The sequence below is a fragment of the Zavarzinella sp. genome, from assembly GCA_041399155.1.
In the GTDB taxonomy this organism is placed as follows: domain Bacteria; phylum Planctomycetota; class Planctomycetia; order Gemmatales; family Gemmataceae; genus JAWKTI01.
Map to the genome: position 1 here is coordinate 173,015 of JAWKTI010000007.1, position 57,671 is coordinate 230,685.

Genomic DNA, 57,671 nt, shown 5'->3' on the forward strand with positions numbered 1-57,671 from the left:
TCCATCTCCGGTTGATGCAGAGGATTACCCATCTCCAGGTGGGCACGCAATTCTGTTCCATCGGCCTGACCAACAAATCGCGTAACACGAATTGTTTCCGGCGTAATATTGGCATCCAGTTCCAGTTGGCTGAACTTTACAGGCAGTTCGGGGTGCTGCGCTGAGGCGTCACGCAATTTGAGATCGAACGAATAGGCCCAGGTGGGCTGGTGACCCTGGCGCCAGGTCAAGCGACCGTTCAGTTGCACATTCCCACGGATTCCCTGCATCTGTTCGTGGGCGTCGGGTGCCAGCGTGGCCATTAAACGACGCACCCCACCGTGCAGTGGGAGGTTTTCGACGGAAATGTCGACAATTGCTTCCCCCACCGTGCGATATTTAGCCTGCACCTGAAAAGGGCCGGTAATATCTGAATTTGCCGTAAGTTCCACACTGAAAAGATCTTGCGGATCATTGATGACCGTTAACTGGACTTCATTCAATGTCACAAGTTCTGTCGCGGAGCGTGCATCGTCGCCCACGACAATGGTGGCATCTTTCAGCACCAGGATGGGGACAATTTCATCATCATTGGCAGGATTAAATTCTTCTAATAAATTCCAGGTTCCCGCACTGTTCCGACGTGCGACAATTTTGGGCTGGTGAAATTCAATTTTCCAGGCGGCTAGTTTCCCACGTGACAGGGCTTCTTTGTCCGGCCAGATGATTGCTGTTGGAATGTCGATCAGTGGCTCGCGATTGGCACTGCTTCGTGGCGTAATCACCACATGGTTGATCCGAATACCACCGAACAGGCGGAAGGATGCCGACCCCACTTCAATATCACAATTTGGAAACTTTTTTTGTAAAGACAGGCGCACCTTGTTGGTAATTTCTTCATTGATGCCAAATCTCTGGTAAAGAAAAATACCAACGATGGCGATGAATGAAATGGTGATTGCAAGTCGTGTGAGCCGTTTGCGTAACACGATGCCTCCTTGCACCTTGTAGATTTTGCACAATAATGTGGCGGGCGGTTTCCGTCAATACGAGTGAATCTCCCACGCAAAGTGGTTGAGATTGCCTAATTTGTGTAAATTGTTGCCGCCAGGGCAATTCGATGCAGACTATTTTGCCATGTGGGTACTGGGCGAATATCACCCACTTCCAAAGCCAAATCAAATAATTAAACCAAAATCAGATTGAAAATCGGTGTTTACAGATTTGGTGAGTTATGTTAAGCTGGTCAGAATGTTCAACCTAGGCAAGTCGACCAACCTTTGGAGATCAAGGATGATCCGACCGAACACTACTAAATGGAATCAAACCACCGATGATTTGCGTCGCCTGGCTCTGGAATCCGAGCATCCTCGTACTCGGGAGCGGTTTATGGCTTTGTACCAAATTGCTCTTGGTCACACTAACGCAACTGCTTATGCCGCAGAAATTGGACGTTGCGACGATGTGTTGTTGAACTGGGTTCATAAATATAACAACCATGGACCTGACGCCTTGATTTATCGGCGTACTGGCGGCCGTGTCCCCCTTTTGTCCAGTCGCAGATAGAGCAGATCGTTGATGCCGTTCTGAAAAGCGATCCGGTAGATCACCAATTGCCAGGCCACGGATGGACGATCAGGAAGTTGTGCAACTGGATCGGTTGTCAATTCCAGCGGTATGTATCTCGGAATACCGTGCGGCGGATCCTGCAATTAGCGGGATTGAGCTGGAAGAAATGCAAGAAACTGTTCGGCAAAGGGGACCCTGAAAAGCGGGCCGAATACCTGAAACAGTTCGCGGATATGTACCAGCAAATGTGTCGCGGCGATATCGTGATCATTTATATTGATGAATCCCATTTTCATCGTGATATGGACTTGGGCTATACTTGGTGGCGCAAGGGAGAATCGGCTTGGCGAGTGAGTGATTGCCCTCCGCTGTCCGATCGCATCAACTGGTATGGTGCTTACAATTTCAGTGCTGGTGCATGTTTGATCTGGAACGAAGGCAAATGCAACAAGGAAAACACGGCTGAATTTTTGCACCGAGTGAACGATTGGGTAGAAAGACAAGGTCGACGTGTTGTGGTAATTTGGGATGGAGCACCTTGGCACAAGGCGAAGTTCGTTCGAACCAAAGCCAGCGAGTTGGACATCGAAATAGTAGTTTTGCCCAGTTATAGTCCCGATTTCAATCCCATTGAAGGGTTATGGAAATGGATGCGTGAAGAGGTCACGCAACATTGTTGTTTTGCAACCTTGCGTGACTTGTTCGACGCTTGCAAAGGATTCATCGATACATTGAATGAAACTCCGGATGAAATAATTAAAAGACTGTGGCCAAGATTTGAAGTCGATCCTCAAGCGGAAAAACTCCGATTTTCAATCTGATTTTGGTTTAGAACTTCGATATGATTGGATAAACGCGGGGTTCACTCACCGTCTTCGTCGCCTGGTTGCACGAACGGTAGGGTAAGGCCGGGTTGATCCTGGTATTTGCCACGTTTGTCGGCGTAGCTGGTTTTGCAGACATCTGCCGCACGGAAAAACAGCATTTGGGCAATCCCTTCCCCAGCATAAATACGTGCAGGCAGTGGGGTAGTATTGCTGATTTCCAGCGTCACCTTGCCCCGCCATTCCGGCTCCAGTGGGGTAACATTCACAATCAGGCCACAGCGGGCGTAGGTGCTTTTCCCCACACATACCACCAGGACGTCGCGTGGGATTTCAATGTATTCCACCGTTTCTGCAAGCACAAAGGAGTTCGGTGGGATCAGGCAATGTTCCCCCTCATGTTCCACAAAAGAGCGGGGATCAAACGATTTTGGGTCGACCACTGCACCGAAGACATTGGTGAAAATTTTAAAGCGTTGATCCAGCCGCACATCATAACCGTAACTGGTGACGCCATAAGAAATTACGCCGGGACGACTTTTCTGTGGTTCGAACGGCACGATTTTGACATCCCGTTCAATCATCCAGTCCGGCAACAGACCCGCAGGTTTCATTCGATTTCTCGCCAAAGAATTACTTATTGGCATAAGAAAAGTTTTGCTTCAAGTCCTGCCTTTTTCTGGAAAGTACCCGTTTGCAGCCCGTGTGGCTGCGGATATCATGGTTTCGTTTGTCATGAGGTGCCCTCATTTTCGATGCTGTCAAAGACCAAATTCGGAGCGTGGAATTATTTCCACTGTATATTAATATATCCACGGCCCGCCAAATTCTGGCGATTTTTTTCTCGCCAGGACGGATTCTGGCCAAGATTGGCAGCCGTAACCTCTTATCTGAAAACAACTTGCGACGATCAGAACTTTTTTGTGAATTTTTGCAAAATTTGTATCACCTCTACCGCAACGTGTTCGCTCTGGTGCGACTTCATATTCTGATGACAGTGCTTGTAACAGCTACTTTGGGAGACAATCGATGTTGAAATCCGAATTTATGTTATGCTCTGCAGTTGTCTGCTTCTGGGCTTCCAATCTGTTTTCGCAATTTCCCTCTGCTGAGAAGTTGATCGCTGAACAGCAGAACGCACTGGCCCCGCTCAAAAAGATGGATGGTAAATGGCGTGGGACGGCCTGGACGATTCGGCCAGATGGTAAAAAAATTGAAATGGTACAGACAGAGCGTGTGGGTTCCATGCTAGAAGGAGCTGCAAAAGCAGTCGAAGGCAGAGCATATGATGAGGATGGGAAAATCGTCTTCAATGCGTTTGCGATGATTACTTACGATCCGATGAGCAAGAAAATTACGATGCGATCCACCGCACAAGGCCGCGTGGGTGAATTTGAAATCAAATTGACCAAAACTGGCTTTACCTGGGAAATTCCAGCAGGGCCTGCCACGATTCGTTATGTTGCGGAAATTACTGAGGGTAAATGGACTGAATATGGTGAGAGACTGATTCCTGATCAGAAGCCCTTTCGCTTTATGGAAATGAATTTGCGTCGAATTGGCGACACAGACTGGCCTTCTGCAGGTGCTGTCCAACCAGAAGAGAAAAAATAGATAGTAATGTGTCAGCGGACGGGCACCAGGTATCCCAGGGCGGCCTTGTATTGTGCCTCAGCAATAAAATATTTCAGTTGGGCACTCACTTCGCCTAGCTGGGCATCGAAGGCAAACTGTTCCTGAATATTGACCTTGAAGACTTCACTGAAGCCCGCCTCAAACAGCACTTGCTCGCCATCGGCAACCATGCGGCCATAACGCACCCGTTCGGAAACCTGTTTCGTTTGCTCGTGGGCACGTTCCAGTGCCACAAATGCATTCTGGACTTCGGTGCGGATGACATCCCGCTGATTTCGAATTTCCTGGTTGACCTGTGCCAACTGGGCCTGAATGGCAAACACTTTTCCTAAGGCGTCGCGTCGCTGGTAGGGCAGGCGAAATTCGACCCCCACATCCACGGACTGTCGATCCAGTCGAGAAGGGCCGGTAGCTGGTTTGCCAAAACCCACATCGGTGGCACCAGAAATAATGGCGTTAAATGCTGGCTGGGTCAGGTTTTGCGATTGCCGCAGTTCCACTTCCAGTACTTCCCGCTGGTAGGCCAGGCGGAGTAATTCGGGGCGGTTCTGCCAGGCATAGTCGATTGCGGCTTGCAGTTGTTCCCCATCGGGTTCGCTCATCATTGGAAAGTTCGGCAGCCGACCGTAGGCAGGCAGCACCGATTCCCCATTGGTATCGCGGAGAAACATTGAAAGATCCACGGCCGCCTTGGCGAACATCTCTTCCGCTTCGACCAGGCTGGCATTCCGGCCATAGAGGCTCTGCAGGTTGTTGGCCCGTTCCACTTTCGCTGCAACCTGGCCTGCCACCACGGCTCGGAGTTGTTCATCGCGATCCTGGGCCAGTTTTGCCAGTTCGCGGGCAATTCGTAGACGCTGGCCTGTCGCTACCCAGGCGTAATAGGCACGGCTGGCTGCCAGTTGCAGGCGAATGTTCTGTAACTGGATTAGTGGTTCAACAGCATCCCGCCCAATGGTTGCCTGCTGCAGGTTCGCCCGAGCCCGATCAATATCGCGATTTTGTAACAGAGGGATGCTGACACCGGCTCGAAACTCCCCACCTTCGGCGGTTTTGTCCCCACCTTTATAGACGGGGTAATCGCCAAAGCCCCCACGGTATCTGCTGAAGACATTGACACCGGAATCGGTAAACGCCTGACTGAGCCCCGTGGTAAAGCCGTAATTCTCATAAGTGGCCAGTGGTGAGTTATAACTGGCTGCGGTGATGTTCAAATCGAACGCACCGAAGGCGGAAAGCAGCTTCCCTTCCGCCACGGAACGTTCCAGGCGGGCAGCCTGCAGCAGTGGGAAGTGATTATCAACTGATTGCAGCACTTCAGACAACGTCAAGTCACCCAGTACCGCACTGGGCGGGGTACCTTGCAGACGGGGCAGGGTTCTGGGGATAGCGGGACTGAGTTCTGGCAGAACAATATTGAAGTTGGGCAATTTATCCGGTATTTTGGGCAACGGATTGAGTTTGGGTTGTTGAAAATTCGCGGGCAGCAGTTCTTGTTGCTGCGGCACCTTTTTGGTGGCAGGGGGCACATTGACCACTGGCGGAACAACGCGGTCGCTCGCAAACTGATCCTGTGCCCACACCAGCGGCGATTGCATCAGGAAAATAATCAGGCATCCTTGCCAACGCATTGTGAAACCTCTGTTATTGTTGGCTGCAGGCAACCAACGCTACTTTTTGTCATCCGATTTGGGAGACGAAGGCGGTTCTTTCCCAAGTACAGGTGGGAAGCCGTTGAGTCGTCGCCAGACTTCCCAACCCAGGGTAACGCGGTTGAGAAATACCCAGCCAACCACCTGATTTCCCTGTCGCAGATACTCTTTTCCAGGCCAGATATCGTTCTCAAACTGCTGGTCTGGTTCAATCAGCACCCGAAACTGGCCTTTGCCATTATCGGTCTGGTCGATCTGTCGTACCCGCCCGCCAAAGGTTCCCACAGCAGCAGAAGGCCAACCGGTGAACTGCACCGCAGGCCAACCTTCAAACTGCAATCTTACATGAGGATATCGACCATCAGGGCCCCGTTGGATGAGCGGAGCATCGACACCATCGATAAAAATTTCTGCCACATAGTCGTTGCTGTCGGGCACAATAATTACCAAAGGGTCACCAGCTTTCAGAGACGACCCAGATTGACTGGAATTCTGGAGAATCTGGAAAACAGTGCCAGTACAGGGGGCTTTCACAAAACGCATCTGATAGCGGGAATAGGTAGTATCGATCTCCTGGATTTCACTGCGGATCTTTTCGACAGTCTCCCCTTGAATCCGATTCAGATCCTGCTCTGCCAGCACCAGGTCACGTGCAGTATCAGCATCCACGCGGCTGCGCATAAATTTTTCCCGTTCGACCGATTCTTTTGCAGCCAGCACATCGGCATTAGCTCTCTGAAATGCGAGATCCAGTTCGGCTACTTTGGCATTACGTTGGATCAACTCGATCTCTGGGCGCAACCCTTTCTCCACCAGAGGTTCAATCAATTCCAGTTCCTTCTTCGCCAGATTCAGATTGACCTCAGTGCTATTCAACAACTTTTCTCGTGCTGAGAGCGTCTGCATGATGATGTTCACGGCACGGTCCGCACTATCCTGTTGTGCTTTCCGCGATTCCCGAATGCGGTTGATTGCATCCTGTCGTCTTGCCGCCTGGCCAAGTGCTTCTTTGAGCCGTTTTTGCAGAATTGCTTTTCTTTCAAGCAACCGTTGTTCATATTGTGGGTCGGGATCAACAAGTTCTGCAATCGGGTCACCCACTTTGACCTGGGAACCTTCCACAACGTGCCACTTGGTAATAAGCCCACTGATCGGTGCCATGACCGTTTGCTGGCGTTCTTCCGGCTTGTAGGCGATCAATTGACCACGTCCGGTCACAGTTTGCTGCCACGGCAGGAATATCAAGCCAATCAGGATCAGGATGAACAACAATCCCAGTAATCTGCCAAACTGGACCATTCGGCGGGACGACTTGACCAGCTCCATCGAGGAGAACCCCATATGGGCAGCAATGGGTATCCCCTGATCCGGTATGTGCGTGATCTCCCCTGCTTCCGGTGCACGTTCGATCGTTTGCATGGTCATGCATCAACCTCCGAATAATCCAAGTTTAATACTCGATCACACCGATCCAGAATTTCCTGATTTCGCGTCACCACAACCAGGGTCCAGGGGGCGTTTTCTGCAAATAGCGTTTCCAGCAGGCGGGGGCATTCTTCCAGATCCAACCGATCAAGCACCCCATCCAGCACCAGCAGGCGGGGGCCAGCAACGATCGCTCGAGCGATACACAACCGCATCGCTTCCGTTTCCGAAAGTGGGCGTCCATTCGGCATCAATCTGGTTTGCAGGCCATCTTCCAGATGATTGACAATATTCAGAATACCCGCACGGTCCAGGGCTTCGGAAATCTGCTCTACTGTCAGCGCTTCTCGCCGAAGCAGGATATTGTCGTACACAGTACCGTTAATAATCTCCAGTTCGTGCACCACCGATACCTGCTGCCGGACACTTTCCAGTTGAAGTTCTTTCAGCGATACCCCATCTAATGATACCACACCGCTGGTGGGTTCTTTGAAACCGGAAAAGAAATCGAGCAGCACTGATTTACCCACCCCTGCCGAGCCCACCAGAGCAATTTTTTCACCGGAACGGATTGTGAAGTTCGGGAAAAACTTGGTTTGATTATAAATTCTGAAGGTGGCATCCTGCACTTTGATGCTGATCCCCACGGGCCGTGCAGGCAGTGGGGCACCAGTATCCCGTTCGGTGGGCAGATCATCGATCACACCCAGCTTTTCCACACCCGTGAACAGATCATACCAGCTATCGAGATATTTGTAGATCTTCAACAGCGAGTTCACCACCATCGCAATAATCAGTTCGCTGGCGATTAGCTGGCCGATGGTCAGTTCCTGTTTCGTTACCAGCCAGCCACCAAGACCCAGCAGCAGCACGTTGGCGACGATCTGGATCAGCACTGCAAAACTGAATTGCCGAAAGACGATTGAAAAGTGGGCTTTGCGGGCAATCACATATTCATGGGCAAGGTGGTCCGCCCGATTGACCGCAATCACCGGCCCACCCGCCGTGCGGATGGTACGTGGGATGCGGGCTAGTTCCTGCAGCCATTCCGCCACTTCATATTTCACATGGGATTCTTCGATACTCGTCTTCACCCCACCACGACCTAGAAGAATCAGCAAAATCAGGCAGACAATCAGACCGACGTCGAAGGCCAGCAGTAATGGGTGATAAAATGCCAGTACGGTCAGGCCGACGATAATGATCAGCACCAGTTCAATACCGTCCAGCAACAGAGTCGCCATCGATTTCTGCACTTTCTGCACATCAAAGAACCGGTTGATCAGTGCGGGTCCGTATTCATGGTTAAACTCTGTCATCTGAACACGTGGGATCAAACGCGAAAAGCGCTCCACCACCCGAACAAAGATTCGTCGCTGCAGAATTTCAATGACATAAACTTCCGCAACTCGAATCAGACCAGAGAGAAACATAAAGCCAAACAGGGCCACTGCCAGCCAGATAATCGGCCAGAGCAGCACGCCAAACATGACGGTGCTGACCATCGCCTCCACGGCAATCGGTGTGGCCAGCGATAAGATTGCCACTAATAGCGCGAATGTGACGATCAGATAAATATCAGAACGATCGACCAGAATCAGTTGCCTGATTCGGTACCACGGTCGGAATTGATAACCATGGCCGTGCGTACCTTTATTATCGGCGTGGGAACTCATTATTTTTTCACCATTTCGTGGACTCTTCTCATAAAAATGAATACCGCATGGAGGCTACCGGCAGATTTATAGACTCAACCACCTGCTTGGATACAGCCCACAGCAAATGGTTTCAAGGATTTTTGCATTTTGTGGGGAAAAGATGATATTTCTCTCACCTTCGTGAGGAAAGCTGTACTAACCTGTTATACTTTGTAATATACTAGAATACCTAGACTTACTCTTTGTGGTTGATTCATGGTTCGGTTTGAACGATCTCAATTCCGCACGCAGGCAGCAAAACTACTCGACCAGCAATTGTGGTGCTGGGGGCGGGATATTCTGCACCCAAAAGGCAATCTGCTGCTCGATCTGGGGATGTGCCGCTATCGTGATGCCAATCATCAGAAAGATGGCACCATGTACTCTGCCTCCACTAACGAGGGCAACATCGTCTGGCTGTGGGGTTTTGGCATCATGTGCTGTTCCCCACAAGGGGATGGGGTCTTTCTGCAACGGTCACGATTTGAGCCGAAACGGTTGCGGCACCGCCCACCAAGACCCGTGCACTACTGGCACGACCTGCCATTAATACAGAAAACTGCTACCCGCACAGAAACAAATCAGATGCAGGCCATGCTAAAGCAGCTTTTTTTGTGGATCAGCCAGTACGAACACTGGATTGCTGAAACCCAGGGGGTGAGCTATCGCCAGTCCACCATTGAAGCCGCCCCCAAAAAATATCAGGTGCCTGGTGCCAAATTGGCCTGGCAGTGGTCGCAACTAGCAAAGAAACTGCATCGTTTGAACACCAGCGATTTACCTGCACATGGTGTCTGGGCAACCGCAATTCAGACAGTCGCTTCTCCCACACCAGCACCAGCGGTGCGGTATCACCAACTCATTCATAAAGGAACTTTTCGCCGATGATCGCTGATTCTCCAACTGATACCCGGCTGCCCGTTACCGTGCTTTCCGGTTTTCTGGGTGCTGGCAAAACAACTGTCCTGAACCACGTGCTGCACAATCGGGCAGGCATGAAGGTGGCGGTGATTGTCAACGATATGTCCGAAATCAACATTGATGGTTCACTGGTCAAGAATGGCCAGGCAGCACTGTCCCGCACCGAAGAGCAGTTGGTGGAGATGCAGAACGGTTGTATCTGTTGCACACTGCGGGAAGATCTGCTGAAAGAAGTGGCTCGACTGGCAGAGGAAAAACGGTTCGATTACCTGTTGATCGAATCTACCGGGATCAGCGAACCACTTCCCGTGGCAGAAACGTTCACTTTTGAACATGAAGACGGCTATAGTCTATCCCAACTGGCCCGCCTGGATACGATGGTGACGGTGGTGGATGCCCTGAACTTTCTGGAAGATTACCAGTCCTCCGATTCATTACAGGAACGCGGGCAGTCGATGGGCGAAGAGGATGATCGGGATCTCGTGAATCTGCTGGTCGATCAGATCGAATTTGCCAATGTCATCCTCATTAACAAAGTGGATCTCATCAATCAGACGCAACTGGAACTGATTCAATCGATTCTGAAATCGCTGAACCCATCAGCCCATCTTATCCCAACCTCACGTGGGCAGATTGAACTGGGCAATGTGCTGGGAACCGGCTTATTCGATATGGAAAAGGCTTCCGCCGCACCAGGGTGGCTAGTGCTTTGTCACATCTAAAAAGTCGGATTGGCAATTCCAGTCAAATCTGCGATACTGCATGGTACAAGGAGTTTGCCATGCGGAAGTTGTATATCATTCGACTGACAAAGCAAGAACGAGTCGAGCTTCAGAGTGTCGTCAAGAAGTTGAAGGGAACCGGGCAGAAAGTTCGACGTGCTCAGATTCTGCTGAAGGCAGATGCCGATGGTCCGAATTGGACTGATGAGCGTATTGCCGAGGCGTTTTCGTGTCGGACTAGAACCGTGGAACGGCTTCGCCAGCGGTTCGTCGAGCAAGGATTTGAAGAAACACTCAACCGAGCTAAACGTCAGCAACCACCCGTGGATAAGCTATTGACGGGCGACCAAGAGGCCCGCATCATCGCGACTCGGCTTGGGCCGCCTCCGAAAGGCTACAACAACTGGACGCTTCGGTTGCTGGCACGCAAGGTCGTGGAGTTGGAAATCGTGGAGTCGGTGAGCTACGAAACGGTCCGACGCACGCTAAAAAAAATGGCATGACGAATCGGAAGATTGAATATTGGGTGATCCTCCGGAGGCGGACGCCGAGTTTGTCGCCCATATGGAAGATGTGCTGGAAACCTACGAAAAACCGTACGATCCGAACGTGCCGGTCCTGTGCATGGACGAACAACCGGTGCAGTTGTTGAAAGAAACACGCGTTCCTATTCCCGCCACGGCCCAACATGCCAAGCGGGTTGACTACGAATACGAACGAGCGGGCACGGCGGCTATCTTCATGTTTACCGAACCGCTGGTCGGTTGGCGTGAAGTCTCCGTTCGCGAACGGAGGACGAAGATTGACTGGGCCATCGAAATGGCTCGGTTGTTGGAGGGTCGCTATGCGTCATGTGCCAAAGTGATCGTGGTGTGTGACAACCTCAACACCCACACCAAGGCGCGTTCTATGAAGCGTTTGAACCCGCGCGTGCGCGGACCTTGGTTCGACGGATCGAATTCTGCTACACACCCAAGCATGGAAGTTGGCTGAACATCGCAGAGAATGAACTGAGTTCGTTAACCCGCCAATGTGTCGCGGACCGTCGCTTTGAAGATGTTGCCACTTTGAGTGAAGAAACCGAGGCATGGTCGAACGATGTCAACACCACACAGCGTGGCGTTGACTGGCAAATGAAGATCGACGAAGCACGAACGAAATTAAAATCGGTTTACCCGACAATTAAGTCGTGACAGAGCACTAGCAACCCTGCGTGGGGAAGAACAATCGGAAACCGATCAATACGGCATCAGCAGTTTTGTCTACAGTGCCCGCAGGCCTTTCCATCCGGAACGCCTTTACCAGTTCATGACCAGTAAAGAGCATACCCGAAGTCTGTTACGTTCCAAAGGTTATTGCTGGATTGCCACCCGTCCGCAGTGGGTGGGGTTATGGTCGCACGCAGGCCGCGTGATGGAATTATCCCCACAGGCCATCTGGTGGGCAGATGTTCCTCGTGATGAATGGCCCACCGATCCGGCGCATCGGGATTCGATTACGGAACATTTCATTGATGGAGTGGGTGATCGACGTCAGGAACTGGTCTTTATTGGCTATAAGATGGAACCAAGTGCGGTTCAGGCCGCCCTCGACCGAGTGTTGTTGACGGATGATGAATTTGCGATGGGGCCGGAAGGCTGGCTCACATTCAACGATCCTCTCCCACCGTGGCCTGAAAATGCCGACCAGGCCGAAGAAATGAGTGCAGACTCATAAATGAGTTCTGGCTCATTGTTTAATCTTTTCTAAACTCTCCAGCTCGCAGGTAGAAAGTAAATCGCCAGTATGTGATTCTTGAGATGGGAGTATTTACGGTACGGTGATCTGGTTGCGGATTTGACGCACACCTGGGGTCAGTCGGATCATCCCTTCAATCAGTCGACGTTCATCATCGTTGGCGGCACGTCCGGTCAGGAGAATTGCCCCGTTAGCTTCTTCAATGCGAATGCCTGCGGGATTGGAAATTGTGGTAGATCGTTGCAGCATGGCCTGTAAATCAGTAACAATCTGTGGGATCTGGGGCACTTTCGGGGTAAAGCGGAATGTGGCAGTGTAAGTGATGACGTTGGGGCCACCAGCCATTTGCGTTGAACCAGCACCGCCAACACCACCTGCACGTCCGCCACCCAGGCCACCTGTGGCTCCTCCGCCAAAACCAGTAGCCCCACCTGCGCCTCCAAAGCCCGTGCGGCCGGCACCTCCCCCACCTAATGCGTTGGTTCCACCAAATCCTGTGGTGCCACCCGTACGTCCTCCACCAAAGCCGCCAGTGCCTCCCGTGGTGCCACCACCGAAGGAAACGGTGCCACCAGTACCTCCGCCTGTGCCACCACCAAAGCCTCCTGTGGTGCCTCCACCCCCAAAGCCTCCTGTGCCGCCTGTGGTACCACTGCTGCCAAATGAAGATTGGCCAAAACCTTCACCAGTGATGGCACGATTATTGTTGTTCTGTTCAATCGATTGGGCACCGGTTGCTGCACCTGGGGTCTGAATCTGAACACCCGGCCGTCCGGAATAAAGTGGGTTACTGTAAGTGGCAGCCAGAAAGTTCGTCGCGTTCGTGGTGCCGCCTCGTCCGGCAGTACCACCCTGACCTCCACCAAAACCACCACCCTGGCCGCCACCAAAACCTTGACCTCCACCTAATCCACCGCCCGCACCTCCAAATCCGGCACCTCCGCCTCCAAGGCCGCCTGCACCCCCGCCACCTGCACGTTGGGCATAAGTGGTGGTCGAGCAGATACCAAGTGCCAGGGTACTGATCACGAGCCAGCGATGCATTTTCATTTTTGGGGTCTCCGGTGCGGTTAAAGGTTACTCTAACAGAACTTTCTGAGAAAATGGGGAAAATTCTGCCACTTCTCCAATCGACACAATGGGAATGACTAGTTCAATCGAAATAATGAGAAAGTGATCAGAATGTGGCTGAATCGCTATTTTTTATAACAAGGCAATTATATTCCATTTTTATTATCTATCTCCGTCGGTGCGGCTTGACAGGAATCTGGTTCTCGCGTATCGCACCCGAACTTCAACAAACAGGGAATATTTTCCTACTGTTGTCGTAGAGGTGGGCTACGCACCTGGAACGGTTGATTCAACCGGACTTTGTTGTTGTAAGTACTGATAAATTAAGAACTTGTCATCTGTGGGGCTGGCTGATGGTTCGCACTTGTTTCACCGTGATTGCTTTCGCTGGATTCATCGGACTGTGCCGTCCCGCCTTCGCTGCTTCTCCTATTGGAAAAGAAATTGCTGAAGTCGTGGTGAAGGAAAACCAGGTCCGCAGCACTGCCAGTATTCTCGAAGTATTTCGTGTAAGGCCTGGCCAGGCTTATACTTACGAAACCATGCGGGAAGGGGTGCGGCGCCTGCACCAGACCGGCTGGTTTGCGGCAAACGGTATCGAAGAACGCACGGTCGAGTTGCCGGATCAGCGGATTCAGGTGATTCTGTATGTGAAAGAACTTCCCAACATGATCACCGATATTAAGTACCTTGGGGCAGACCACTTAAGTGTGAAAGAACTGGATGAACTGACCGGATTGCGACGTGGGATGGCGATGTCGCCCCAGCGAAACGATCAGGCACGGTTGAACATATTAAGAAAATATCAGGAAAAGGGTCGCTACCACGCCAGCGTAACGTTGCGGGAAGGAAACCGTGTTACGGATCAACGGGTGGTCTTTGATATTGTGGAAGGTCCAAAAATTAAAATCCGCGAAGTGGATTTCAAATTTCTAGGCCCCCACGAATCGGGCATTTCCAGTGGGATGCTGAGAAATCGCCTGACGATCTCCCGTGCCCGCATCGGTGGGCTGATTCAGGGGGAATACAACCCAGGCCAGATTGAACATGATGCGGAACAATTGACCGAATACTACCACGGACTGGGTTATCTGGATGCCAAGGTGCGTGCCGAGCGGATGTTCTCTGATGACCACCGTTGGGTCGATGTGGTGTTCCACGTGGAAGAAGGCACCCGCTACAAAGTGGGCCAGGTCCGTGTGGTGGGCAACAAAGAATACTCTGAAAAGTTCCTGCTGGGTTACACCAACCTGCGTGGGGATGAGTTTTACGATCGAACAATTATCCGCAGCGATATTAACCGAATTAAGGACCTGTACGGCTACCAGGGCAGAGCAATCGCCATTCGCGAAGAATTTGTGGAAGCCCAGCCTGGTACAGGAGTGGTGAATGTGAATTATCAGGTAATGGAAGGCCCACCTTCCCGCGTGGGGCGAATGTACGTCCGCGGGAATACAGTTACCAAGGATTCGATTATTCTGCGGGAATTGGCCGATGCTGGTATTCTGCCGGGTCAGGTGCTTTCCTATCCTGGTGTGCGAACTGCTGAAAACAATCTCCGCCGCACACAACTCTTTATGGATAATCCGATGGAAGGTGTGCAGCCCACCATCGAATTGCGTGATGCGATTGATAACCCCAACCTGAAAGATGTGTTTGTTACCGTGCGTGAAGCACAGACAGGCAGCTTCATGGTGGGTGGTGGCATTAACTCCGATGCGGGTATTACCGGTAGCGTGGTGTGGAACGAGCGAAACTTCGACCTGTTTCGTTTCCCCACCAGTATCGATGATATTACCAGCCTGCGGGCTTTCCGTGGGGGTGGCCAGGAATTTCGCCTCGAAGCTGTGCCTGGGAATATTTTCCAGCGCTATACCGCCAGTTGGCGCGACCCCAGGTTGTTTGATTCACCCTACAGCCTGAGTGTCAGCGGGTATTACTTCAACCGTGGGTATAACGAATATGTAGAAGACCGACTGGGTGGACGCGTTACCTTAGGCCGCCGGTTGGATCAGTTCTGGTCGGCATCGCTATCCACTCGGGTGGAAGGTGTGACCGTTCGCGACCTGCCTTTCAACGCACCAATGGATATCAGGCGGGATGAAGGGTACAGTTTCCTGACGGGTGTTGGTGGGAACCTGCGACGCGATTCGCGGGACAATTATCTCCGCCCCACCTCGGGAAGTGTGCTGGATCTTAGCTACGAACAGGTATTCGGGGACTACCAGTTTCCGATTCTGACAGGGGAATTCACGAACTTCTTTACCACATATGAACGCACCGACCGCACAGGTAAGCATGTGCTGGCCTTCCGCAGCCAGGCATCGTGGGCAGGTGATGATACCCCCGTCTTCGAACGCTTCTACGGTGGTGGTTTCCGCAGCATCCGTGGTTTCCAGTTCCGTGGCGTGGGGCCGTTTGAAAATGGGTATAACGTCGGGGGCCAATTTGCCTTCATGAACAGTGCGGAATACCAAATCCCACTGGTACCCAGCGAAAGCCTGTACTTGGTAGGCTTTGTGGATTCTGGTGCAGTGGAGCGGAATTTCACCATCAACGATTACCGTCTCACGGCTGGGGTGGGTCTGCGGATCAGCATGCCACAACTGTTAGGACCGGTCCCACTGGCAATCGACTTCGGCTTCCCGATTGTGAAAGGCCAGAACGACCAGGAACAGATCTTCAGCTTCTGGTTTGGTGTGTTCGGACAGTAATAAGAATATCAATTACCCTTACTACTCCATTTCAGTGCAAGCTCTTTCTGGACAGTTGCGAAAGGGTGGCACCTGCTTCCAGCTGGTGAACAAGAAAAAACTGCGGCAGGATGCTGCGGCCACTTTACACAACATTCGTGGAAGATAATCTTACTTTTGTACACTATCATTCCTTAATGTTCTGTGGGGGGTGATATCAATTTTTACAAAAATTCACAAAAAAGTTTTCATTCGCGCAAATTCCTGTCAAAAAAGCACTTGTGGCAACCGGCTTTATGGGAAATACGTCCCAGCAAGAAAAAAATTGTCCAAATTGGATGAGTAGTGGATATATTAATATAACGTGGAAATAATTCCATGCTCGGTAATCGTTTCGTGACGGCACCAAGTTGAAGCGAATTGCCTAATGATTTCGTCGAGTGAGGACAGCTACCCTTTCAGTCGTTCCAGGCTGTGAACAATGTGTTCGACAAACAGCTCTGCCACCACTGAAAGCTCCTCTTTTTTCATCAGTGCCAGTTCGGCATCGGCCAGGTGTGGCATTTTTTTCTCTTTGCGAATTGGGTAAATTCCATCGGGGATCATATGTTCTGGCAGCACCGTAATCCCCAGGCCCGCCTTCACCGCAGCCAGCGTTCCTGCCAGGCTGGGACTGGTATAGCTGATGTGCCAGCTTTTCTTCGCTCGGTCGAGTGCGGCAATGGCACGTGTGCGGTAGATACATGGTTGTGGCGACAGCACCAGCGATAGAGGTTCTTCCATCTGATAATCGTTGCCGGCTGCCCACACCAGAGGTTCTCGCCAGACTTTTGTCCCACCTTTCACACGCTGGGGATCGCGCTTGGCAAGGATCACATCGTATTCCCCACGATGAAAACCGTCGATCAGGTGCAGCGTCAGATTGCAGGAAACATTTAACTGCACCCTCGGGTGGTGCTGTCGAAAGCTCGCCAGCACATCCGGCAAATAATGGGTCGCAAAATCTTCCGGAGTACCAAAATGAATCTCACCTTCCATTTCCGGCTCTTTCAGCCGACTGTACACCTCCCACTGAAGTGCAATGATTCGTCTGGCATAGCCAAGAAAGATTTCCCCCTCCGGTGTCAGCACCACACGACGTCCGGAACGATCAAAGAGAGCACAGCCCAGCTGGTCTTCCAGTTTTTTCATCTGCAGGCTGATGGCAGATTGGGTGCGGTTCACTGTGGCCGCAGCCAGGCCAAAAGTTCCGGTTTCTGCAATCGCAACAAAACTTCTCAGTTGCACCGTATCGACAAAGAACGACATCAGCTCACCTATAAGAAAAACTTATCGTATCGATCAATAACTTCAATTTTACAAATATCAACGACTATGTACATTGGTTATCAGGGACATGTGAGAAGTCATGCCTTTGAATACAGGAGTGGTGATTCGAATGACTGATTCGGTTGTTTTTCAATCGGACAATTTATCGTGGGTGATGGCAGGTCTGATCCTGGTTGTCTCGATCAGTGTGTCGGCATTCTCTGGTCGATATCTCGCAGGTGATCGCTTACAGCGTCGTCACCGCGGGCTAGTGGCACTGCTCACCTGTACCATGATTGTGCTGGTTTTCTCCAATCATCTGCTCCTGTTCTGGTGTGCATGGTTGATCAGTAATCTGTTGCTGGTCCTACTGATGATCCACAACAGTCGGTGGGTCGCTGCACGCAATTCCGGCTTGCTGGCATTCAAAACACTGGGCATCGGCACGATTGCCCTGGGTGCGGGTTTGTATCTGTTATACGTTCATACGGGCTCGATCACCATTGATGGTGTTCTGCAGTCGGACAAACTCAGCACCACTCAGAGTGGAATCGGCTTGCTGTGCATTGCCATCGCGGCCATGGCTCAATGTGCCGTGTTGCCATTCCATCGCTGGCTATTATCGTCCCTCAATTCACCCACCCCCGTATCGGCATTGATGCACGCTGGCCTGGTGAACGGTGGGGGTTATCTGATTGTACGATTTGCTCCCATCGTCGCTGAACAACCGTGGTTGCTGCAAAGCATCTTTGTTGTTGGCTTGATCTCTGCCTTTGCGGGCACGTTCTGGAAACTGATTCAAACGGATATCAAGCGGATGCTTGCCTGTTCTACGGTTGGCCAAATGGGCTTTATGCTGGTGCAATGTGGGATGGGCCTGTTCGTGCCAGCAATTTCGCATCTGTGCTGGCATGGCCTGTTCAAAGCTTACCTGTTTCTGAATGCTGGCACCAGTGTGCGGGATCAGCGGACTGCAACTTCACAGGCATCCCCCACACTCTCCCACGTGGTGCTGGGACTCATTGCTGGCATGGTGGGCGTGTTCGCTTTTTGTGGTATTACCAACCTGCCGATTCAATTAGCAGACACTCGTTGTCTGTTAATTCTGATGGTGCTGCTGGCATCATCCCACCTGGCAATCAAGACGCTCGCTCAGGGTCGCACCATCAGCTCCGTATTCATCAGCATTCTGGCCAGTATCATGGTGGGGATTTGTTACGGCTTCAGCATCAGCCTGCTGGAACAATTGCTGCCCGCATTGAGTGCCATCCCAGCGCAAGCAATGAATCCTGTATACTTTGCGGGGCTTGGCAGCTTTACCCTGGTGTGGCTGGCCATGCTGCTGGATCTTCCCGGAAAATTACAGGCCACCACTGCCTGGAAACGGCTGTACATGATGGCGTTAAATACCAGCCAGCCCCACCCACAGACAATTACAGCCATACGATCCGCCTACCAGATTTAACAGGAGAAAACCATGAATATACTTGCAAATCAGTACACCCGCCAGCATACGAAAGCACTAGCAGGGCATCAGGCAATTTTCGATCTGATTGCCCGCGCTACCAACACGGTTTCCCCTGTGTGGCCTTTGAAAAACTTCATTGCGGTCAACCCACTGCAAGGTTTAGAATACCTGCCCTTTGAGCAGGCTGTTGCCATCGCCAGACAGCAACATGCGATTCAGAATGAGCAGCAGGATGGGCGCGAGGCGGTCAATCGCCAAATGATTAAATGGTGCGGTGCCTATTTTGATGAAGGCCAGGCAACGTTTCCGATTCCGGAGCGTGTCAAGGGTTTTTATTATGCGTTTGTACAGCTGGTGCGGTTCGATAAGAACTTAATTCGCACCCAGCAAGATCACGCACTGGTAAAAAATCTGCCGGAATCACCCATCCAGGCGATTGAGGACTCTCTCAGACAGCTTGAGATTCCCTCCGAAGATCAGGAAGAGTTTCTTCGGCAGTCTCTGGAGGCATTACCGGGCTGGTCTGGCTACGTGAAGTGGTTAGAACTCTATCCCACCCAGGGAAATGGGGTGCGTGCCTCTTTGATTGAATATCTGGCTGTTCGCCTGGTATTGACGCAGTTGTTGTGGCCAGCAGCAAGTGCGATCCCATGTGCTGTGCAGTCGACTGATTTGTCTTCACTTACCACTGCCGAACAAGGTTTCCGCCAGAAACTAATTCCCGAGTTGCTTCACAACAGTCAGCAGGAATTGCCCACGGAAACCGTGCGACCAGACGCCCAGTTCGTTTTTTGTATTGATGTGCGATCTGAATCATTTCGGCGGGCAATTGAACAGATTGGAAATTACGAAACCCTGGGCTTTGCGGGCTTTTTCGGCATTCCAGTCGAAATTCATCCTTATGGGGAGCAGAACGCTTATGCGTCCTGTCCGGTATTGTTGAATCCTAAGCATCACATCCGTGAGCATGCAGATGATTCGCCAGAAACAATCAGAAAGCATGCTCGTGGCAATCGTTTACTTCGGCTGTTCAAGGATAGTTATACCCGCTTGAAATACAACTTTACCACCCCCTTTCTGCTGGCAGAAACCATTGGGCCGGTGCTGGGAATCAAGATGGTGTGCAAGTCGCTCTTCCCAAAGGTGACTGCAAAATTTGCCCGTTTGTTCCGGGGTGGGGTAGTGCCGGAAATCCAGGTCAAACCTTGTCTGGAAGGAATATCTACCACAGCACAAGTTGATTATGTGGAAACTGTGTTGCGAATGCTGGGCTTAACGGCAATCGAATCCCCATTTGTGATCTTCTGTGGGCATGGCAGCAGCACTGTGAACAACGCCTATGGTTCCGCACTGGATTGCGGCGCCTGTGGCGGAAATCACGGTGGGGGAAATGCCCGCATACTGGCCAGCATTCTGAACAACGTGATGGTGCGTGCCCACCTGACAGAGCGTGGGATTACGATCCGTCCCTACACGCTGTTTCTGGGTGCAGAGCACAACACCACGACCGATGAAGTACAGTTTTATCTGCCCCGCCATGCCACCGAATGGGAACGCCAACAACTGGATGTGATCAAAGCTGATCTGGAACAGGCACGCAGCGTGAATACGGGCAATCGTGCCCGCACGCTGGGTGCTGCTTGCCATCATCAACATGCCATTGCCGAAACCAGCCGCCGGAGCGTAGACTGGGCAGAAACCCGCCCCGAGTGGGGCCTGGCCAGAAATGCTGCTTTTATTGTCGGTTCTCGTCGATTAACCCAGTCGCTGGATCTGGAAGGACGGTGCTTTCTTCATTCCTATGACTGGATGAATGATCCGGATGGGACGCAGCTCACCACAATTCTGACCGCACCGATGGTGGTGGCACAATGGATCAACAGCCAGTATCTGTTTTCCACGCTCGATCCCGTGAATTATGGTGGTGGCAGCAAAATCACCCAGAACATTACAGGCAAGATCGGAGCGATGCAGGGAAATGCCAGCGATTTAATGCACGGCTTGCCGTATCAATCAGTCTACTCGAAACATGGCACCCCATACCACGAGCCAATGCGACTGCTGACAGTAGTCCATGCACCATGCACCATGCTGGATGGGATCATTCAATCGCAAGCTGTTCTGCAGAAGCTGTTTGGCAATGGTTGGGTGAATCTGGTGTGTATCGATCCCACCGATCAGCGTGCCTACCACTTGCAGCGGGACTTTCGCTGGGAGGCGATCAATCCTGAGTAATTTTTCATGGTAGCTCTGTTATTGATTGCTGGTCAATCTTTTCCGCACCACGGTGACCTGTTGTGCGGCCTTCAGTTGATCTGCACCCACATGATCATGAAAGACCAGTAGTTTTTCCAGGCCGCCATCCGCACAGGTGCGTTCGAAGATCATCGGCTGGTGGTACATCGGCCATTCGGCAAAGCAGAGCACCGCCTCATCTCCGTTGCCTTCCTGCCACGAGATTGCCGAAGTATACAGATTGGGTGAACTCCAAAGATGCCCACTGAGCATCAGGCCGTTGCCAAGATCCTGTGGCCAGACGTTCTTCTGAAACTCCAGCGACAAGCATAACGAAGTGGGGGATTCCGCACCAGTATCGGCAGGTCGTGGTACGGATGTTGTGGTTGCGACACCTGGCTTCCATATCTCAGCAGTTTCGATGGTGTTTTCACGCCATGCCAGCGGAATCTGCCTGCGGGAAACATTCAATTGTGCACTGATTGGATAATGATTCCCACCTGCACGGCACCACCACTGTGGGAACCGTTCCAGGAATTGATTATCCAGTTGCTCGTAGCCGTTGGGATATTGTTTGATGAAGTCGTAGTAATTGAAATCGGGCACGGTGCGAATTGCCTGCAGCCAGTTCAACTGTAAGACGCAGGCTGAAATCGCTTTGGGTTTGGGTGTTTTTGATCGGGCTTTTGCAGGCAAGCCAACAATCTCTACCACCATTTGAGAATAGTTCTGTTGAAAATCAAACACCAGTTGGGTGGCCCGTTCTGGCAGCGGATCGTTGATCATGGCTGCAAGAATCGGCAGTAACTGCTGCTCGATCTGCAGCAATCGTTGATCAAGAATATCAGCGTAGGGTGCCATCTGGATGATTGCAGAAAAATCAAGAAACGACACGGGAACCGTATTATTCGCAGCCTTTACTTTTTCCAGAAGGTGCCGAGTTTCTGTTCAATTTCGGTCAGTTGTTTCTCAGTTAGCTGATCGACTTTCAGTGCGTAGTTATGGACCACTTTTTTGTTATTGAACATCAGGATGGTAATGTCGGCCTGTTCTGCCAACAGGTATGCAGGTGGGCCAACAGGATCATCAAAGACACCCGTGGGGGTTGATTTCAGGCCTGTTTCTTTGGTCCATTTGCCCAGTTCATCCTGAGAAATGGTTTTTTCACCCAGAACGGTCAGCCAGCATTTCGGCCCACCCATTGCAATAGCCTGTGCGTCAATTTTCTGCATCAGTTTCGCCATCTGGCCGGAAACCGTGCGTGCAAAGACGATCACGCCTGGCTTTTCAGCGGTTTCACAGACATAACAGGTAAGCTGGCCGCGTTCTGGTCCACTGGAAACCAGAAAACTGTAGGGCCCAGGCCGCTGTCCCACCTGTGGGCCAGAAACCAGTGGATCGGCAGCAAAGCTGATAGCTGAGATGCTCAGCAAAAGGGCGGATGTTAAAAGAACTTTCATGAAACTCTCGCGATGAAAAATACTCAATCAGATGAACTTGCGGTTGTGGCAGGCTTGGAAGGCAGGGTAATTCGTTGAGCCTTTTTCGAAAGCCCTTCACGAATTCGTTGAATATCCAGTGGGTCGGCATTTTTCCACAGCCGACTGGCCAAAGCGGCAAAACGGTTCGCTTCTTCGGTTCTGCCCAGTCGCTGGCACAACACTTCCATGCCCAGTGCGGCACGCACGCTGCCCGAATCGTGGGCAAGAGCTTCCAGAAACGCTTCTTCTGCCTGCACAGCATCGCCCGCTTCCAGTGCACCCACACCCCACGATTCCATGTAATAGCCACCACCCCCCCAGGCATGGTGACTGTAGTCGGCAATTGTTTTATCCACTGCTTTTTTCAGCAGTTTCAGACCAGCATCGCCATCATTGGTTAAGCAGGCCAGGCGACCCTGCATTTCCAGATAGCGTAACTCCAGGCGACGATCCGATTTTCGTTTTGCCTGGGCTTCTTTTAACACATCGACCTGCTTTTTCAAACGATCCACATCGCCTTTTTCCACTGCCACCAAGGCAGAGAAATAGGCCGCCATCGTTTTATCGCTGCGTTGTTGCTGGCCGATGATCTTTTCTGCTTCTTCCCACTGGTGCCTGCCCAAAGCAATCCGGAAAAATGGGAAGTTAAACTTATAGTTGTAAGATTCGCAAAGTTTGCGGTGCAATTCCGCTTCCGAATAACGCCCATCGTGCAACAGGCTCAACATCAACGTTTCCATATGGTGGGAGAATTGATGGTCCTGGGTGTTCTTGACACCCTGCACTTCGTGGTATTGGCGTTGCAGTTCAATTGCTTTCGCAGATCGGTCTGTTGTTTTGTCCCACTTGCCAATCCGCATGGCCAGGTGGGCCTGCATGTGCCAGGCGTGGGGAAGCCCAGGCGATGAGGCAATGTAACCTTCCGCATAGGGCCAGCCTAACGCAGGCCGACGCGAACCTTCATAAAAGTGAACCAGTTCGTGGTTGGAACCAGGGTGCAGCGGATTGATTTTCAGCAACGCTTTGTGAAAAGGCACCCCGTCTTTCGATCCACCGTGGCTCCCACCGTGGATCGCTGCACGGGCAAACCAAGCCTCTTCATCATCATCGTAAATCGTCAGCATGTCGTTCAGGGTGGCGATGGCTGCATTTCGCTTCGCTTCCAGTGTGGTGTTTTTATCACCTTCCAACAGGCCTTTTTCCTGCAACTTCGCCTTGATAATCAACTGTTCACGGTGGGGAGCAAGCGGCATTTTCTCCTGTGCCTTTTTCAGGGCATCGGTGGCCAGTTGCTTCCGCCAGCGTTCCAGCCCGTTATGCAGGATCAGCCAGGCGTAGGCACAGTCCGGATCGTGCCGAAGTGCCGTTTCTGCCGACCGAACCGCTTCGATGTAAACGTAAGAATAATAATACCCCAATGCCTGATCGACGTATGCCTGGCACTTGTCCGATGTGGTACCCACGCGGTACTTGTACAGGCAAAGATTATCGATGAGCACTGCCGGAGCCAGTTTACTCATCGGTAGCCTTTCATCCAGTACCACGACTACCATAGATGGTGCGGTCAGCGGGATGACATCCGGCACCTTGTTGCTTGCGGGTGCGGTATCGGCGGGGGTTCTTTGTGCCAGTGACTGATTCAGTGTGATCAGGCACAAACACAGTGCTATGCGGTGCATCATCGTTGAATTCTCAACGTGCGAGGATTATGGATGTTTACCACATGATAACGCCAATCCAAAAGTTTGGCGCATTGATGATAAACTTTTCATCAAATGGATATATCTTATCCGTTCGGTGAAAATTATTGTAACCAATTGTCACCCGACTTGGAATGACAAAATTGTTAGAAACTGGTGTTGCTGCCCATTGGATCCTGCCCGCGACAGGTCATGTGGTGCCAAATGCGGAAATCGTTGTCCGCGATGGCTTGATTGCGGAACTGAAACCGATGGCCGCACCACCCGAAGGTGGGGGCACCACGATTGTGCTGCCGGGGCTGGTGAACGCCCACACGCACCTCGATTTGTCGACGCTTCGTATTCCGGTGACAGCAAAAAAACCAGTCGACTGGCTGCACCGTGTGGTGCAGGCCCGTACCCAGGATCAGCCCGGTGATGCTGCCCAACGAATCCATGCCGGGGTGCTGGAATTGCTCGATTTCGGTGTCACGCTGGTGGGCGATATCTCCTCTGGCGGTCTGACGAGCGAGTTATTCCCCACCCTGCCGATGTGGGGCGTCGTTTTTCATGAAATTCTTGGCCTGAGCGACGCACGTGGCAATCATTTCTGGCAGCAGATGATCAAACGTCTGCACGAATATCCCGCCACAGACAACTGGCAGTGGGGCATCAGTCCCCATGCACCGTACAGCACGCACCGACAGCTCATTGAGGCAGCCGCACGGCTCGATATTGGTCCCGTGTGCATCCACCTGGCAGAATTTTCCTGTGAAAAATCGTTGCTGGAAGAAAATTCAGGTGAATTGGCGCGATTTTTGCAGGAAATCAATCTTTGGCACCCTGCTAATCTGGCACCACACTGGGAGTGGATTCGCTGGAAACTGCGACGTGCCAGCCAGGCGATCTACGTTCATGCGAATTATTTACCCAGAACACCTGCTTTTCATCATAACGAAGCGGTTATATACTGCCCACGCACGCACCAGGCCTTTGGGCATCCGAAATACCCACTGTCGGAACTGCTGCAGGCTCAGGTGAAGGTGGCACTAGGGACCGATTCCCACGCATCGACACCGAATCTGGACCCACTGGCAGAAGCGTGCCTGGTGCGGCAGCAGTTTCCCGACATCCCACCGGAAATGATTCTGCAGATGATCACGCGGTGGGGAGCGGAAATGCTGGGTTTTGCCCACTGCACCGGAAGTCTGGAAGTGGGCAAATCAGCCGATCTGGTCATGATTCAGGCCCCCACCCGATTGAAAACGGTCGACGAAGTGTACCATTTTCTCTTTTCAGGTGCGGCCATCGGCCTCCCACGCACCACCATGTGGCGGGGAAAGTGGCGACGGCGTGAATAAAATTGTTGCTGATTCAGTACTGTTCGAACAATCAGAATTGAGTGTAGTCACTCTTTCATGTCAAACCATGTTTTCAAGATTTTGTCTTTGCTGTCTTTCAGGCTGAATTTCTGCACGGTCACGGTTCCTGTTGAGTTGGCGGGGTCCAGTCGAAGTGCGGTCAATGGCTTCTCCGTAGGAAGTTTAATCTGATAAGTGTGGAACTTCTGATCATGAGTAATCGAAAAGGTGACTGATCGATCCCGATGAAAGTTGGGGGCTTCTGCGGTTGCCCAAAACACCTGTCCAATACCTTTGGCATCCGATGACAAGGAAATTTCCAAGGTATACGGCCCAGCTCCTTTGGGGATTTTTCTGGTGATGATGTAGGGGTCTTTGCCACTGGAAACAATCTGCAACATCTCAGGTTTCAAGGTCAAGGCAGCATCTTTACTCGCAGACCATTCACCTGCTGGAGATTGTGGTTTTCGATAAGCAGGATTGGCACGTGGGATTACTGCATCTGTATCTTTCAGGAATGTGGTGATCTGTTTATTCAATTCATCCACTAATTGTGGCTGTGATGAGACGAGGTTTTTCTGTTCGCCGATATCTTCTTTCAGGTTGTAAAGTTCCAACCGATCACTGCCATCATCATTGTCAGCAAAAAACCGAATCAGTTTCCAATCCCCCTGACGAACCCAGGTCGCTGGGCGGAATCCGTCGATATCCCCACGCCCACCATGTGGGAAATGGCAAAAGATTCGTTTGCGATCTACTTCCCCACCGGTGAAGGCTGCGGAAACATCAACGCCGTCGAAATTACACTCTTTGGGCTTTGGAATACCAGCCATTGTCAATAACGTTGGAAACAGATCGGTACTTTGCACAATAGTATCGCTGTTGCTTGCTGGTTTGGTTTTACCTGGCCACACTACCAGCATCGGAACATGGGTACCACCTTCGTAATTACTGGCTTTCCCACTGCGAAACGGGGCATTACTGGTAACTGGAATTTCTTTGTATTGTGCGTTATTGCTTGCTTCTCTGGCAACATTGTGCCAGCCACCATTATCGCTGGTAAAAATGATGATTGTTTTCTCCAGAAGCTTTTGCTTTTCTAATTCAGCCACAATCAGACCGATCGAATCGTCCAGACTTCTCACCATCGCTGCATAAACAGGGTTTCGCTGTCCGCTTTTCGGATCCATCCGTTTTGCCGCTTCCTCGATGTACTCTTTTTTGCCCATCCACGGCGAATGAACACCAAATGCCCAGTAATTGACAAAAAATGGGCGATCTTTGTTTTCTGCGATGAATTTCGCGGCTTCTGCACCCATCCGATCGTCAATATGATCACCTGGTTTCCCTTGTCCCGGCCACCAACGCCAAGGGGCAAAGTAGCCATTGGCACCACCAGGCCCCGGACCGGCCATGTGGGGCAAATCGACATCAAATCCGTGCTGCAATGGCGAATAAGGCTCTTGACCCAGATGCCACTTTCCGAAGTGCCCAGTGCGATAGCCGGCATCCTTCAACACTTCTGCAATCGTGGTGTATTCCGTTTTTAGCCTGGTGATCGAATCGGCAACGAGCACTCGGGCATTCGGATTGCCAGAAACGAGTTGCTTTTTCAGTTGCACCTGTGGAAGATGACAGGCGGGGGCTGTAATGCCAATCCGTGCGGGATGGAGACCCGTCAGAATGCTGCTGCGAGTCGGCGAACACAATGGGCTTGCAGAATAAGCATTGCTCAATTTCAGTCCGCGTTTCGCAAGGGCATCTAAATGTGGTGTTTTGTGAAATTTACTTCCATAACAACCAATATCGTGCCCACCGAGGTCATCTGCAAGGATCAACACAATATTTGGGCGGTCTGCTGATATCGCTGGTGCAAGATGCATAGTGATAGTGAAGCCGGCAGCCATCAGAAAACGTAGTAATTGCATTCTTCCTTCCCTTTTGTGGGAGCGAACCCGCAGTAGCTTTTTCAGATAATTCGGTGGGAATTCAGTATTTTAGGCAACCGTGTAAAATTACGATAGTACCAGCCACCATTGGTATGGTACAGGATTCTCCTTAATCCTTATGCAGTAAGTAGTTAAACCACAGCAGGAGGGGGCAGATGGAACAGTTCATTGTTTCGGCGGTTCGCACACCAATTGGCAAGTTTCTGGGTGGGTTATCCAGCCTGACTGCACCCCAACTGGGTGCTGTGGTGGTGAAAGCAGCTCTCGAAAAAGCCCAAGTGGGGGTGGAGCTGGTCGATGAAGTGATCATGGGGCAGGTGCTGCAGGCAGGGGTGGGTCAGAACCCTGCCAGACAGGCGGCATTGTTTGCTGGTTTGCCCACGTCGATTGCTGCGTATACCGTCAACAAAGTGTGTGGGTCTGGCTTGAAGGCTGCAATGCTCGCTTCGCAGGCAATTAAAGCTCAAGATGCAGGCATTGTTGTTGCGGGCGGCATGGAATCGATGAGTTTAGCGCCCCACCTGTTGCAAAAATCTCGAACCGGCTTCAAATACGGCGATGAAAAACTGGTTGATGCCTTAATTCGCGACGGTCTGTGGTGCGCCTTTGAGCAATGGCCCATGGGCAACGCAGCGGAATACATTGCACAGAAATGTGGGGTCGACCGCACGGCACAGGATGAATTTTCTGCCGCAAGCCACCAGCGTGCCGCACAGGCACAGGCTGCGGGTGCTTTCGCGAATGAAATCGTCCAGGTTTCTGTGGGAAGTGGCAGCAAAACGACGATCGTTGCCCACGATGAGGGGATTCGACCAGATAGTTCTGCTGAGAATCTGGCTCGCCTGAAACCCGCATTTCAGGCTGATGGCACCGTCACGGCAGGAAATGCGTCGCAACTCAGCGATGGTGCTGCCGCACTGGTGATCGCCTCGGCGACTGCCGTTCAGGCCCACCAATTGCAGCCACTTGCCAGAATTGTGGCGTATGCCACCAGTGGGGTCGATCCGAAAGAGATTTTCATTGCACCGGTCAGTGCGGTGAAAATGGTTCTGGAACGAGCATCCATGACGATCGATCAGATCGATCTTTTTGAACTGAATGAGGCGTTTGCCGCACAGATGCTGGCTTGCAGTCAGCAGCTTGGGCTGGATTCTGCCAAAGTGAATCCCCACGGTGGGGCAATTGCGTTGGGGCACCCCATCGGCTGCAGTGGGGCACGCGTGCTCACCACGCTGGTGCACGCATTGCACCACCACGGCAAACGATATGGGTTGGCCTCGCTGTGCCTGGGCGGTGGCAACGCCGTTGCAATGATCATCGAACGCTTGTGATCATTGGCTGTCACTTCTTGAAACGAACTCATTTTGGAAAATATTCCATCAGCTTCTGTGCCACCAATTCATGCCCTGCACGGTTCGGATGATTTACCTGAGACATGAAATCAGTCAATTCTTTCCCCGCAGCCACGGCTGCCTGGAATGCTGCCAGACTATCCACGAGGCCAACGGCATGTTCTGCCGCCAAGGCTCTGATCTGTGCTGCATGCTGGTTGAGTGGGTCGGTTTCTTCATTGAGTTTTGCTTTGGTATCCGGCGTGGGGGTCAGCAACAAAACGGGCACCCCTGCCTTTTTTGCAGCCAGAATCATGCTGCTCCAGGCTTTGTGGGCCGCCTGCAATCCCAGCCGCCGATCGTTCAGTGCATAGTCGATGGTGATCAGATCCGGCTGCAGGGAAAGGACATCTTTCTCGAAGCGTGCCGCACCCGTTACAGATGCCTCCCCACCGATTGCGGTAACGACCACATTGATGACTGCGGTGGGGAATCGCTCTGCCAGCCCCACGTGCAGCAGGTGGGGGTACGAATCAAACGTCCTTACCACCGGAGTAACGAAATAACCTGCAGGCACACTATGGCCATGGCAGACAATCCGCAGTGCCCGATTTTTGGGCCACTTCGCCGCAGCCAGCTCTCGAAACTTGGCAAGATAGGTTTGAGGGTCTACCACTTTGGGTGTGGGACTCTCCTCCCCGCCAAGGGTGCTCTGCTGGATAGCTGTCAAACAAATAGCAGCCCCACCGAGCAACGACCGACGCGAAATCTCCAGATGATCCATAGCAACCTCCATCGAGTAGGTGGTAATATACAGAGCGGAAGAGCCAATTCGTCAACGCCGAAATAGGGTATTGATCGCGCAGATTCACGAAAGAGTTTACCAAGTAATTTCTGTTCGATTTCTTTGCACCCTCCAATTCTATTTTTAGCACTGTAGGATTTGCTTTGTGAAAGGTCCCAGGAAAAGAATCACCTGTCATTGACTAAATGTACCTATTTTTCATTGCATTTTTCTCATGAGAGATTATTCTGAATTCAGTTAAGGCCTCAGAAGGCGGAGCCCGACAAAGCGATGACATGGGACGAAGACAGTCTGGAGCACGGATACGTCCTCGACCGGATCGCCAGTGGCGGGTGGTGGCACCTGCACTTCGGCCGCTCTCGCTGGTCGTACCACTGCGACATGTTGGGTCACCAGACGAAAATCCTGGCGGTACTCCAGAGGTTCGAGGCGGGGGCGGTCTCTGCGTCGCCGCCGTACTTCCTCACTCTGGACGGCGAGGGCGTGGAGTTATCTGCGTCAGAGGTCTCACTGGATTTCTGTTGGGGTGACCGTTTCGCAGATACTGAGTTGGCCGACGAGGCGCGGAACTTTCAGCGTGAGGTCGTGCCACTGCTGCACGACAGCCCTACGTTTCAGCGATCACTGGCAGAAGTCGTGGCTCTCCAGCAGCACCGACAGGTGGTTGCACCGGGCACTCTCAGAAGGGACTAACCCTGCACAGGACACAAAGTCACTGATCGCGTCAATTCTGAAACCAAAGTTGGTTGGTCGGCCTAACTTAACGAGACAGCGATTGACTATATAGTTAAGCTGACCGCCGCGAGCGGCCGAAATGAGCGATTGGAGCAGGAATCGCTTCGTATCCACTGTCGCGACTCTGCTCAATCGCGGCCCCGTTCGCCGGCAAAACATGGCACACACTGATCTGCCGTCCCTGAATGTTCAACTTTGGTATGGGACGATTCTCGTTGCGGACTTGCGTAACGTCATTGCCCACCAAGGAACGTGGTCCGGCGAATACGAACAACGTGTCGCTCCTCAGCAGGGCAAGTTAGAAACGCGAGTGTGCGATTACATCTCCTTCTGTGAGAAATGGCACAAACGCCTCAAGGAAGACAAGAATCCGAATGCCAAAGAGTTTGACGATTTCAAGGATGTGTTGAACTCTGGCCTTTGGCATGTGCTTTGTGCGGACGGGGCTGAGTTGAAAATCCCTGACGGCCCGATTTTTGTCCATGGGGAAGCGAGCTGGAATCATCCAGACAACGAGCCAACGCGAGAGTCTGCAGCCTATGAGTACTGGTGCCAGCGAACCAGCCCTTGCACCTGACCGGGGCCGCCATTCTGTTTCGCCCGGCATGAAGGATTTGCAGGCGGCCCCGGCAGGTGAGCTTAACTGGGTCCGCGATTGAGCATATACTAATGGTGACAGCCTCAGCTGCCTAAGTGAGCGATTGGAGCAGGAATCGCTTCGAATCCACTCCGCGACTCTGCTCAATCGCGGACCTCGTTAGGCGGCCGAGGGCTTCAGACGTTCCCGATGAAACAAGCTGAGAAACAGAGGCTCACGGCACTTACCCGCGACGCCGTCGCCCAACTAACCACCTGCCCCTCGAAGGTTAAGGAGCACGCTGAGAAGGTCGCGGCCCGGTACTCGCCGACGAATGCCGAGCAGTACCGGAAGCTGTCCGAGATCGTCTGGTGGCTCATCGCAGTCGACTGCGTCGAGGATGCGCTGGGCTTGCTGGATGCGATCTGCGAGGTGGACGACAATTACTACTGGATGTTCCACGCACTTGGGAGCGCCTTCGCGACACGAGCGTGGCTCCGAGCGAGGTACGAGCAGGTGGCGGCCGCGCGGGAGGATGCCCTGACTGCCCTCCATTGGATCGGGCGTGACCCGAACTCCAAGGCGATAACCGAATCCGAGGTCCGCGGGGCGCTGGAGCGGTTCGACGGATGGCTGGAGCGGGCCGCAGGCGAGCGGGGAACGGTGACGGCCTTGCACGTTCTCTCCCACGCACTGCGGGTTCTGGTCATGTATCAACAGTTTGCCGTGGCGGGCGATTCCGCCGCCAAGGCGATTCCGCCGGGCGAGTTTACCGCGCGGCTGGAGTCCGGCGTCCAGACGCTGCATCGTCGGATCAACAGTTGGTGAGGCCGCAGACGCCGCCCCAGGAACTTCCCCAGCTGAAGACTAACGGTTTAATTCAACTCACTTAAATTATTTCATCTGTGAAAGCTAAAAGTGCTTATTCAACGCGCAAAGATAGCGTCTGACGTGGGTATCTTTTGCAAAAATTCCCCCAGACCTGTTCTTCATAAAATTGTCAAAAACCTGCTCTTTCCATTCACGCAACAGTGGGTTCCACCTTTTTCAACTCATACTCCAGCACTTTTACCAGACGGTGCAACTGTTTTTCGTGACGGGCATTTACTTCCGCAGCAAAAGATCATTCCTGCTAATTCGTGGAATCTCCCTCACATGCAAAAGAAAAGGAGGGGAATTCAATTTTCCCATGTTGCTTCAGGCACGAAGTGCCGTCTAGGAAAAGCCCGGTCCGTGAGGGCCATTGGTGTGAAGGTCTTGAACTGCTGGGAGGATTTGGCTAAGTTCTTTAAGAGTAAGGTTTTATGTTTTGTCAAGGATTGACAGATGACTTCAAATTCATTCGCTTCAGAGGCTTTATCACGCCTACCTTTAGCCGAAGCCGCTTTCCTCATGCTTGATGACATTTTCCAAAATAATACGCTTGAAGCGATCTATCAATCAAATCGTGGACGCACCTACACTCGTATTTTGACATTCTCTTCATTTTTCCAATTGTTGCGAGATTCACTGATTTCTCCCGATCACTCTGCCAGGGCTCGTCTGATCGATGCATCTGAAAACGGTGAATTGCCTACATCGCTCAAAGCGTTTTATGACAAATTAGCGCATATGCCGCCAGAGGTTGGGGCGGGGCTCCTTTCGCATTCCTATCGGGCTATTTCAAAGCTTTTGCCAAGAAAAATGACTTCTAAATTACCAAAATCTCTTTGCAAACTTACTGTTGTCGCCGTTGATGGCAAAGTAATTAAGCATACGATGCGCGCCTTCTTCCTTTAAGAATAAGCAAGCAAAATGCATCAAAATTGCTTGGAGGGAAAGCACTTGTTGCAGTGAATCTGAGTACTGGTCTGGTAATGGAAATGGCTTCGGAATTGGATGGAGAAGCAAGTGAAACACGCTTGTTAGCTCCACTTTTGCAACAGCTGAAAGACCATTGCGGCGAGAAATTAATTGTGGCGGATCGATGCTATGGTTTCTACAAGCATATTGCAATGATCAAGGATGACGGGTGCCATTTTGTTTTACGAGTTGCAAGCATTACCCAATTTATTCAAGATCCGAAAAACCAGCGAGAATTGGCAAAGACCGATATGGCCGAAAACTTATCGAAGAACATGGCTGGATCACAAGTCAAAAGAATACGAAATTGATCGCAGTACGCCGACTGAGCATTATCCGCGATAAAGTGCAGATACAACTACTAACAGACCTGACCGATTCGAAACGATACCCTGCAGACGACATCGCAGAGATATATCGCTATCGTTGGGATATTGAGCGTGTATACGCGACGATTACAAAAGTGTTTCAGTTGCGTCACTTGATAGGTACCAGTCCAGAGGCTGGTTTAATACAAGCATCGCTTTGCCTCATTTTATTTAACATTACAGAAGCAATCAAATGGCATATTTCGGTCGGAAACGGAAAGAAAATAGATGAAGTATCTGGCGAAATGCTCTGGCGAGATATCCGAGATGAGGTGATGGCCGCAACGCGATTGCTTCGAACGCGCGATGTGCAGATGCTGCTTCAAGGGATCAAACAAGAAGTGGGGATATTAGAAAGACTAACTGAATTATTGGGCAATCTGTGGAAAAAGAAGTGGGCAAAAAGCAAAGTAGGGCGTACAGATCCTACAAAAATTCCAAATCCAAAACCCCAAAAACTGAAACAGACAACTTGCCACGATTCAGTCTTTAGGGTGATGAAGCGAGCAAAAAAATGATGTCCAAGACCTTCACATCAATGGTCCGTGAGGGCCGGGTAATATATGCCTACAATGTAGCAGGCCTGTAAGGCCGTCTGATTGCATTGAATCGAATCACCAAAATAATTTGTCGCAAAATTGAGTTTTAGACGGCCTTACAGGCCTTAGACTGTTTTTCTGATAAACCCCCCAGGCCTTCCGGCCTGGGCTATACCTAGACGGCACTTCGTGCCTGCAGCAGGTTAACTGCCCGGTAGTTATAGCTACTTTGTTGTTAGCTTATATTTGCGTATCTACCCCGCGACTCGGCATGAGTTAAACCAAAATCATTTTGAAATTCGGTGTTTCTGGTATTGTTTGATCCAACCGCGGCTAACGCCGTCGGCTCACAATCCCAACCGAGGTTGGGTTTTAGACGGTTGTGTCTACAACCTTCATTCCCGCGAAGGCGGGAAACCAGTACTAAACACTTGAGTTGGCAACTCAACATCATTTTCTGTGAGCCGACGGCGGTAGCCGCGGTTTGCTTGATAGACGTTAAACCACCGATTTTCATATGAAATTGGGTTTAGATGAGAAATTTCACATCATTCCTGCACGGGCATGCAGACCTGTTCCAGAAGCGTTTCGCATTTTTCCTGAATCAGTTCTGCCAGGTTCGGCAGTGGGGTGCCTTCTGGCAGCGATTCCTTCATTCCCGCAATCCAGCGTGGGAAGGAATACATCGTGGACAATGACCCCACGGTGACCGGTTCTAACCGCACCATTTTGCCCGACCGTTCTGCTGTCTGCAGCAGGGTTTTGCTCTTGCCAGTCATCGTCAGGTCGTCTTCCGGTCGCAGCAGAATCAGGTGGTCGATAATCGCTGGTTCGGTGTTCAACACACTCAGTTTCACTTCCAGATCGCGTGGTTTGCCGGCACCTTTCGCCAAAAACAGGCCAATGCCCACTTTCCATGGCTGGCCATCTTTGCAGGTCCAGTGGGCAATGCTTACCACGCCGTAGGTGGGGTGTTCGCCGAAGGTATATTCGGGCACCACGTGCTGCAACCGCCATGGGCCCAGTTTTACCCCGTGGTCGAGGCAGGTCAGCAGGAATTCCCCCAGGCCCGCCTGGATTTCGCGGGTGGCACCGGTTAAGGCACCTTCCGGCATCAGTTTGCGGGAGGCAGATCGCTGTTCCTGTGCCAGTAATTCGCTGATCGTTTCCCGATCCAGCGTGGAGGCACTGGCGGCAATTTCCAGTTCCTGTTCGGTGATCACTTCGATCGATTTCACCGTCACCGCTTCCGGCACCATCGGTGCGACAGGTGCCACCACTTCCGGTTCGGAAATTGCTTCGATTTCCTCTGGAGCAATCGTTGTAACTTCCTGCTCTGCAACAACTTCCGTTTCCGGTGTGGGTGTGCTGACCACATTAGCCACACGGTTCACCAGGTGGGCCGAATTGTTCTCTTCCCCATACACCAGGTGGTCGAACAGGTGGCGACACTGCTGCAGCATATCCCGCAACGTGGGTTCGGTTGAAGCGATTCGGCGAATCTGCTCTTCCTTAAACGGATAGAGGGAATCGAAATCGCCGTAGTGCACCAATTCATTCAAACTGGCTTCCAAACGAGCCTCTACCACCTTACGCACCAGGTGCTCGGGTGGGGCTTCCAGTCGCAATGCCTTGATGGTGCCATGCTGAGGCACATGGACCGGGTTATTTAACCGATCCTGTATATAACCATCAAGTGATGGAACAAAGCGGTTCCACAGGCCCCGTTCGGCAAAAATCAGGAAGCAAAGACCGTCGATCTGGTGCATCACCTGAACGATGCCAGCGAAAAACGCTTCTGCCACGCGGTGGGCATCTTCATTCCGGCGAGCCAGCAGCAAATCTTCCAACTGGTCGAACGCCACCACGACAGGAGTTTTCAGGGCGCGAAATACTTCCATCATTACTTTAAACAGTGCCAGCACCAGATCCTGACGCGATGGCCGCACCTGAAATGGCATTTCCACAAATTCGTGGGTAAGGAAACTGGCCAGTTTCGATTCATCCCGCAACAGGTAGGAACGCGAGAAACCTTTGAAGATTTCCCGCCGCATCATGCCTGCGGTGTTGTGGGTTTCGGTGCTGTCGACGTACTTTTCGATTAATTCCTGCACTGCTTCCACCTTCAGGCCAGCTTCGGTGATTGCCTGATGGATCGGCAGCGATTTTTTCCCTAACTGCTTGTGGCCAGTGATGTTATCGATCAGCCATTGGGCGCGTTCCAGTGCCTGACTGTGGCCCAAACCAAGCTTTCTCGCCCACCGACCCAAGCCGGGTGCGGGGAACAGATCCAGTTTTTCTTCGGTGGTCAGACGGTGCAGGGCGTTGGCCAGCACGCGACGCACCACGTGTTCCCCCACGTAATCGAGTGGGCGGGCCCCACGTTGTTTGCCGCCACCCAGCAGGGTATCGATAATCTGGAACAGCAGGTATTCCAGAAAATCGGCGTCTTTCTGATAGACACCGGGGGTGACCAGTAATTGCCAGTCGCCATCCCCACCGTGCTTGATGGAGTGCAGCAAGTGGGTTTTACCCGCACCTTTGTTCCCCAGAATCGGCACCACTTCCGAGTGGGTCGTGGGGTCGTAGCGGTATAAATCGATGATTTGCAGCAATAATTCACGTTCCGCGGCATACAAATCCGGCACGTGAAACCTGGCGCAAACCTCATCGTCAGGGTTTCTGGCAAAATAATTGCGAAATGGGTTTCCGGCCCTTCGCAGTGCTTCCAATGCCCGTCCGTGGTTTGTTCCCGTCATCATGGTGCCAGCCATTGAACCCTCCCAGTTCATCAATCAGTTCTAATCCTTTTTTTCGACCAAATCGGCACGGGAACATCAGTGGAAGTTGCAGAAAGTGCGGTTAAAATCGTTAAATTGGGAATTCTGGGCATTTTGGAATGCGGTCAACGACTGAAAATATGCGTCAGCAAATCCCATATCTTTAGTAAATAGGATCATTGTTTGGAATTACGGAGCCAACTTGCCAGCATCCCCAGGTAAAGCAGAATCGGCTGCAAACAACCCTCCCACCAATCAATGGTGGGCTGTTGTCAATAAATTCTGGCATCGGAAATCCCGCGTAATCGCCATTTTCGCCAGTCTGGCGATCGCTGTACATCTTCTGCTTCGATTTGCGTTTGGTGCGGAGTTCGCCACCCACCAAATGCCTCTATGGATTACGCTAATCTTTGGTGGTGTTCCACTCGTGTGGGATCTGCTGCAAAAACTGCTTAAAGGCGACTTTGGCTCCGATCTGCTGGGTGGCATCTCCATTGTGACTTCCGTACTGCTGGGAGAATATCTGGCAGGTTCGATCATTGTGCTGATGCTTTCAGGTGGTGAAGCGCTGGAACAATATGCCTTGCGCAGTGCTTCATCGGTGCTGGCGGCACTGGCAAAACGCCTGCCTTCGATTGCCCACCGAAAGCGGACTGGGGAGATTGCCGATATTCCACTGGATGAAATCGACGTGGGTGACACGCTGGTCATCTACCCACATGATATCTGTCCAGTGGATGGAGAAGTGATCGAAGGCCATGGTGTGATGGATGAATCATTTCTGACAGGTGAACCATTTCAGATTACCAAAACATCCGGTTCGCCAGTGATCTCAGGTGCCATCAATGGTGAATTTGCCCTGACCATCCGTGCAACAAAGCGAGCGGTGGACTCTCGCTACGCCAAAATTATCGAAGTCATGCGGGAATCGGAATCCACCCGGCCCGAGTTACGGCGACTGGGGGATCGATTGGGTGCAATTTACACACCTGTTGCCCTGAGTGTTGCCCTGATCGCCTGGCTGATCAGTGGGGAAGCGATCCGTTTTCTGGCGGTGCTGGTGATTGCGACACCCTGCCCACTGCTGATTGCGATTCCGATTACGATCATCGGTTCCATTTCGCTGTGTGCACGGCGGGCCATCATCATTAAAAGCCCACTGGCACTGGAACGGATTTCTGAATGTCGGACGGCGATTTTTGATAAAACCGGCACGCTGACTTACGGCGAGCCAGGCCTGACGGAACAATTCGTTGCACCCGGTTTTCAACAAAAAGAACTGTTGACTCTGCTTGCCAGTCTGGAACGATATTCCAAACATCCTCTGGCCAGTGCCATTCTGAATGAAGCGACCTCACAGGGAATTTCGCTGCTGGAAGCCAGTAATGTGGCAGAACTGCCTGGCCAGGGGCTGCGTGGTACCGTTGCAGGGAATACTGTCCTGGTCACCAGTCGAAAAAAATTACTGGCGCAGCAATTTGCCGGAGTAGAGAACCTCCCACCGAATGCTGGTGGGCTGGAATGTGTGGTCGTGGTCGATGATCAGTTTGCCGCACTGTTTCGGTTTCGGGATGCCCCACGTGCCGAGAGCCATTCCTTTGTCAGCCATCTGGGGCCCAGGCACCAGTTCACGCGGGTGATGATTGTATCTGGGGATCGCGAATCGGAAGTGAAATATCTGGCAGAACAGGTGGGGATCACGGAACTGCATGCCCAGAAAAGTCCGGAAGAAAAACTGGCGATTGTGCGGCAGGAAACCAGTGCAGCAAAAACGCTTTATGTGGGTGATGGCATCAACGATGCGCCCGCAATGATGGCTGCCACAGTGGGGATGTCCATCGGCCAGAACAGCGATGTGACAGCCGAAGCGGCCAGCGTGGTGGTGATGGATAACTCGCTGCAGAAAGTGGATGAGTTTATGCATATCAGCCGCCGGATGCGAATTATTGCTCTGCAGTGCGCTGTCGGCGGCATGGCATTGAGCATCATTGGGATGTTGTTCGCCGCAGCAGGGTATTTAAGCCCCGTTACTGGGGCCATTTTGCAGGAAATCATCGATGTGCTTGCGGTTATGAATGCTCTACGTGCGGCCTGGCCTCCAAAGGTCCTCCACGACCTGCATTAATCCAATCCGCGGTTAGCGGCATCGAACCGTAAGCGCCAGTGACATAATAACTGTGTTAGCAGTGGTTGCCTTCATAGCCCGCAGCGCAAGCAAGGGAGTTTCTTATTTATCCCACGCAAAGACGCGAAGACGCAAAGCGAAAACAACAATCATACGAGCGAGAAATATAGAACTGCCGGTGTCACTTTGCCATCACGAGCTGGTGCGTGAGCGGAGGACAATTACTGGATGTGCCGCAGCCCACACTAATTGTGGATTGTCTTTCCTGATATGATGGCACATCTGTACATACCTTCCCTGCAGGGAGCCTTGTCAAGCGTTAAAAACAAACTATGTTAATAGATTAGGTTCGAATATGACAGCCAGGAGCTCTACGATGCCGCGTAAGAAAAAGTCTGCCGACAATCCGGACATCGATGATGAATTGGATGAAGAGCTTGATGAGACTGAAGAAGTCGATGAGCTTGATGATGATATCGACATCGAAGACGATGACATCGACGAAGAAGATATAGATATCGATGATGAAGATCTCGACGAAGAGATTATCGATCCCATCGAAGATGAGGATGAAGACGAGGATCGTCCGAAAAAGAAGAAAAAGCCCAAAGCCAAAGCCGCACCCAAGAAGCCACGTGCGTCCAAGAAGAATCAGCGCATGAAGGCAGTGTGGGTGGTGTACGATAACTCGAACAAATCGGTCGAAACTTACCCGTACAACCAGAAAGAAGCGGCAGAGCAGTATATTGTGGAAAAGACCGATGAAAAGAAATCGTTCTTCCTGCAACTGGTCAAAGTTCCTCTCGAAGAAAAGAAATAACCTTTCCCGATCGGCTCCTCAACGATCGTTCGCCCTTGCCACAGTTCTGCGACAATCAAATTAGTGGTTTAATTTTCAGTATTTTTCAATTTTAGTGAAACTTTTTCTACTCTTTGTGCGTCTTAATACTGTTCATAATTCCAATTCATGGAATTTATGACCAGTTGATGAGAGAATATTCATGAGTGAAAATTCATTAAAGCCAGGTGCGGTCCCAAAATTCGATTCCCCTTCACCAATTTCACCTTTTCGGCTATTCCACCACGGGTGGCTGTTGTGGAGTGGGTAATTGTGGACAAATTCTCCTGGCGAATTGGTGGTTGGGCATTCTGTTGCTTCTTCTGGGTGGCACTTGTCGCTCCTGCGGCAGATCGCATCCACGAAAACAGCTTTTCCGGGAAACGTGTCAGCTTCATTCGTGGTGCGGAAAACGTCAAGCTCACTGAAAAGACGCACGAGCTTTCCGAAACACGCACCCGCAGCTTGCCCACCTCGGAACATATTGTGGTCAGCACCATTGTGAATCGTGCGGGGGGCACCTACGCCTATTACTATTACCCCACGCCGAAAGCATTGGTCAGCGAAGAACTGACTGCCGCACTGTGGGTGCATTCCAACAAACCGGGAGTACGGTTACTGATGCGGCTGGTGCTGCCCAAAGAACGCAACCCAAACCGCATTGAAGAACCACTGACCACGGTAGTGCAGGTGGATACCTACAAAGGACCGGCAGGGGGCTGGCAACGCCTGACCTTGCGTCGGCCACTGGACCTGTTGCAGGCGGAAAAAACGGCTCTGCAACTGAAACTGAAAAAGCCCATCGACACCACTGGTGCGTACGTCGATCAATTGCTTTTGGATCTGCATACTGGCCCAGGCGAAACCGAAGTCTATCTGGATAATCTGGAAATCTCGCCAGTGGAATCAGAGCCAATTGTCAAGGATCCGAAAATCAACCCACCTGTGAAGACCCATCTGGCAATCCCGGTGGCGTTTGATCGCAATCGGATTCTGGTGGGCAATAAGCAGTTTCTGCCCAGGTTTATCCGTTATACTGGTATCCCACTGTCGGTGATCCATGCTTCGGGCATGAATTCACTTTATGTGGATGGCACCGCACCGAAAGATGTGCTGGAAAACGCGATCAACAACTATCAGTTCTGGCTGATTGCGAATCTGGCCCCTCTGATGCCAAAGGAAAACCCCCGCGTGCCGGGTGTGCTGATGGCCAACGATACCGATACGCTCATTGGGGCAATCAGCAAGTTCCAATCGCTCGATGGCGTGCTCTACTGGGACCTGGGATCACTGGAAAAGAAGGATCTCTCTTCCGTGATTACCACCACCGAAGCGATTCGACGTGCCGACCCACTGCGACCGATTGCGGGCGATATCTGGGATGGCAACGAATCTTTTTCCAGTGCATTGAATTTGACAGGCTTTCACCGGATGCCCCTTCATAGCACAATGGAGCTGGATAATTATGCTCAATGGATGCAGGAAAGACAACGCCTGGCAATTGGTTCGCGATTTTCCTGGACGTGGATACAAACCCACATGCCGGAACATCAGTTGCGAATGCTCTACCAGAAAGGCAGCGATGATCGATTTGACCATCCTGTGGGGCCCGCACCCGAACAGATTCGCCTGCTGACTTATCTGGCAGTGGCGAACGGCATGAAGGGATTGGGCTTCTGGTCCGATCGCTTTCTTGGAGATGCCTTAACCGGCAAGAGCCGCATGCTGCAACTGGCACTGCTCAATCAGGAATTGGAAATGCTGCAGCCAGTGCTGCTGACTGCGAATGGTCGCCCGGAATGGATTACCACTTCTGATCCAAATGTACGTGCGGCAGTGATCCGCAGTCCGAAAGGAATTCTGGTGCTGCCAATCTGGATTGGTAGTGGTTCGCAGTGCGTGCCACCTCAGGGGGCAGTGAAGAACCTGAAAATTGTGGTGCCACAAGTGCCCGATGGCACCGCACCGTGGGAAATAACGCCTGTGCGTGTGCAATCAATCCACGCAAACACCCGCGTGGTACCAGGTGGGATGGAAGTTACCATTGCAGAATTCGATCTGACCAGCCTGGTGGTATTTACCGGCGACCTGCAAACAGGTGGCTGGATTGAAAACTGGCAGAACCATACGAAACGGATTCGTTCCCACGCTGCATCGTGGGCGTGCGATCTGGCAGAAGAACAATATCGGCAGACGGTGTTCACCCACGAATTGTTAAAGGGGCGGGCACCAAAGGTAGAAAAGGCGGAGTATCTGTTGCATGATGCCTACAAGCGATTGTTGCAGGCTCAGCGGGATCGCCAGGGTGGCAACGATGAATCGGCCTATCTGGAAGCGATGCGTGTGCTGCGGCCATTGCGGGTATTGCAGAGAATATATTGGGACGATGCCACTGCCAGCACCACGTATGCGGGGGCTAGTCCGTTTGCCATCAGTTATCACACGCTGCCACAGCACTGGGAGTTGGCCCGGCAGGTATATGCCAGCGAAACTGGACAGAACCTGTTGCCCACCGGGAACTTTGACCATCTGCTCCCACGTGGGAAAGAAATTGATGTCAAAGATTTGATAGGTTGGGAGGTGCAACAACTTACCAACGATCCAGTAGTGATGCGTGCTTCGCTGATCGAGGCTTCCAGTGTTGAAGACCCAAAACCAGTTCGCGATACCACGCGATTGCCTTATGATCCTACCAGTCCGTTGAAGAAATCGTTCCCACCAGAAGACCCCCGGCCTAACCTGGGGCAAACGGTGCTGAAGTTGGAGATGCTGCCCAAGCCCGTGCCGAAGGTGGAAGGTGAAGACCCACCTTACGAACCATTGGCACTGGATAAATCGTTTCTTTCGGTCACTTCACCGGAAATTCGCCACGCACCTGGACAGTGGGTGCGAATCACCGGCTGGATGAAGATACCCGCAGGTATCCGTGCCAGTGCGGATGGAGCAATGATCTACGATTCTGTCGGTGGGGAAACGCTGGCAGTCCGCCAACGCGGGCCATCCACCTGGAAGAAATTTGTGCTATACCGCCAGGTGCCAGCAAATGGTTCGATCCGAGTGCGCCTGGCACTGACGGGCATGGGAACCGCCTACTTCGACCAGATTCAGGTAGAACCCCTGATCTTCCGAAAGTAGCGGCACCACGGATCCTCGACCGGAAAGTGGCGTGTCTCCCACAGGAATAAATACGCGCGGGTTTCGAGTAATTGTGATTATGGCTGTTTAATGCTTATTGTCTTTTGGCCCTGAAGGGGCCATTCTGTCAGCCCAGGGTGAGCGAAGCGAGCCCTGGGAAAAGAATTTACCATACCCGCGGCCCTGAAGGGGCCGTTCAAAATGGGTCTAAGTTCTGATTAAATCTGTTTGATTCATCACTTCGAATTTGAACGGCCCCTACAGGGCCGAAGATTTTTTGTGTATGTTACCCAGGGCTCGCTTCGCTCACCCTGGGCTGGTAGAATCGACACCTTCAGTGTCGAAGACAATTCAAGCAAGTGCAAGAGTTGCAGAACTAAAAAATGATACCGGCAATTAAACTGTGACAAAGCACGATAGAAGATTTTTCGGTCAATTAAATCGCACGACTCCTAATCGCTTAAACCTTTATTAGTCATCCGTGGTGCTGAATACGGTACAGAGAGCCTTGCAGTCGGATACCACCTGGTTCACCTGCTTTCACCACCGATTGTTCATAGCGGAAGCCATTTCTCACCAGAGTTTCCCGAAAAAAGCCTGCGGGCGTGCGATCCTGATCGGTGAATAATGCGATCCCACCTGGGGCGAGCATTACTTTCAGCAGCCCCACCAGTGGTTCAATATTCCGCATTTCGTAAGTCAGATCTGCCCCCAGAATCACCGAAAACTGCTGATCGGGCCATGGGAAACGCCAATCGAGTGGTTTTGTCTGAAAATCGAACAGTTTATTTTTTCTGGCGTTCTGCTCAACAAACTTCAGTGGTGCCAGATCGTAGTCGGTGAAAGTGACATGCAGACCGCACGCCAAGGCGGTCAGACCTGGGATTCCCAGGCCGCACCCCAGCTCCAGGGCATGTAGTTTGTTCTCTTTATGGGGGAAACGAGACCAGTCTTCTTTGGCAACAGATTTCGCCAGCATGCGGCTGGCAGGCCACAAATCGGCCCAGTAAGGCATGTAATCGTCCACTTCGTGGGCCGCACGCACCAGCGGGTCGTCCAGCAGTTCATATGAATCGGCGGGGCGGGTGATGTGAAAGCGAAATCGATCGATGATGACGATCTCGGTGGTATGTTCACTGATCGCTGCTGCTGGCGTTTCCACAATCTGTGGTTCAGTGGGGGTGGGTTCCGGCTTATTGCCGGGTGCATCATAACGTAAACGCATTCAAGAACCGTTTGCAGAAATCACTTGTGGTGTATGTCCCATTGCCCGCAATTCTTCCACGACGGCCTGCACGCGACCAGGCCGCACCAGCAGCACACGGTCTGTTAATCGCCCTGCAACATCCAGTTGCAGTTTTTTGCGGGTCAGAATCTCTTCTACCAGCACTGGGTCGGAGGTGACCACTAACGACACGCGACGATGAACTTTCGCAGGGATTCGATTACCAGGTTGAGCCACAAGATACCTCAAAGAAGTCGACGGAAAGCAGCCAATTCGTTGATCAGGGTGGCTTCCAGTGCAGGATCACCGGGCAGGTCGCCAAAGCGGTTCCGGTAGTAGTATTCTACCACCCGCAGGGGAAGTGATGCAACTTCGGCCGTAAAATTCGGTTGCAACAGGAGTTGTGCCCGCACCGCGAACTCATGCCAGGTTTCCCCGGGTTCGATTTCGACATTGGCGGATCGCAGGATTTTTGCCATTTCCAGCACATAGTTTGGCAGTTTGGGATAACGGTGTTTGAGTTTTTGTCGGCGGCGAAACTGAACAAAATAAAGTCCATAAATGATGGCGGCAATCGCTGCAAGCACCACCCAGCCCGATTTGTCCACCACCCAGGTACGGAACTCGCCCCACGCCTTGGTGCGGGATTCCCGATCATAGGTCAGCACCAGCATCTGCAGCAATTCTTCACCTGCACGCCGTGTCTGTGCCAGAAATCCACCTGATTGCGTTTGAGGGTTGCCTGCATCCCCACCTGGTGTGGGTTCAAGCGTTGCCCATGCGAAGGGAGGGTATTGCACCGGGCGGCCTTCGCGATCACGCAAATTGGCATACTGTGGGTGTAACGGCAGAAATTTTGCATCCCCACGATAAGGCACCAGGATTTCCACCCAGGCGTGGGCATGTTCGCCACGAACTTCGTATCGACCGGGAGCTTTTTCTTCACATCCCAGGTAACCCATGACGACTCTGCTGGGAATACCAATTGATCGCACCATCAGGGCAAGGGATGATGCGAACCGCTGGCAATGGCCAGACTTGGAATTGAGCAGAAAGTCCATGATCGGATCAATCTTCCTGTCTGTACGAGTCAGATCGAGGGTGTAACGATAATCTCCCGCTGTGGACAGGTATGTGCTAAGCGCAGATGATATTTCCAGCCAGTCTTCAGGGTTCGGTCGTTCGCGGATGCGACTGACAGTGCCAGCCGACAGTTTTCCCTCCTGAGCAAGTTTTTCCAGAAGATTGATGGTGAATGGCTTCAACTCTTTAAGCGAATTCGGAATCGTCAGGAACATGTTGAACCGTGAGTTGATATCGAATCGGAAGGGGGTGCTCAATGCGGACGGCTGGTAAACCCACGATTGCTTATAGTTTTTGGTCGATTGACTGAATGTGCGTACGGGGCCACGAAAAGAACCGTCCTGTGCCTGAATCCAGTTGGAAAAGCGATTCAGCCGAACCCCACCCACTGGGCTTGGCTGGCCGGGAACCCAGTACACCGGACTTGCCAGTGGGTATGGGGTTTCATCTTCGGTCAGCATATTAAATGTCAACACGCGGGAATTCGGGCCGAGATCAGCTAATGTTGCAGGTTGAGGTTTATCCAGATCAGGTGTGGGGTTGTGCACCCGATCAATGATGTTGATTGTGGGTATCCGGGCGGGTTGCCAGGTACCATCATCATATTTGCTTAGCTCTGAAACTCGCCAGCGCATGTCCGGTGGCAGGTCCGAAATGGGATTGCCCTGCCTGTCCTGCACCGTCACTTCGAAGACCGGGTCGCGGTTCAACGATACAGAGCCAGTGCTGTTCAGATTCACTGGCCCATCTGTGATGCCTGTTGTCATCTGGCCACGGGTATTCATTCCCAGTTGCCAGCTATTGGGTGCTCGTGGGGTCAGCCAGAACAAGGGGACCGCCACCAGCAGCGCCAGCCCAAACGATTTGGCCACGGAACCTACCATGCTGATTTTCTGCCCACTGCTGCGAATTTCGGCTGCTGATTCGACACCTGCTTCACGTAACAGGTGGAAAGAGCGTAACGAACCGACCAGTACGAACAGGTAGATCAGTACCACCAGCAGGAAAATGCCATCCTGGGCCATCGCACAGGCTAATGCCACCGTCAGCATGCTCAGCCCAAACATCGCCCAGTAGTCGCCCATGTGCTTGGGACGAAACATTTTCATTGGCAGCAACAGCACCAGTACAGGTGCGACAAATGGCAGATAGCTGGCGGGCCAGGGGAGAATTTCGCCAAGACCGGTGGGTGGGCGTAAGGTCAGTTGCCATAATGCCCACAATCCGAGCAGTCCAAACAAAACAAAGCCCACAATATTGGCATTTTTCAGGCTGAGTTCGAAACGACCTTCCATGAAATAAGCAATTCCGAGCAGTATCATCGAAATGATGCAGGCCACTGGTATATCAATCAGCAGGTCCGACCCTGATACCATGATTGCAAACACTGCCAGCATCAGGGTAAGATACATACCTGTGCGAAAGGTTCGAAGTAACGGCATGCAGACTCTTCCTTCGTGGTGCAGTGCGACAAGACCATTTTAGTGCAATTCGCGTGATTTGTCAGATTCCTGAAGTTGTCTGGTGGTGCAGTCGAAAGCCGGAATGCTGAAAAGTGGCAGAAGGTAAACCAAGTTCATTTTGTAAATCGAAGTTTTTTATTGCAGCAGGCAGGTCTGTTCAGCGGATCAATTTTGCCTTCAATTCGCTGATCATCAGATCCAGCTCTTCAAGTGATTTCTTCTGCAACTCTTCTGTAGAAGTGAATGGCAAACCAAGAACTTCCTAAAAAAGCTTGAATCTGGCCAATTCTTTGCCCAAAATTTGTGCCCCGCTCTTCGCCTTTTTTCAGGCCCCGCTCTTCGCCGATTTTGATCCCTTCTTGTTTCGCAAGTCTTTCAAATGACGTTACATATGGCATTTGATTCTCCCTCATCATCTCATTTCGAACTTTGGTAAAGTCTTCTGCAAGCTCTTCTGGTAATTCTAGCAGCCAGTCGAGCAGGCGCATGATACCCCAGACTTCATCGGAAGTTAAATTCCGCTCAATCAGTTGCCGCATGAGGCGGGCTTTATCGTCAAAGCGTAATCTGACATCACCGTGGGAGATCAAAATGCGGATGCTGGCTGCCACGACCAGCCCGACGGGACTGCTGTGCGTCGTCAATTCGTCCAGTCTTTCGGCGTAATCGAGCAGTTTGACCGAATTAAACACGAACTCATTGTGCGTCCCTTTACAGCTCAAAACATCACGATCTACACGCCAATTTGGGCTCTCATCGGCCAGAATGGCAAAACTAGAGACGTTCAGGCCGTATTTTTGGCGAATACGCCAGTAATATTCCGCCATGCGTGCGGGAAATCGCTCATCCTGTTGTGCCTGAACCTCAAAATGGACAAAAATGGTCACCGTTTGGCCGGAGTGCTCTAAATCGTAGACCTCAAAAAGGGCATCAGCACGCACCATGCCCGCTTCGGAATCGGGCAGCAACGTGCGTAATTCGGTATCGAGCGAGCGAAAACCTCTCGCCCAGTCAAACGTGGGGTGCCACTGTGGGAAGAGAATCTGGAAAATATCAGGTAGATAGTTTTCCAGCGTCTCTTTCCAGGGGGAATCAAATTCGCGTGTCATCGGTGGGGCCTTCGAGAACGATTTTCAGCTCATCTTACCTGATTTTAACTTGCGCACGCACGATAAAACTCTAAGTCAGATTCACTCGGGGAGTTCGCTTGGGCTGATCCCCACATCGACAATGCTGCAGGCGGCAACAACATTCAGGCCCAGTTCCAGACCACGTGCGACCACTTCGGGGCCATCCGCCCCTGGGTTCAGCCAGACTTCCCCCACGGTTTTGGTGGCAATCTGCTCCATTACTTTCACCCCCACGCTGGGTGGGAGGTAAACACTGACACGATCCAGTCGCTCGGTGGGCACATTTTCTATCGAAGAAAAGCACGCCTGCCCTTCCACCGTGGTTTCACGTGGGTGCACCGGATAAACATCGTAACCCACTTGCAGGTAAGCTCTTACGCATTTGTTGCCAAATTTTGTCCGATCATTGCTCGCACCAATGACAGCGATGGAAGGCATAGGTCTCTCCAATATGAGAAAAGAATGAAGATTCGCAGGGGAATAGTGTACTGACTGATATCACCAAAGGCGATTCAGCAAAAAGTGGTCGGAATTGGAAGCAGCAACGTGGTTAGTTGCTTTCCCCATCTTCCTGTGCGGTGGCAGTGATCGGCTTGGTAGCCTTTGCGTCATCAGTCAGTTTGACATCGTAGATCGCATTGTAAATTTCCTGCCGGTGCACCGAAACATCTCGTGGGGCAACAATCCCCAGACGCACCTTATCGCCACGGACTTCCACAATGGTCACCACAACATTGTTGTTAATGACGACACTTTCGTTTTTCTTTCGACTGAGCACTAACATAATAACCGTCCCTTGAGAGTCTCAAGTTGCGTTCCTCTTGAAGTAACCAATCCAAGCAAATGTGCACACTTGCGCAGTATATTGCTGTCAACTCCCACACTATTACAACCCAATTCGCAGCGGAGTTCAAAGTCCGTTGCAACAGTCTGGGCAAACTGTCCGGTTTTTGCAGGCTGTTATTCCATAGTAGCCTGTGTGGCAAGTATCCGCCCAAAAACTGTCTACATATTAGACGCACTACAAGGATATTCGTTCAATGCAAGCGGATATTTTTGCGGTCTGACAATTTTATGTTAAAACAGAAATTAGAGCTTGTCAATTACGTAAGTTCCCATTGCGCAAGAATTTAAGTCAACGGGTGCGTAATATCTGAATTCTGTGGGCAAGGCAGAAAATGAAAAATTACTAATAAAAAGAAAAATTTGCTTGCAAAGTGAGGCCAATGGCCCGTTGGACATTAGCGTTTCGAGAACTGGAAGCTGCGGCGAGCGCCTTTGCGGCCATACTTTTTCCGTTCTTTCATGCGGCTGTCGCGAGTCAGGAAGCCTGAATCCCGTAATGTGCGGGAAACAGTGCCTTCGGAAGGAACAACTTCTGCACCTTCTTCAGTTTGTTCCACTGCTTTTGGCTCTGGAACTGGAAGATTCGGCAGATCTTTCCCTTCGAACATATCTTTGAGAGCACGTGCCAGGCCCTGGCAGATTGCTCCGGCCTGACCAGTGGTGCCACCACCCTGAACGTTGACAAATACATCCAGACTGTTCTGTTGCGACAGCAACGCAATCGGTCCAAGGACGGCGTTGCGATCCTTTAATTCTGCGAAGTAATCTTCGACCTTGCGGTCGTTGACCAGTACTTTCCCGGTACCTTCACAAACACGAACGCGGGCCACGGACGATTTCCGACGACCTGTGCCCCAGAAAAATGTTTTAGTTGATTTCATAGGTCAAATTATGGTGGTTTACAGAGAAAGTTTCAGTTCTTTGGGCTGCTGACTTTGGTGGGGATGGCTGTCACCAGCAAAAATTTTCAGTTTCGATAGCTGTGCACGACCCAGTTTACCACGTGGGACCATCCGTTTAACGGCTTGAAACAGAATTTCTTCTGGTTTCCGATCCCGCATTTCGATGGCTGGGATAATCCGCAGACCGTTGGTATAACCGGTAAATGTCTGGTAAGACTTCTGCTCCCACTTGCGGCCGGTGAACTTGATCTTTTCTACGTTGGTAACAACGATGAAGTCTCCGGTGTCCGCATGGGGTGTAAACGTGGGCTTGTGCTTACCACGCAGAATGTTGGCAATCTGGACCGCCAGTCGGCCTACCACCAGGTCTGTGGCGTCAATGTGCCACCAATCGGGGGTGACCGTCTGTCGGCTACCCATAAAGCTTTTATTACGCATGACCGTTCAATTGCTTAGAAGACTACGTATCTATCGAAGAAAATTATGATACGTGTCCGCCAACCGTTGGCAAGTACTGAAAATGAAAAACGATTCGAAAACCCATTTCGCAAAGCGTGTCGATTGATTACCTGCCCATGTGGCATTAAAAAATCTTCATTTCTGGCACTGCAGTGACCCATTGACCACCCCACGTGCGGATGATTTGCCACTGCTGACTGATTTCATCTGCCAGATTCCACGGTAAAATCACCACATAATCGGGCTTGTGGTGCTGCAACTGCTCCGGTGGATAAATTGGAATTCGGCTGCCCGGCATGAATCGGTGCTGTTTCGAAGGTGCCGCGTCGCACACAAACTCCAGCAAATCCGGCCGCACACCCGCAAAATTGAGCAACGTGTTTCCTTTTGCTGCCGCACCGTAGGCAGCAACGGTTTTGCCCTGACGCTTGCAATCAAGTAGAAACTGCAATAACCCGTATTTGACCTGCTCTGCCGCCGTCTGGAATGATTGGTAATATTGCAATGTATTCATTCCTGCGGTCCCTTCGCGGTGCAGAAGTTCTCCCACCCGATTACTCACCATGTGGGGAGTTGAATCAGTGCGTTGAAGGTATACACGCAGGCTCCCACCGTGTGTACTAAGTTCCTGCACATCAAACAGTTGCAAACCTTGCTTTTCAACGATCGATCGCACAGCCAGCAGCGACAAATAAGAAAAATGTTCGTGGTAAGCGGTATCAAACTGACAGTACCGCACCATATTGTAAAGATGAGGAAATTCTAATGTCGCCACCCCAGTGGGCTTCAGCAGAATCCGAATGCTTTCGGCGAAATCATTGATATCTGGCACGTGGGCAAAGACATTATTGCCAGCAAACAGATCGACTTCCCCACGCTGGGCGACCAATTTGCGGGCAAAATCGGCGGTCAGAAACTCTTCAATTGTCTCAAGTCCTTTGCTGATAGCCACTTGCGCAGTAGCGTGCGTCGGTTCAATGCCGTAGCACGGAATGTCACGCTCCTGAAAGAACTGCAGCAGATAGCCATCGTTCGAGGCCGCTTCCACAAACTGGCTCTGGTGGTTCAATTGAAATCGTTCCACCATTTCGTGGGCATATTGACGCGCGTGGGCCAGCCAGCTTGTCGAAGTAGAACTGAAATAGGCGTAATCCGGCGTAAAAAACGTTTCCGGCGTGGCCATATCTTCCGTTTGCACCAGCCAGCAATGGTGGCACACCAGCAACCGTAACGGCAGCCAGACTTCTCCCACATGAAGTTGATCGGCACGCAAATACGCATTGGAAGGTGGGGCGGTTCCTAAATCCAGAAATGAATGCTGCAGTGGTTGCCCACAGTGACGGCACTTCATCGATCTACTCCGTTAAAATCGCTGGTGAGCATGGGAAACTGGCGATCCCGATCTGAAAGCTGGGTAATGGGCAACGGCCAGGAGATTGCCAGGCGAGGATCCTGCACATTCAGGCCACCTTCCGCGTTGGGTACGTATGGTTGGGAATGGCAATAATTCAGCACCACATTTGCGGACAGCGTTTGAAATCCATGGGCAAACCCGGGTGGAATCAACAGCGATCTTGGGCTGTTCCCGTCTAGTTTTACCTGATAAACACTCAGAAAATTCACCGAAGATCTACGAATGTCAACAATCAGATCCAGAATTTCGCCTTGCAGACAGGTAACCAGCTTCCATTCATCAAAGGGTGGGTGCTGAAAGTGCAGTCCACGGACGGTGCCACGTTCCCTGGTAATTGTCTGATTCACCTGGGCCACCGGCCGATCCCAACCCAACGTTGTCAGGTCGTCCAGATCGAACAAACGTTGAAAAGAACCACGGTCGTCTGCAAGTACTTTTCTAGTAAGCACTTGCACGCCAGGTGCCAGCTCGAATTCAATCGAAAATCGATTCATGAATTGGCTTCCGCGCTGGTGAATGTGGCAATCTGTTCCAGGCAAAGTGTGCGTGCGTTTTCCCCCGCGTAATGTCGACAATACCATTCAACGGTGCGTGCCAGTCCATTCGAAAGATCCCACCGGGGGATGTAGCCCAACTGGGTGCGGGCTTTGGCCGTTTCCAGTGCCAGCCAGGGTGCTTCCCGAGGCCCACTTTCGGTAGTGGGCCATTCGACGCAACTTTCGATATTGAATGGAGTTGTGCTGAATTGCTGGAACAAGGATGCCCCTCGTTGAATCACGTGCTTGACAGTTGCCGCCTCATGGGGCAGTGGGCCAAAATTGTACGCACCTGCACGGCTGGGCTGGTGGTAAAGTTGCTCGGCCAGCATCAGATAACCTGCAAGAGGTTCCAGCACATGCTGCCACGGTCGAATTGCTTCGGGACGACGGATCTGCAATGTTTGCTGTGACTGCCAGGCACGGATGGCATCGGGAAGCAGGCGATCGGTCGACCAGTCTCCCCCACCAATTACGTTGCCTGCACGTGCGGTGGCCAGTGCAACGCCTTGTTTGGCGAAAAAAACCTCGCGATAACTGTCGATCACCAGTTCCGCAGCCGCTTTGCTGGCACTATAGGGATCATGTCCACCCAGTGGGTCGTTTTCACGGTATGGGAATGTCGATTGGTCTTCGCGGTAGACTTTATCGGTGGTAATGGCCAATACTACTTTCAGGGAAGTTTTTTCCCGCAAACCGTTCAGAACGTTGGCCGTGCCCATCACGTTGGTATTGAACGTCGTCAGTGGGTCGCGATAACTTTCCCGCACCAACGCCTGTGCAGCCAGATGAAGAACAATTTCGGGCTGGCAATCGTGTGCTACCTGCTGGAAATGCTTGGGGTGCAGAATGTCACCCACGTGGTGATGAAGAACTTGCTGTAAGTTGCAGCAATCAAAGAGGTTAGGCGTGGTATGGGGCGGGAGAGCATAACCGTGCACTTCCGCACCCAGGTGGTGCAGCCAAAGGCTGAGCCACGCACCCTTGAAGCCGGTATGACCGGTGACCAGAACCCTTTTCCCATGCCAGAATGATGCCATCAGTGGGGTTACTTCCATGTTTTCCAGGGTGCCTGACCCGCATTCCAGAGCGATTCCAGATGATTTTTATCGCGCAGGGTGTCCATCGCCTGCCAGAAACCCAAATGTTCGAAAGCCATCAGTTGATTCATCGTTGCCAGTTGGGCCAGTGGTTTCCCTTCCCAACTGCTCTGGTCGTTTTCGATCAGATCGAGGCACTGTGGGGAGAGAACAAAGAAGCCACCATTAATCAGGCCACCATCCCCACGTGGCTTTTCGGTAAATCCCGTAACTTGTTTGTTGGTAAGGGTTAAGGCACCATACCGGCCGGGTGGCTGCACCGCAGTTACGGTGGCCCACTTGCCATGTTGCTGGTGAAAATCGATTGCGGCACGGATGTTAACATCGCTGACGCCATCGCCGTAGGTAAGGCAGAAGGCCGATTCGCCCTGCAGGTAGGGGGCTACGCGTTTGATTCGCCCACCCGTCAGGGTGTTTTCGCCCGTATCTACCAGCGTGACACGCCACGGTTCGGCATGGCGTTCGTGCACTTCCATGGAATTGTTGGTCATATCGAAGGTAACATCGGACATATGCAGGAAATAGTTGGCGAAATATTCCTTAATGACATATCCTTTGTACCCACAGCAGATGACAAAGTCGTGCAGGCCATGAGATGAGTACATCTTCATTATGTGCCAGAGAATGGGCCGCCCTCCGATGGAAACCATCGGTTTTGGCCGCAAATCAGTCTCTTCGGATAATCGGGTGCCAAACCCACCCGCCAGGATGACCACTTTCATGATGCCCCACCCCCACTTACTGTGGGGTTAGGATAGCAACGGAACAATCCTCTGGGACAAATTGCAAGCTGTTGAGGTCTGTAATCGGTACAGAGTGGTAATCAAAGGAATTGCACATGGGTAAAGGAACATTCATGCCATGTAAAAACCAAACGTGAAGGCACGCATTCTAGCCTTCGCGGGAATGACGATTCTGGTGGGCTTCAGTCTATTGGGTGCACTTCGGTTTTGTAGCACCTGTGCGGCGATCTAACTTTCTTCGTACTGCGCGATGCGGTTGTGGGGATGGTACAGTCCACCGACCTGTGCCTCGCGTTCCAGAGAATATTCCATCTGGTACGCATCTTCACAAGTATCTTCGAAGTGCCCACGGATGACACGGCAAGCCATAAATCCTTCCGCACGGAAGAACTGCTGCCCGGCCAGGTTCGATTCACGCACCAGCAAGGTAATCCGCGTACGGCGATGAGTGGACAGTTTTCCTGCCAGCTTCATCACCATCTGCGTTCCGATACCATGGCGCCGGAAATCAGGATGCACCGCAAAGTTCAGAATGTGTAAGCGGCTCTTATGTAATTCATAAATCATAAAGCCGACAACGCGATCGTTGTATTCCGCTACCATTCCGATGCAGTTTCGCTGGCGCAAACTGTGCAAGAAATCTTCCTCAGTCCAGGGACTTGCAAAACTGGCTTGCTCCGTTTGCAATACCTCGAGCATGTCTCGCCGAATCATCCAGCGGATATGCACGCGAAGACGCTCCTGCTGTTCACGTACTGTACTCATTATTCGGATTCCTCCCTGATCCGTGGTTGCCAGGCAACCGTCCACTTCAAACTGTCTCGGAAGTGACACCTGCAGTCAGCGTGCACCGCTGTTCCCATTCCTGGTAACAGACAGATACAATACCAACCCCCCGTGCAAGTCTCAAGACGACTCTTCCTAAAGCCACCTCACGTGCGGCAGAAACCTGCCTCTAACGTGGGATAGTGTTTCCCTGTATTACCCAGATTATCTGTTCTACTGGATCGCTTTGCCAGCGATCCCATGGCTGGTGCACCTGAGTTGTTTCAGGAGCTTAATTTTCATCTCTGATAGAAAATGGTGCTGTCTTCTTTGGTGACAGGCTGGCGAATCTGATCGCACGATAGCTGCACTTTGCATCGCATATCGCCCGGTTTGGTACCTTTGACTTTGATCCGTACTACCGCATCTGCTTTGACGCCAAGGCGGGGAATCGGTTCAAAGGTAATAATGGCACCACTGGAAGTATACTTCACTGGTGCCTGTATATCTCCCACCTGCAGGCCTTCGGAATAACCTGCCACTAGTCGCAGGTTCGTCAGTGGGGATGTTCCCTGATTGATCACCCGCACTTCGTAGGTAATTTCCTTGCCCACTTCGGCTGGGTTATCGACGTTAATAATTTCAAAGTTCACTGCAGGCACACCATCGACCTGAATCAGGCACTCAGCCTTCGATTGCAGGCGGGTCCCAGCCTGAGCGATGCTGCGTACTGCCAGATTGCCCGCAATGCCAGCCCGTGCGGTCACAGTCACTTTCTTGGCAGAACCCGCTGGTTGAGCACCAAGGTTCCAGGTTACGGTGCGGGTACCAGGTTCGTAGTTTCCACCATCACTGGCAGAAACAAACTCTAATCCTTCAGGAAAAGCTGCCGCCGCCTGAACCTTATCGGTGGTGGCATTGCCGCTGTTACTTAATTCCAGAGTGAATGTTGCTTCGCCACGCACCAGGGCTTTGCCTGGGGTGATCATCTTCAGATCAAGCTTGGGCTGCTGAACCATTGTCGTTGACTTCAGCTTGACCGGTGCCACCAGGTCGCCCAGTACTGTCAGTTCGCAGGTCTGAATCCCTGGTTCCAGTGCGGTGGTTTTCAGAACCACGGCCCGGCTTTCACCTGGGGGCAGACTATCCAGCTCTGCTTCCACTGGCGAACCATCTTTCTGCGAAGCGTGCCGCAAACCAGGAGTCATTGCCACGTGTATCTTTACTTTGTTGGCGGGTGCCGAACCTTCATTCTTGATGACGATGTGGAATGAGCCTTCATCGCCAAAGAACACTGATTCTGGCCCGTTCATCGTTGCGGTCAGTTTTGGCCGGGTAATCGTCACTTTATTGCGGGCTTCGGCGGTGAATGTTACCCGTGGGGAGGTTTCATAATCGCGATCTCCCAGCGGTTTGACATTCACTTTAATCTTTTTCTCTTCACCCACATTCAGTTTGCCCAGCGACCAGCGTAACTGGTTGAGGTTCACATCTGCGACAGGATCCCCACCGAGATAGCGATTACCCTGGGAAATCTGCTCTTCCACCCGCACATCGGAAACCGGAATAGGGCCGATATTTTTCACCACAATCAGGTAGCTCAGATCCTTCCCCTGTGGGACAGCATCCGGCCCCAGCGTTTCAATAGCTATGGTGGGCGTGACGCGGTTATCTGCGGCAAAGCCATTATTGGCGAACGCCGCCTTACTGAAGGTGGGTTCTGTTGGCTTCTGTGGTTGTTCCACTGGTTTTGGCGTTGGCAGAACCGGTTTCAGGTTCACTTCGGGTTGTGCCACAGGTTTCGGATCGGGTAGCGTGGGTGGCACCATCTTGGGTACTTCCCGCACTGGTTCCACTTTGGGTAATTGCAGCTTAGGCTCTTCCTGTTTCACAGGAGGTAAAGCTGGTAATGTTGGTTTCGTGGGAGTATCGGTGCCGGTAACCCCAGGTGGCAACGGGCTGACACCAATTGGTTTTTCCGAAGTACGCACAGGTACCGGTGGTAATTCCGGCTTCAGTGCAGGTGTTTTCAATTCGGGAGTTTTCAGTGCAGGTGGGTTGTCCGCAGGAGGCATCAACGTGGGTACTTCGATCTCCAGATCGCCCAACGTGGGAAGTTCGGCTGGCAACTTTGGAATATCAATGTCGCCGTTGGCCGGTTGTGCCGCCAATTGAGAAAAGGTCAGGCCGCCAACAGCAACCATACCCAATACCACGATCAGTAGATATTTTTTGCGCACAACTATTCCCCCTGACATCGGTATGCTGCGTGTTCATTCTGGCATACCCCCCGGCAATCATCGCATCCTGTTCGGAATTGATGGTACCAGAATGAACACACAGCTACGTTTTCTAACTGTCCACACCACTATTCTTGTTCTGGTGGCGGAGCAGGATATTTCACGGCGTTTTTTACCATCTTCTCACGCAAGGCCGTGGTGATATCAATCCCGGAATGCAGACTGAATAACATCAGCAGATAGACCACATCGGCCACTTCATCTGCGACGGCCTCACGTAACCTGGGGTGCTGGCAGATCTCATAAGATTCCTGCTCAGTCGCCCAGCGAAACGGCTCCAGTAATTCACCCACTTCACTTGCCAGCGCCATGCACAGATTTTTCGGGCTGTGGTATGGCTGCCAGTTTCGTTCCGAGGCAAATCGATCAGCGATGATTTTCAACGCACCGATGGTTGTTGATTCATCATCCATGATGGATTTCCGTTCCAAAAATTCTGGTAATCGCCCGCACGAATGTTCCCCACCGTGCTGGACTGTGGCGTTGAATAACGTTCTGAATTGATTTGTCAATTCGAATTACAGATTCCTGCACCAAAAGAATCCACAGAAGTGGGTATGGGCGGCAAGCTGGATAAATCAGCAATGTTGGGCAATGGAGATTCTGGGCTGGATATTGCAATTACTGCTGCAACTGATCGAACAGTTTCTGCACCGCAGTTTCCGCACGTTGCCGCAATTCTCCATCCAGTGGGAGCAGTTGCCATTCTGCCGCCAGCGTTTCCAGAATGCCCACCGCATGTAACAGCAGCCCGGGCGATAATTCCGATACGGTGGTTGGTGTTGTGCCCACCGTAGCTTCCGTTGGAATCTCTGCTAACTGGCTGATCTGTTCAAAAAGTCTCGCATTACTGGAACTGCCCATCACAATCTCGTCCAGCTCACCCTGGAACAGTTCATCAAACAATTCCTGCTTCTGATCAATTGCTTTTTTGACCGATTCTTCAATCGTGTTCTGGGTAATAAAGTGGATCACCCGCACCTGCTGGCGTTGCCCCAGGCGGTGCACGCGTGCAATCCGCTGGGCCAGCACTGCGGGATTCCAGGGTAGTTCCAGATTAATCACCGTATCTGCCTGCTGTAAGTTCAGACCCACACCGCCAGCATCAGTACTGAGAAAAATCCGGCAATCGGGGTGCTGAAACCGTTCCAGTGCTTCCTTCCGCTTACTGCCATTCATGCTGCCGTGCAGCATCGCATAAGAAATCTTTAATTCCTGCAATAG

At 51.8% G+C, this 57,671-nt stretch carries 52 protein-coding genes (2 of these 52 running past the window's edge); 22 read left to right on the forward strand and 30 right to left on the reverse strand.

Annotated elements, in window-relative coordinates; genetic code table 11:
* A protein-coding gene (locus R3B84_24105; GenBank protein MEZ6143659.1) for an AsmA-like C-terminal region-containing protein crosses the window boundary here: on the reverse strand, positions 1-968 show its 5' portion. The gene continues 2,314 nt to the left of window position 1, outside the view; 968 of the gene's 3,282 nt are visible here — the first part of the coding sequence; it begins with the start codon at positions 966-968; its stop codon lies beyond the left edge, outside the window.
* Between the two features lie 528 nt (positions 969-1,496).
* Positions 1,497-1,646, reverse strand: coding sequence for a hypothetical protein (locus tag R3B84_24110; GenBank protein ID MEZ6143660.1), 150 nt, complete (start codon positions 1,644-1,646; stop codon positions 1,497-1,499).
* On the opposite strand from R3B84_24110, the gene R3B84_24115 reads away from it, so the two are divergent.
* The gene (locus tag R3B84_24115; GenBank protein ID MEZ6143661.1) at positions 1,593-2,369 is read left to right on the forward strand and encodes an IS630 family transposase; all 777 of its coding nucleotides are present in this window, start codon (positions 1,593-1,595) and stop codon (positions 2,367-2,369) included. The two genes, R3B84_24110 and R3B84_24115, sit on opposite strands and share 54 nt — an antisense overlap.
* Before the next feature lie 41 nt (positions 2,370-2,410).
* Here the strand turns inward: R3B84_24115 and dcd are convergent, their stop codons facing one another.
* The gene (dcd, locus tag R3B84_24120; GenBank protein ID MEZ6143662.1) at positions 2,411-2,956 is read right to left on the reverse strand and encodes a dCTP deaminase; all 546 of its coding nucleotides are present in this window, start codon (positions 2,954-2,956) and stop codon (positions 2,411-2,413) included.
* A gap of 445 nt (positions 2,957-3,401) precedes the next feature.
* On the opposite strand from dcd, the gene R3B84_24125 reads away from it, so the two are divergent.
* Positions 3,402-3,986, forward strand: a complete 585-nt coding sequence (locus R3B84_24125; protein ID MEZ6143663.1) for a hypothetical protein — start codon at positions 3,402-3,404, stop codon at positions 3,984-3,986.
* A gap of 11 nt (positions 3,987-3,997) precedes the next feature.
* On the opposite strand, the gene R3B84_24130 is transcribed toward R3B84_24125, so the two are convergent.
* From R3B84_24130 to R3B84_24140, 3 genes are read right to left on the reverse strand one after another with little or no spacing between them, the layout of a single operon-like run.
* Positions 3,998-5,638, reverse strand: coding sequence for a TolC family protein (locus R3B84_24130; GenBank protein ID MEZ6143664.1), 1,641 nt, complete (start codon positions 5,636-5,638; stop codon positions 3,998-4,000).
* Between the two features lie 39 nt (positions 5,639-5,677).
* Entirely contained in the window at positions 5,678-7,084 is a 1,407-nt protein-coding gene (locus tag R3B84_24135) for a biotin/lipoyl-binding protein (protein MEZ6143665.1), read from the reverse strand.
* Positions 7,081-8,760, reverse strand: a complete 1,680-nt coding sequence (locus R3B84_24140) for an ABC transporter ATP-binding protein (protein ID MEZ6143666.1) — start codon at positions 8,758-8,760, stop codon at positions 7,081-7,083. Before R3B84_24140 ends, R3B84_24135 begins: the two co-directional genes overlap by 4 nt.
* Before the next feature lie 237 nt (positions 8,761-8,997).
* On the opposite strand from R3B84_24140, the gene R3B84_24145 reads away from it, so the two are divergent.
* Genes R3B84_24145 through R3B84_24170 form a run of 6 tightly spaced genes read left to right on the forward strand, consistent with a single transcriptional unit; the run spans position 8,998 to position 12,140 of the window.
* Positions 8,998-9,669, forward strand: a complete 672-nt coding sequence (locus R3B84_24145; protein MEZ6143667.1) for a hypothetical protein — start codon at positions 8,998-9,000, stop codon at positions 9,667-9,669.
* Positions 9,666-10,424: a GTP-binding protein gene (locus tag R3B84_24150; GenBank protein ID MEZ6143668.1), complete on the forward strand. Its 759-nt coding sequence runs from the start codon at positions 9,666-9,668 to the stop codon at positions 10,422-10,424. Before R3B84_24145 ends, R3B84_24150 begins: the two co-directional genes overlap by 4 nt.
* A 59-nt stretch (positions 10,425-10,483) precedes the next feature.
* Entirely contained in the window at positions 10,484-10,927 is a 444-nt protein-coding gene (locus R3B84_24155) for a helix-turn-helix domain-containing protein (protein ID MEZ6143669.1), read from the forward strand.
* A 19-nt stretch (positions 10,928-10,946) separates the two neighbouring features.
* A complete protein-coding gene (locus R3B84_24160; GenBank protein ID MEZ6143670.1) occupies positions 10,947-11,417 on the forward strand; it encodes a transposase in 471 nt (156 codons plus the stop codon).
* A complete protein-coding gene (locus tag R3B84_24165; protein MEZ6143671.1) occupies positions 11,366-11,617 on the forward strand; it encodes a transposase in 252 nt (83 codons plus the stop codon). Before R3B84_24160 ends, R3B84_24165 begins: the two co-directional genes overlap by 52 nt.
* A 55-nt stretch (positions 11,618-11,672) precedes the next feature.
* Positions 11,673-12,140: a GTP-binding protein gene (locus tag R3B84_24170; protein ID MEZ6143672.1), complete on the forward strand. Its 468-nt coding sequence runs from the start codon at positions 11,673-11,675 to the stop codon at positions 12,138-12,140.
* A gap of 93 nt (positions 12,141-12,233) precedes the next feature.
* On the opposite strand, the gene R3B84_24175 is transcribed toward R3B84_24170, so the two are convergent.
* Positions 12,234-13,211: a BON domain-containing protein gene (locus R3B84_24175; protein MEZ6143673.1), complete on the reverse strand. Its 978-nt coding sequence runs from the start codon at positions 13,209-13,211 to the stop codon at positions 12,234-12,236.
* Positions 13,212-13,585: 374 nt separating this feature from the next.
* Here R3B84_24175 and bamA point away from each other — a divergent pair, with 374 nt between their 5' ends.
* Entirely contained in the window at positions 13,586-15,946 is a 2,361-nt protein-coding gene (gene bamA, locus R3B84_24180; protein MEZ6143674.1) for an outer membrane protein assembly factor BamA, read from the forward strand.
* A gap of 429 nt (positions 15,947-16,375) precedes the next feature.
* Here bamA and R3B84_24185 read toward each other — a convergent pair whose 3' ends face one another.
* A complete protein-coding gene (locus R3B84_24185) occupies positions 16,376-17,233 on the reverse strand; it encodes a LysR substrate-binding domain-containing protein (GenBank protein MEZ6143675.1) in 858 nt (285 codons plus the stop codon).
* A 130-nt stretch (positions 17,234-17,363) separates the two neighbouring features.
* Here R3B84_24185 and R3B84_24190 point away from each other — a divergent pair, with 130 nt between their 5' ends.
* The gene (locus tag R3B84_24190) at positions 17,364-18,698 is read left to right on the forward strand and encodes a proton-conducting transporter membrane subunit (GenBank protein ID MEZ6143676.1); all 1,335 of its coding nucleotides are present in this window, start codon (positions 17,364-17,366) and stop codon (positions 18,696-18,698) included.
* A 12-nt stretch (positions 18,699-18,710) separates the two neighbouring features.
* Positions 18,711-20,936 (forward strand): DUF2309 domain-containing protein, encoded by a 2,226-nt coding sequence (locus R3B84_24195; GenBank protein ID MEZ6143677.1) that lies wholly within the window; start codon positions 18,711-18,713, stop codon positions 20,934-20,936.
* Between the two features lie 18 nt (positions 20,937-20,954).
* Here the strand turns inward: R3B84_24195 and R3B84_24200 are convergent, their stop codons facing one another.
* Genes R3B84_24200 through R3B84_24210 form a run of 3 tightly spaced genes read right to left on the reverse strand, consistent with a single transcriptional unit; the run spans position 20,955 to position 24,099 of the window.
* Positions 20,955-21,797, reverse strand: coding sequence for a hypothetical protein (locus R3B84_24200; protein ID MEZ6143678.1), 843 nt, complete (start codon positions 21,795-21,797; stop codon positions 20,955-20,957).
* Between the two features lie 56 nt (positions 21,798-21,853).
* A complete protein-coding gene (locus R3B84_24205; protein ID MEZ6143679.1) occupies positions 21,854-22,396 on the reverse strand; it encodes a hypothetical protein in 543 nt (180 codons plus the stop codon).
* Positions 22,397-22,419: 23 nt separating this feature from the next.
* Positions 22,420-24,099 (reverse strand): hypothetical protein, encoded by a 1,680-nt coding sequence (locus R3B84_24210; protein MEZ6143680.1) that lies wholly within the window; start codon positions 24,097-24,099, stop codon positions 22,420-22,422.
* A 152-nt stretch (positions 24,100-24,251) separates the two neighbouring features.
* On the opposite strand from R3B84_24210, the gene R3B84_24215 reads away from it, so the two are divergent.
* The gene (locus R3B84_24215) at positions 24,252-25,457 is read left to right on the forward strand and encodes an amidohydrolase family protein (GenBank protein MEZ6143681.1); all 1,206 of its coding nucleotides are present in this window, start codon (positions 24,252-24,254) and stop codon (positions 25,455-25,457) included.
* A gap of 47 nt (positions 25,458-25,504) precedes the next feature.
* Here R3B84_24215 and R3B84_24220 read toward each other — a convergent pair whose 3' ends face one another.
* Entirely contained in the window at positions 25,505-27,385 is a 1,881-nt protein-coding gene (locus tag R3B84_24220; protein ID MEZ6143682.1) for a sulfatase, read from the reverse strand.
* A gap of 176 nt (positions 27,386-27,561) precedes the next feature.
* Between R3B84_24220 and R3B84_24225 the strand changes: the two genes are divergently transcribed.
* A complete protein-coding gene (locus R3B84_24225) occupies positions 27,562-28,737 on the forward strand; it encodes an acetyl-CoA C-acetyltransferase (GenBank protein ID MEZ6143683.1) in 1,176 nt (391 codons plus the stop codon).
* A gap of 28 nt (positions 28,738-28,765) precedes the next feature.
* On the opposite strand, the gene R3B84_24230 is transcribed toward R3B84_24225, so the two are convergent.
* Positions 28,766-29,521, reverse strand: a complete 756-nt coding sequence (locus tag R3B84_24230) for an SGNH/GDSL hydrolase family protein (GenBank protein ID MEZ6143684.1) — start codon at positions 29,519-29,521, stop codon at positions 28,766-28,768.
* A 570-nt stretch (positions 29,522-30,091) separates the two neighbouring features.
* On the opposite strand from R3B84_24230, the gene R3B84_24235 reads away from it, so the two are divergent.
* The 6 genes from R3B84_24235 (at position 30,092) to R3B84_24260 (ending at position 33,582) form a co-directional block, all read left to right on the forward strand.
* Positions 30,092-30,235, forward strand: coding sequence for a hypothetical protein (locus tag R3B84_24235; protein MEZ6143685.1), 144 nt, complete (start codon positions 30,092-30,094; stop codon positions 30,233-30,235).
* Between the two features lie 121 nt (positions 30,236-30,356).
* A complete protein-coding gene (locus R3B84_24240) occupies positions 30,357-30,854 on the forward strand; it encodes a hypothetical protein (protein ID MEZ6143686.1) in 498 nt (165 codons plus the stop codon).
* 210 nt (positions 30,855-31,064) lie between these two features.
* Entirely contained in the window at positions 31,065-31,682 is a 618-nt protein-coding gene (locus R3B84_24245; GenBank protein ID MEZ6143687.1) for a hypothetical protein, read from the forward strand.
* A 498-nt stretch (positions 31,683-32,180) separates the two neighbouring features.
* Positions 32,181-32,633, forward strand: a complete 453-nt coding sequence (locus tag R3B84_24250; GenBank protein ID MEZ6143688.1) for a hypothetical protein — start codon at positions 32,181-32,183, stop codon at positions 32,631-32,633.
* A gap of 26 nt (positions 32,634-32,659) precedes the next feature.
* The gene (locus R3B84_24255) at positions 32,660-33,007 is read left to right on the forward strand and encodes a transposase (GenBank protein ID MEZ6143689.1); all 348 of its coding nucleotides are present in this window, start codon (positions 32,660-32,662) and stop codon (positions 33,005-33,007) included.
* Positions 33,004-33,582 carry a transposase gene (locus R3B84_24260; protein ID MEZ6143690.1) on the forward strand — a complete coding sequence of 193 codons (579 nt, stop codon included), beginning with the start codon at positions 33,004-33,006 and terminating at the stop codon, positions 33,580-33,582. The genes R3B84_24255 and R3B84_24260 overlap by 4 nt, the downstream gene beginning before the upstream one ends.
* A gap of 569 nt (positions 33,583-34,151) precedes the next feature.
* On the opposite strand, the gene R3B84_24265 is transcribed toward R3B84_24260, so the two are convergent.
* Positions 34,152-36,377, reverse strand: coding sequence for a hypothetical protein (locus tag R3B84_24265; GenBank protein ID MEZ6143691.1), 2,226 nt, complete (start codon positions 36,375-36,377; stop codon positions 34,152-34,154).
* Between the two features lie 208 nt (positions 36,378-36,585).
* Here R3B84_24265 and R3B84_24270 point away from each other — a divergent pair, with 208 nt between their 5' ends.
* From R3B84_24270 to R3B84_24280, 3 genes are all read left to right on the forward strand, one after another.
* On the forward strand, positions 36,586-38,508 hold the full coding sequence (locus R3B84_24270) for a heavy metal translocating P-type ATPase (GenBank protein ID MEZ6143692.1): 1,923 nt from the start codon (positions 36,586-36,588) through the stop codon (positions 38,506-38,508).
* 376 nt (positions 38,509-38,884) lie between these two features.
* Positions 38,885-39,328: a hypothetical protein gene (locus R3B84_24275; protein ID MEZ6143693.1), complete on the forward strand. Its 444-nt coding sequence runs from the start codon at positions 38,885-38,887 to the stop codon at positions 39,326-39,328.
* Positions 39,329-39,619: 291 nt separating this feature from the next.
* Complete coding sequence (locus R3B84_24280) at positions 39,620-42,481, forward strand: hypothetical protein (GenBank protein ID MEZ6143694.1); 2,862 nt, start codon at positions 39,620-39,622, stop codon at positions 42,479-42,481.
* Between the two features lie 475 nt (positions 42,482-42,956).
* On the opposite strand, the gene R3B84_24285 is transcribed toward R3B84_24280, so the two are convergent.
* The 16 genes from R3B84_24285 to R3B84_24360 all read right to left on the reverse strand — a co-directional run.
* Positions 42,957-43,706, reverse strand: a complete 750-nt coding sequence (locus tag R3B84_24285; protein ID MEZ6143695.1) for a methyltransferase domain-containing protein — start codon at positions 43,704-43,706, stop codon at positions 42,957-42,959.
* On the reverse strand, positions 43,707-43,943 hold the full coding sequence (locus R3B84_24290) for a hypothetical protein (protein ID MEZ6143696.1): 237 nt from the start codon (positions 43,941-43,943) through the stop codon (positions 43,707-43,709). It abuts the gene before it with no gap.
* 8 nt (positions 43,944-43,951) lie between these two features.
* Positions 43,952-46,231, reverse strand: a complete 2,280-nt coding sequence (locus R3B84_24295; GenBank protein ID MEZ6143697.1) for a DUF3488 and transglutaminase-like domain-containing protein — start codon at positions 46,229-46,231, stop codon at positions 43,952-43,954.
* 227 nt (positions 46,232-46,458) lie between these two features.
* Positions 46,459-47,361, reverse strand: coding sequence for a hypothetical protein (locus tag R3B84_24300; GenBank protein ID MEZ6143698.1), 903 nt, complete (start codon positions 47,359-47,361; stop codon positions 46,459-46,461).
* Between the two features lie 81 nt (positions 47,362-47,442).
* On the reverse strand, positions 47,443-47,820 hold the full coding sequence (locus R3B84_24305; GenBank protein ID MEZ6143699.1) for a CoA-binding protein: 378 nt from the start codon (positions 47,818-47,820) through the stop codon (positions 47,443-47,445).
* Between the two features lie 112 nt (positions 47,821-47,932).
* A complete protein-coding gene (csrA, locus tag R3B84_24310) occupies positions 47,933-48,166 on the reverse strand; it encodes a carbon storage regulator CsrA (GenBank protein MEZ6143700.1) in 234 nt (77 codons plus the stop codon).
* A 457-nt stretch (positions 48,167-48,623) separates the two neighbouring features.
* A complete protein-coding gene (gene rpsI / locus R3B84_24315) occupies positions 48,624-49,109 on the reverse strand; it encodes a 30S ribosomal protein S9 (protein ID MEZ6143701.1) in 486 nt (161 codons plus the stop codon).
* Between the two features lie 18 nt (positions 49,110-49,127).
* The gene (rplM, locus tag R3B84_24320; GenBank protein ID MEZ6143702.1) at positions 49,128-49,568 is read right to left on the reverse strand and encodes a 50S ribosomal protein L13; all 441 of its coding nucleotides are present in this window, start codon (positions 49,566-49,568) and stop codon (positions 49,128-49,130) included.
* Positions 49,569-49,713: 145 nt separating this feature from the next.
* Positions 49,714-50,940: a class I SAM-dependent methyltransferase gene (locus tag R3B84_24325; protein MEZ6143703.1), complete on the reverse strand. Its 1,227-nt coding sequence runs from the start codon at positions 50,938-50,940 to the stop codon at positions 49,714-49,716.
* On the reverse strand, positions 50,937-51,497 hold the full coding sequence (gene rfbC, locus R3B84_24330; GenBank protein MEZ6143704.1) for a dTDP-4-dehydrorhamnose 3,5-epimerase: 561 nt from the start codon (positions 51,495-51,497) through the stop codon (positions 50,937-50,939). The genes R3B84_24325 and rfbC overlap by 4 nt, the downstream gene beginning before the upstream one ends.
* A complete protein-coding gene (gene rfbG / locus R3B84_24335) occupies positions 51,494-52,597 on the reverse strand; it encodes a CDP-glucose 4,6-dehydratase (protein ID MEZ6143705.1) in 1,104 nt (367 codons plus the stop codon). Before rfbG ends, rfbC begins: the two co-directional genes overlap by 4 nt.
* Complete coding sequence (rfbF, locus tag R3B84_24340; protein MEZ6143706.1) at positions 52,588-53,361, reverse strand: glucose-1-phosphate cytidylyltransferase; 774 nt, start codon at positions 53,359-53,361, stop codon at positions 52,588-52,590. Before rfbF ends, rfbG begins: the two co-directional genes overlap by 10 nt.
* 249 nt (positions 53,362-53,610) lie before the next feature.
* Positions 53,611-54,192 (reverse strand): ribosomal protein S18-alanine N-acetyltransferase, encoded by a 582-nt coding sequence (gene rimI / locus R3B84_24345; protein ID MEZ6143707.1) that lies wholly within the window; start codon positions 54,190-54,192, stop codon positions 53,611-53,613.
* A gap of 254 nt (positions 54,193-54,446) precedes the next feature.
* On the reverse strand, positions 54,447-56,387 hold the full coding sequence (locus R3B84_24350; GenBank protein ID MEZ6143708.1) for a hypothetical protein: 1,941 nt from the start codon (positions 56,385-56,387) through the stop codon (positions 54,447-54,449).
* 128 nt (positions 56,388-56,515) lie between these two features.
* The gene (locus R3B84_24355; protein ID MEZ6143709.1) at positions 56,516-56,860 is read right to left on the reverse strand and encodes a nucleotide pyrophosphohydrolase; all 345 of its coding nucleotides are present in this window, start codon (positions 56,858-56,860) and stop codon (positions 56,516-56,518) included.
* A 208-nt stretch (positions 56,861-57,068) separates the two neighbouring features.
* Positions 57,069-57,671 carry the end of an SNF2-related protein gene (locus R3B84_24360; GenBank protein ID MEZ6143710.1) on the reverse strand. It continues 1,581 nt past the right edge of the window, so 603 of the gene's 2,184 nt are visible here — the last part of the coding sequence; the start codon falls outside the window, past its right edge; the stop codon is at positions 57,069-57,071.

Coding starts and splice junctions, on each gene's coding strand:
- dcd (MEZ6143662.1), bottom strand. CDS start 2,956: ATGATTGAACGGGATGTCAAAATCGTGCCGTTCGAACCACAGAAAAGT.
- R3B84_24125 (MEZ6143663.1), top strand. CDS start 3,402: ATGTTGAAATCCGAATTTATGTTATGCTCTGCAGTTGTCTGCTTCTGG.
- R3B84_24130 (MEZ6143664.1), bottom strand. CDS start 5,638: ATGCGTTGGCAAGGATGCCTGATTATTTTCCTGATGCAATCGCCGCTG.
- R3B84_24135 (MEZ6143665.1), bottom strand. CDS start 7,084: ATGACCATGCAAACGATCGAACGTGCACCGGAAGCAGGGGAGATCACG.
- R3B84_24140 (MEZ6143666.1), bottom strand. CDS start 8,760: ATGAGTTCCCACGCCGATAATAAAGGTACGCACGGCCATGGTTATCAA.
- R3B84_24145 (MEZ6143667.1), top strand. CDS start 8,998: ATGGTTCGGTTTGAACGATCTCAATTCCGCACGCAGGCAGCAAAACTA.
- R3B84_24150 (MEZ6143668.1), top strand. CDS start 9,666: ATGATCGCTGATTCTCCAACTGATACCCGGCTGCCCGTTACCGTGCTT.
- R3B84_24155 (MEZ6143669.1), top strand. CDS start 10,484: ATGCGGAAGTTGTATATCATTCGACTGACAAAGCAAGAACGAGTCGAG.
- R3B84_24175 (MEZ6143673.1), bottom strand. CDS start 13,211: ATGAAAATGCATCGCTGGCTCGTGATCAGTACCCTGGCACTTGGTATC.
- bamA (MEZ6143674.1), top strand. CDS start 13,586: ATGGTTCGCACTTGTTTCACCGTGATTGCTTTCGCTGGATTCATCGGA.
- R3B84_24185 (MEZ6143675.1), bottom strand. CDS start 17,233: ATGTCGTTCTTTGTCGATACGGTGCAACTGAGAAGTTTTGTTGCGATT.
- R3B84_24190 (MEZ6143676.1), top strand. CDS start 17,364: ATGACTGATTCGGTTGTTTTTCAATCGGACAATTTATCGTGGGTGATG.
- R3B84_24195 (MEZ6143677.1), top strand. CDS start 18,711: ATGAATATACTTGCAAATCAGTACACCCGCCAGCATACGAAAGCACTA.
- R3B84_24200 (MEZ6143678.1), bottom strand. CDS start 21,797: ATGGCACCCTACGCTGATATTCTTGATCAACGATTGCTGCAGATCGAG.
- R3B84_24205 (MEZ6143679.1), bottom strand. CDS start 22,396: ATGAAAGTTCTTTTAACATCCGCCCTTTTGCTGAGCATCTCAGCTATC.
- R3B84_24210 (MEZ6143680.1), bottom strand. CDS start 24,099: ATGATGCACCGCATAGCACTGTGTTTGTGCCTGATCACACTGAATCAG.
- R3B84_24215 (MEZ6143681.1), top strand. CDS start 24,252: ATGACAAAATTGTTAGAAACTGGTGTTGCTGCCCATTGGATCCTGCCC.
- R3B84_24220 (MEZ6143682.1), bottom strand. CDS start 27,385: ATGCAATTACTACGTTTTCTGATGGCTGCCGGCTTCACTATCACTATG.
- R3B84_24225 (MEZ6143683.1), top strand. CDS start 27,562: ATGGAACAGTTCATTGTTTCGGCGGTTCGCACACCAATTGGCAAGTTT.
- R3B84_24230 (MEZ6143684.1), bottom strand. CDS start 29,521: ATGGATCATCTGGAGATTTCGCGTCGGTCGTTGCTCGGTGGGGCTGCT.
- R3B84_24240 (MEZ6143686.1), top strand. CDS start 30,357: ATGAGCGATTGGAGCAGGAATCGCTTCGTATCCACTGTCGCGACTCTG.
- R3B84_24245 (MEZ6143687.1), top strand. CDS start 31,065: ATGAAACAAGCTGAGAAACAGAGGCTCACGGCACTTACCCGCGACGCC.
- R3B84_24250 (MEZ6143688.1), top strand. CDS start 32,181: ATGACTTCAAATTCATTCGCTTCAGAGGCTTTATCACGCCTACCTTTA.
- R3B84_24265 (MEZ6143691.1), bottom strand. CDS start 36,377: ATGGCTGGCACCATGATGACGGGAACAAACCACGGACGGGCATTGGAA.
- R3B84_24275 (MEZ6143693.1), top strand. CDS start 38,885: ATGCCGCGTAAGAAAAAGTCTGCCGACAATCCGGACATCGATGATGAA.
- R3B84_24285 (MEZ6143695.1), bottom strand. CDS start 43,706: ATGCGTTTACGTTATGATGCACCCGGCAATAAGCCGGAACCCACCCCC.
- R3B84_24295 (MEZ6143697.1), bottom strand. CDS start 46,231: ATGCCGTTACTTCGAACCTTTCGCACAGGTATGTATCTTACCCTGATG.
- R3B84_24300 (MEZ6143698.1), bottom strand. CDS start 47,361: ATGACACGCGAATTTGATTCCCCCTGGAAAGAGACGCTGGAAAACTAT.
- R3B84_24305 (MEZ6143699.1), bottom strand. CDS start 47,820: ATGCCTTCCATCGCTGTCATTGGTGCGAGCAATGATCGGACAAAATTT.
- csrA (MEZ6143700.1), bottom strand. CDS start 48,166: ATGTTAGTGCTCAGTCGAAAGAAAAACGAAAGTGTCGTCATTAACAAC.
- rpsI (MEZ6143701.1), bottom strand. CDS start 49,109: ATGAAATCAACTAAAACATTTTTCTGGGGCACAGGTCGTCGGAAATCG.
- rplM (MEZ6143702.1), bottom strand. CDS start 49,568: ATGCGTAATAAAAGCTTTATGGGTAGCCGACAGACGGTCACCCCCGAT.
- R3B84_24325 (MEZ6143703.1), bottom strand. CDS start 50,940: ATGAAGTGCCGTCACTGTGGGCAACCACTGCAGCATTCATTTCTGGAT.
- rfbC (MEZ6143704.1), bottom strand. CDS start 51,497: ATGAATCGATTTTCGATTGAATTCGAGCTGGCACCTGGCGTGCAAGTG.
- rfbG (MEZ6143705.1), bottom strand. CDS start 52,597: ATGGAAGTAACCCCACTGATGGCATCATTCTGGCATGGGAAAAGGGTT.
- rfbF (MEZ6143706.1), bottom strand. CDS start 53,361: ATGAAAGTGGTCATCCTGGCGGGTGGGTTTGGCACCCGATTATCCGAA.
- R3B84_24355 (MEZ6143709.1), bottom strand. CDS start 56,860: ATGGATGATGAATCAACAACCATCGGTGCGTTGAAAATCATCGCTGAT.